General features: G+C 63.6%; 56 protein-coding genes, 3 tRNA genes and 1 other annotated feature (1 of these 60 cut by a window edge). Of the genes, 28 read left to right on the top strand and 31 right to left on the bottom strand.

The genetic code is table 11. The features are described from left to right. From hisA to AN401_RS19770, 7 genes are all read right to left on the bottom strand, one after another. Window positions 1–610: the 5' portion of a 1-(5-phosphoribosyl)-5-[(5-phosphoribosylamino)methylideneamino]imidazole-4-carboxamide isomerase gene (gene hisA / locus AN401_RS09700; protein ID WP_094038175.1), read on the bottom strand. It extends 128 nt beyond the left edge of the window; only the first 610 of its 738 coding nucleotides appear in the window; its start codon is at window positions 608–610; its stop codon lies off the left edge, out of view. Further along, a complete protein-coding gene (gene hisH / locus AN401_RS09695; RefSeq protein ID WP_094038176.1) occupies window positions 611–1,201 on the bottom strand; it encodes an imidazole glycerol phosphate synthase subunit HisH in 591 nt (196 codons plus the stop codon). Then, entirely contained in the window at window positions 1,198–2,268 is a 1,071-nt protein-coding gene (gene hisB, locus AN401_RS09690; protein ID WP_096779200.1) for a bifunctional histidinol-phosphatase/imidazoleglycerol-phosphate dehydratase HisB, read from the bottom strand. The genes hisH and hisB overlap by 4 nt, the downstream gene beginning before the upstream one ends. Beyond that, on the bottom strand, window positions 2,269–3,327 hold the full coding sequence (gene hisC, locus AN401_RS09685) for a histidinol-phosphate transaminase (protein WP_096779199.1): 1,059 nt from the start codon (window positions 3,325–3,327) through the stop codon (window positions 2,269–2,271). Continuing rightward, on the bottom strand, window positions 3,324–4,616 hold the full coding sequence (hisD, locus tag AN401_RS09680; RefSeq protein ID WP_094038179.1) for a histidinol dehydrogenase: 1,293 nt from the start codon (window positions 4,614–4,616) through the stop codon (window positions 3,324–3,326). Before hisD ends, hisC begins: the two co-directional genes overlap by 4 nt. Before the next feature lie 3 nt (window positions 4,617–4,619). Next, complete coding sequence (hisG, locus tag AN401_RS09675) at window positions 4,620–5,516, bottom strand: ATP phosphoribosyltransferase (protein ID WP_096780348.1); 897 nt, start codon at window positions 5,514–5,516, stop codon at window positions 4,620–4,622. Between the two features lie 42 nt (window positions 5,517–5,558). Next, window positions 5,559–5,683, bottom strand: a sequence feature (His leader region). Between the two features lie 57 nt (window positions 5,684–5,740). Continuing rightward, window positions 5,741–5,929 (bottom strand): hypothetical protein, encoded by a 189-nt coding sequence (locus AN401_RS19770; RefSeq protein ID WP_157772223.1) that lies wholly within the window; start codon window positions 5,927–5,929, stop codon window positions 5,741–5,743. A 117-nt stretch (window positions 5,930–6,046) separates the two neighbouring features. On the opposite strand from AN401_RS19770, the gene AN401_RS09670 reads away from it, so the two are divergent. Then, on the top strand, window positions 6,047–6,886 hold the full coding sequence (locus AN401_RS09670) for a DUF2279 domain-containing protein (protein WP_096779198.1): 840 nt from the start codon (window positions 6,047–6,049) through the stop codon (window positions 6,884–6,886). Between the two features lie 48 nt (window positions 6,887–6,934). Here the strand turns inward: AN401_RS09670 and AN401_RS09665 are convergent, their stop codons facing one another. After that, window positions 6,935–7,657, bottom strand: coding sequence for a Crp/Fnr family transcriptional regulator (locus AN401_RS09665; protein WP_096779197.1), 723 nt, complete (start codon window positions 7,655–7,657; stop codon window positions 6,935–6,937). Window positions 7,658–7,912: 255 nt separating this feature from the next. On the opposite strand from AN401_RS09665, the gene AN401_RS09660 reads away from it, so the two are divergent. From AN401_RS09660 to AN401_RS09640, 5 genes are all read left to right on the top strand, one after another. Continuing rightward, window positions 7,913–8,134: a hypothetical protein gene (locus tag AN401_RS09660; RefSeq protein ID WP_096779196.1), complete on the top strand. Its 222-nt coding sequence runs from the start codon at window positions 7,913–7,915 to the stop codon at window positions 8,132–8,134. A 17-nt stretch (window positions 8,135–8,151) separates the two neighbouring features. Continuing rightward, a complete protein-coding gene (gene nhaA / locus AN401_RS09655) occupies window positions 8,152–9,495 on the top strand; it encodes a Na+/H+ antiporter NhaA (RefSeq protein ID WP_096780347.1) in 1,344 nt (447 codons plus the stop codon). 19 nt (window positions 9,496–9,514) lie between these two features. After that, window positions 9,515–9,784, top strand: coding sequence for a hypothetical protein (locus tag AN401_RS09650; protein ID WP_157772221.1), 270 nt, complete (start codon window positions 9,515–9,517; stop codon window positions 9,782–9,784). A 281-nt stretch (window positions 9,785–10,065) separates the two neighbouring features. Next, window positions 10,066–11,022, top strand: coding sequence for an ABC transporter substrate-binding protein (locus AN401_RS09645; protein WP_096779194.1), 957 nt, complete (start codon window positions 10,066–10,068; stop codon window positions 11,020–11,022). Next, a complete protein-coding gene (locus tag AN401_RS09640; RefSeq protein ID WP_096779193.1) occupies window positions 11,019–13,730 on the top strand; it encodes a PAS domain S-box protein in 2,712 nt (903 codons plus the stop codon). Before AN401_RS09645 ends, AN401_RS09640 begins: the two co-directional genes overlap by 4 nt. A gap of 13 nt (window positions 13,731–13,743) precedes the next feature. On the opposite strand, the gene AN401_RS09635 is transcribed toward AN401_RS09640, so the two are convergent. Both AN401_RS09635 and AN401_RS09630 read right to left on the bottom strand, forming a co-directional pair. Then, a complete protein-coding gene (locus tag AN401_RS09635; RefSeq protein ID WP_094038183.1) occupies window positions 13,744–14,160 on the bottom strand; it encodes a DsrE family protein in 417 nt (138 codons plus the stop codon). 36 nt (window positions 14,161–14,196) lie between these two features. After that, window positions 14,197–15,516: a tetratricopeptide repeat protein gene (locus AN401_RS09630; protein ID WP_096779192.1), complete on the bottom strand. Its 1,320-nt coding sequence runs from the start codon at window positions 15,514–15,516 to the stop codon at window positions 14,197–14,199. Between the two features lie 152 nt (window positions 15,517–15,668). Here AN401_RS09630 and AN401_RS09625 point away from each other — a divergent pair, with 152 nt between their 5' ends. The 3 genes from AN401_RS09625 (at window position 15,669) to tsaB (ending at window position 19,323) form a co-directional block, all read left to right on the top strand. Further along, window positions 15,669–16,643, top strand: coding sequence for an AraC family transcriptional regulator (locus AN401_RS09625; RefSeq protein ID WP_096779191.1), 975 nt, complete (start codon window positions 15,669–15,671; stop codon window positions 16,641–16,643). A gap of 71 nt (window positions 16,644–16,714) precedes the next feature. Further along, window positions 16,715–18,634: an ATP-dependent DNA helicase gene (locus AN401_RS09620; RefSeq protein WP_094038186.1), complete on the top strand. Its 1,920-nt coding sequence runs from the start codon at window positions 16,715–16,717 to the stop codon at window positions 18,632–18,634. Between the two features lie 8 nt (window positions 18,635–18,642). After that, window positions 18,643–19,323, top strand: coding sequence for a tRNA (adenosine(37)-N6)-threonylcarbamoyltransferase complex dimerization subunit type 1 TsaB (gene tsaB / locus AN401_RS09615; RefSeq protein WP_094038187.1), 681 nt, complete (start codon window positions 18,643–18,645; stop codon window positions 19,321–19,323). Between the two features lie 20 nt (window positions 19,324–19,343). Here the strand turns inward: tsaB and AN401_RS19765 are convergent, their stop codons facing one another. After that, entirely contained in the window at window positions 19,344–19,499 is a 156-nt protein-coding gene (locus AN401_RS19765; protein ID WP_157772219.1) for a hypothetical protein, read from the bottom strand. A gap of 110 nt (window positions 19,500–19,609) precedes the next feature. Between AN401_RS19765 and fadD the strand changes: the two genes are divergently transcribed. Then, entirely contained in the window at window positions 19,610–21,319 is a 1,710-nt protein-coding gene (fadD, locus tag AN401_RS09610) for a long-chain-fatty-acid--CoA ligase FadD (RefSeq protein WP_096779190.1), read from the top strand. Between the two features lie 105 nt (window positions 21,320–21,424). Beyond that, the gene (gene rnd / locus AN401_RS09605; RefSeq protein WP_096779189.1) at window positions 21,425–22,522 is read left to right on the top strand and encodes a ribonuclease D; all 1,098 of its coding nucleotides are present in this window, start codon (window positions 21,425–21,427) and stop codon (window positions 22,520–22,522) included. A gap of 36 nt (window positions 22,523–22,558) precedes the next feature. On the opposite strand, the gene minE is transcribed toward rnd, so the two are convergent. From minE to minC, 3 genes are read right to left on the bottom strand one after another with little or no spacing between them, the layout of a single operon-like run. Then, on the bottom strand, window positions 22,559–22,852 hold the full coding sequence (gene minE, locus AN401_RS09600; protein WP_094038190.1) for a cell division topological specificity factor MinE: 294 nt from the start codon (window positions 22,850–22,852) through the stop codon (window positions 22,559–22,561). A gap of 3 nt (window positions 22,853–22,855) precedes the next feature. After that, complete coding sequence (minD, locus tag AN401_RS09595; protein WP_094038191.1) at window positions 22,856–23,668, bottom strand: septum site-determining protein MinD; 813 nt, start codon at window positions 23,666–23,668, stop codon at window positions 22,856–22,858. Between the two features lie 24 nt (window positions 23,669–23,692). After that, window positions 23,693–24,364, bottom strand: coding sequence for a septum site-determining protein MinC (minC, locus tag AN401_RS09590; RefSeq protein WP_094038192.1), 672 nt, complete (start codon window positions 24,362–24,364; stop codon window positions 23,693–23,695). 105 nt (window positions 24,365–24,469) lie between these two features. Between minC and AN401_RS09585 the strand changes: the two genes are divergently transcribed. Genes AN401_RS09585 through AN401_RS09575 form a run of 3 tightly spaced genes read left to right on the top strand, consistent with a single transcriptional unit; the run spans window position 24,470 to window position 25,883 of the window. Then, window positions 24,470–24,751: a YcgL domain-containing protein gene (locus AN401_RS09585; protein WP_094038193.1), complete on the top strand. Its 282-nt coding sequence runs from the start codon at window positions 24,470–24,472 to the stop codon at window positions 24,749–24,751. 31 nt (window positions 24,752–24,782) lie between these two features. Next, complete coding sequence (locus AN401_RS09580; RefSeq protein ID WP_096779188.1) at window positions 24,783–25,445, top strand: fumarylacetoacetate hydrolase family protein; 663 nt, start codon at window positions 24,783–24,785, stop codon at window positions 25,443–25,445. Between the two features lie 3 nt (window positions 25,446–25,448). Beyond that, window positions 25,449–25,883, top strand: coding sequence for a YcgN family cysteine cluster protein (locus AN401_RS09575; protein ID WP_094038195.1), 435 nt, complete (start codon window positions 25,449–25,451; stop codon window positions 25,881–25,883). 39 nt (window positions 25,884–25,922) lie between these two features. Here AN401_RS09575 and dsbB read toward each other — a convergent pair whose 3' ends face one another. Beyond that, window positions 25,923–26,444 carry a disulfide bond formation protein DsbB gene (gene dsbB, locus AN401_RS09570; RefSeq protein ID WP_094038196.1) on the bottom strand — a complete coding sequence of 174 codons (522 nt, stop codon included), beginning with the start codon at window positions 26,442–26,444 and terminating at the stop codon, window positions 25,923–25,925. 124 nt (window positions 26,445–26,568) lie between these two features. Between dsbB and fadR the strand changes: the two genes are divergently transcribed. Further along, a complete protein-coding gene (fadR, locus tag AN401_RS09565) occupies window positions 26,569–27,285 on the top strand; it encodes a fatty acid metabolism transcriptional regulator FadR (protein WP_094038197.1) in 717 nt (238 codons plus the stop codon). A 33-nt stretch (window positions 27,286–27,318) separates the two neighbouring features. Here fadR and AN401_RS09560 read toward each other — a convergent pair whose 3' ends face one another. From AN401_RS09560 to AN401_RS09550, 3 genes are read right to left on the bottom strand one after another with little or no spacing between them, the layout of a single operon-like run. Next, window positions 27,319–28,842 (bottom strand): SpoVR family protein, encoded by a 1,524-nt coding sequence (locus AN401_RS09560; RefSeq protein WP_094038235.1) that lies wholly within the window; start codon window positions 28,840–28,842, stop codon window positions 27,319–27,321. Between the two features lie 7 nt (window positions 28,843–28,849). Continuing rightward, window positions 28,850–30,118 (bottom strand): YeaH/YhbH family protein, encoded by a 1,269-nt coding sequence (locus AN401_RS09555; protein ID WP_094038198.1) that lies wholly within the window; start codon window positions 30,116–30,118, stop codon window positions 28,850–28,852. A 22-nt stretch (window positions 30,119–30,140) separates the two neighbouring features. After that, complete coding sequence (locus AN401_RS09550) at window positions 30,141–32,063, bottom strand: PrkA family serine protein kinase (RefSeq protein ID WP_094038236.1); 1,923 nt, start codon at window positions 32,061–32,063, stop codon at window positions 30,141–30,143. A gap of 701 nt (window positions 32,064–32,764) precedes the next feature. Between AN401_RS09550 and AN401_RS09545 the strand changes: the two genes are divergently transcribed. Next, window positions 32,765–33,352 carry an FMN-dependent NADH-azoreductase gene (locus AN401_RS09545; protein WP_096779187.1) on the top strand — a complete coding sequence of 196 codons (588 nt, stop codon included), beginning with the start codon at window positions 32,765–32,767 and terminating at the stop codon, window positions 33,350–33,352. 54 nt (window positions 33,353–33,406) lie between these two features. Here AN401_RS09545 and AN401_RS09540 read toward each other — a convergent pair whose 3' ends face one another. The 6 genes from AN401_RS09540 to AN401_RS09515 form a co-directional block, all read right to left on the bottom strand. After that, the gene (locus AN401_RS09540) at window positions 33,407–34,729 is read right to left on the bottom strand and encodes an aspartate aminotransferase family protein (RefSeq protein WP_096779186.1); all 1,323 of its coding nucleotides are present in this window, start codon (window positions 34,727–34,729) and stop codon (window positions 33,407–33,409) included. Window positions 34,730–34,910: 181 nt separating this feature from the next. Next, window positions 34,911–34,987: transfer RNA gene (locus AN401_RS09535), tRNA-Val, on the bottom strand. A gap of 20 nt (window positions 34,988–35,007) precedes the next feature. Next, window positions 35,008–35,084 (bottom strand) — tRNA-Val (locus AN401_RS09530). Between the two features lie 24 nt (window positions 35,085–35,108). Then, a tRNA-Val gene (locus AN401_RS09525) sits at window positions 35,109–35,185 on the bottom strand. A 91-nt stretch (window positions 35,186–35,276) separates the two neighbouring features. Further along, window positions 35,277–36,311, bottom strand: a complete 1,035-nt coding sequence (locus AN401_RS09520; RefSeq protein WP_096779185.1) for a DUF3080 family protein — start codon at window positions 36,309–36,311, stop codon at window positions 35,277–35,279. Further along, window positions 36,256–37,638 carry an MATE family efflux transporter gene (locus AN401_RS09515; RefSeq protein ID WP_198401898.1) on the bottom strand — a complete coding sequence of 461 codons (1,383 nt, stop codon included), beginning with the start codon at window positions 37,636–37,638 and terminating at the stop codon, window positions 36,256–36,258. Before AN401_RS09515 ends, AN401_RS09520 begins: the two co-directional genes overlap by 56 nt. 178 nt (window positions 37,639–37,816) lie before the next feature. Here AN401_RS09515 and AN401_RS09510 point away from each other — a divergent pair, with 178 nt between their 5' ends. Beyond that, window positions 37,817–38,428, top strand: coding sequence for a riboflavin synthase subunit alpha (locus AN401_RS09510; RefSeq protein ID WP_096779183.1), 612 nt, complete (start codon window positions 37,817–37,819; stop codon window positions 38,426–38,428). A 42-nt stretch (window positions 38,429–38,470) separates the two neighbouring features. Here the strand turns inward: AN401_RS09510 and AN401_RS09505 are convergent, their stop codons facing one another. Genes AN401_RS09505 through AN401_RS09495 form a run of 3 tightly spaced genes read right to left on the bottom strand, consistent with a single transcriptional unit; the run spans window position 38,471 to window position 40,315 of the window. Continuing rightward, window positions 38,471–38,674, bottom strand: coding sequence for a CPXCG motif-containing cysteine-rich protein (locus tag AN401_RS09505; RefSeq protein WP_094038204.1), 204 nt, complete (start codon window positions 38,672–38,674; stop codon window positions 38,471–38,473). 22 nt (window positions 38,675–38,696) lie between these two features. Then, window positions 38,697–39,443, bottom strand: a complete 747-nt coding sequence (locus AN401_RS09500; RefSeq protein ID WP_096779182.1) for a pteridine reductase — start codon at window positions 39,441–39,443, stop codon at window positions 38,697–38,699. An 8-nt stretch (window positions 39,444–39,451) separates the two neighbouring features. Beyond that, window positions 39,452–40,315 (bottom strand): fructosamine kinase family protein, encoded by an 864-nt coding sequence (locus tag AN401_RS09495; RefSeq protein WP_094038206.1) that lies wholly within the window; start codon window positions 40,313–40,315, stop codon window positions 39,452–39,454. An 85-nt stretch (window positions 40,316–40,400) separates the two neighbouring features. On the opposite strand from AN401_RS09495, the gene AN401_RS09490 reads away from it, so the two are divergent. From AN401_RS09490 to cobB, 9 genes are all read left to right on the top strand, one after another. Further along, the gene (locus AN401_RS09490; protein ID WP_096779181.1) at window positions 40,401–40,841 is read left to right on the top strand and encodes a tellurite resistance TerB family protein; all 441 of its coding nucleotides are present in this window, start codon (window positions 40,401–40,403) and stop codon (window positions 40,839–40,841) included. A gap of 187 nt (window positions 40,842–41,028) precedes the next feature. Beyond that, window positions 41,029–42,963: a threonine--tRNA ligase gene (gene thrS, locus AN401_RS09485; protein ID WP_096779180.1), complete on the top strand. Its 1,935-nt coding sequence runs from the start codon at window positions 41,029–41,031 to the stop codon at window positions 42,961–42,963. Continuing rightward, entirely contained in the window at window positions 42,960–43,502 is a 543-nt protein-coding gene (gene infC / locus AN401_RS09480) for a translation initiation factor IF-3 (protein ID WP_094038209.1), read from the top strand. Before thrS ends, infC begins: the two co-directional genes overlap by 4 nt. A 76-nt stretch (window positions 43,503–43,578) precedes the next feature. Beyond that, entirely contained in the window at window positions 43,579–43,776 is a 198-nt protein-coding gene (gene rpmI, locus AN401_RS09475; protein ID WP_014292509.1) for a 50S ribosomal protein L35, read from the top strand. 14 nt (window positions 43,777–43,790) lie between these two features. After that, window positions 43,791–44,147 (top strand): 50S ribosomal protein L20, encoded by a 357-nt coding sequence (gene rplT, locus AN401_RS09470; RefSeq protein ID WP_094038210.1) that lies wholly within the window; start codon window positions 43,791–43,793, stop codon window positions 44,145–44,147. Window positions 44,148–44,301: 154 nt separating this feature from the next. Then, window positions 44,302–45,285 carry a phenylalanine--tRNA ligase subunit alpha gene (gene pheS / locus AN401_RS09465; RefSeq protein ID WP_096779179.1) on the top strand — a complete coding sequence of 328 codons (984 nt, stop codon included), beginning with the start codon at window positions 44,302–44,304 and terminating at the stop codon, window positions 45,283–45,285. 15 nt (window positions 45,286–45,300) lie between these two features. After that, entirely contained in the window at window positions 45,301–47,688 is a 2,388-nt protein-coding gene (gene pheT, locus AN401_RS09460) for a phenylalanine--tRNA ligase subunit beta (protein WP_096779178.1), read from the top strand. Window positions 47,689–47,692: 4 nt separating this feature from the next. Next, the gene (ihfA, locus tag AN401_RS09455) at window positions 47,693–47,998 is read left to right on the top strand and encodes an integration host factor subunit alpha (RefSeq protein ID WP_094038213.1); all 306 of its coding nucleotides are present in this window, start codon (window positions 47,693–47,695) and stop codon (window positions 47,996–47,998) included. Window positions 47,999–48,115: 117 nt separating this feature from the next. Then, on the top strand, window positions 48,116–48,826 hold the full coding sequence (cobB, locus tag AN401_RS09450) for a Sir2 family NAD+-dependent deacetylase (RefSeq protein ID WP_094038214.1): 711 nt from the start codon (window positions 48,116–48,118) through the stop codon (window positions 48,824–48,826). Window positions 48,827–48,879: 53 nt separating this feature from the next. Here cobB and AN401_RS09445 read toward each other — a convergent pair whose 3' ends face one another. The 4 genes from AN401_RS09445 to potA are packed head-to-tail and all read right to left on the bottom strand — an operon-like array spanning window position 48,880 to window position 52,662. After that, window positions 48,880–49,929: an extracellular solute-binding protein gene (locus AN401_RS09445; RefSeq protein WP_094038215.1), complete on the bottom strand. Its 1,050-nt coding sequence runs from the start codon at window positions 49,927–49,929 to the stop codon at window positions 48,880–48,882. Between the two features lies 1 nt (window position 49,930). Next, window positions 49,931–50,698, bottom strand: coding sequence for a spermidine/putrescine ABC transporter permease PotC (potC, locus tag AN401_RS09440; protein WP_094038216.1), 768 nt, complete (start codon window positions 50,696–50,698; stop codon window positions 49,931–49,933). Further along, entirely contained in the window at window positions 50,691–51,566 is an 876-nt protein-coding gene (gene potB, locus AN401_RS09435) for a spermidine/putrescine ABC transporter permease PotB (RefSeq protein WP_094038217.1), read from the bottom strand. The genes potC and potB overlap by 8 nt, the downstream gene beginning before the upstream one ends. Further along, window positions 51,553–52,662, bottom strand: coding sequence for a spermidine/putrescine ABC transporter ATP-binding protein PotA (gene potA / locus AN401_RS09430; RefSeq protein WP_096779177.1), 1,110 nt, complete (start codon window positions 52,660–52,662; stop codon window positions 51,553–51,555). Before potA ends, potB begins: the two co-directional genes overlap by 14 nt. Window positions 52,663–52,887: 225 nt before the next feature. Between potA and AN401_RS09425 the strand changes: the two genes are divergently transcribed. After that, entirely contained in the window at window positions 52,888–53,661 is a 774-nt protein-coding gene (locus tag AN401_RS09425) for a hypothetical protein (protein ID WP_094038219.1), read from the top strand. Beyond that, complete coding sequence (locus AN401_RS09420) at window positions 53,658–54,257, top strand: DUF2987 domain-containing protein (protein WP_096779176.1); 600 nt, start codon at window positions 53,658–53,660, stop codon at window positions 54,255–54,257. Before AN401_RS09425 ends, AN401_RS09420 begins: the two co-directional genes overlap by 4 nt. Window positions 54,258–54,296: the final 39 nt, after the last annotated feature.

Raw genomic sequence — 54,296 nt, 5'->3', positions numbered from 1 at the left:
CGCCGGAGGCCTGCCAGAGGATGGTGGGGTAGCGGGCGGCCAGCTCCCGGTACAGGGCGACGTTGGAGCCGGACAGGGTGCCGTCCTTGGAGATGTCGGTGCACAGCACGTGGCACAGGCCCGCGGGCAGATAGTGCTCGAGCAGGGCTTCGATGGTGATGCCGCTGTCTTCCTGCCAGCCGGCGATGGCGATCTTCTTCTCGCCCTCGGGGGTGATGTTGATGTCGAGGGCCAGCACGATGCGCTCGGGGCCGTACTGCTTGATCCAGCCGGCCACCAGCTCGGGATTTTTCACCGCGGTGGAGCCGATCACCACCCGCTGGGCGCCGATGTCGAGCAGATCCTTCACGTCCTGCTCGGTGCGGATGCCGCCGCCGATCTGCACCGGCACGGCGGTGTTTTCAATCAGGCTTTTAATCACGGCAAGCTGGCGCTGGTCGCTGTTTTTGGCACCGTCCAGATCCACCAGGTGCAGCTGGGTGGCGCCTTCGGCCACATAGAGGTCGAAGCGCTCCTGGGGCGAGGCGGTGTATTCGGTTTTCTGCTGGTAGTCGCCCTGGTACAGGCGCACCACCTTGCCATTGATAAGGTCTATGGCGGGAATGATCATTTACAGCTCCAGAAAGTTTTTCAGCAACTGGGCGCCGGCGGCACCGGAGCGCTCCGGGTGGAATTGCACGCCGAAGAAGTTCTCCTGGCCGATGGCGGCGCTGAAGGCCTGGCCATACTGGCAGGAGGCCAGGGTGTATTCGCCCACCGGCACCGCGTAGGAGTGCACGAAGTAGAAAAAGCTGCCGTCGGGAATGTCCTTGAACAGCGGGTGGCCGGGCAGGGGAGTGATCTGGTTCCAGCCCATGTGCGGCAGGCGGATACCGTCGCCGCCCACCAGCTTGGTGCAGTCGGCGTCGATCTTGCCGAGGCACTCGACGTCGCCTTCCTCTGAGCGGTTGACCAGCATCTGCATGCCGAGGCAGATACCCAGCACCGGCTGGTGCAGCCGGTTGATGAGTTCCACCAGGCCGCGCTCGCGCAGGTTCTTCATCGCCTCGCGGGCGGTGCCCACGCCGGGCAGGAACAGCTTGTCGGCCCCCAGCACCACCTCCGGATCCTTGCTCACCTGTACCTGGTAGCCCAGGCGCTCAATGGCGTAGCGCACGGAGGACAGGTTGGCGCAGCCGGTATCGATAATGACGACCTTCACAGTACCCCCTTGCTTGATGGCAGATCATCGCCTTCCACCCGGATGGCCTGGCGCAGGGCGCGGCCGAAGCCCTTGAACAGGCTCTCCACCATGTGATGGGTATTGTCGCCGGTCACCTTGAGGTGAATATTGGCGGCCAGGCTGTCGCTTAAACTCCGGAAGAAGTGGGGCACCATCTCCACCGACAGATCGCCGGCCTTGTCCTGGCGGAACTGGCCCTCGAACTTCATATAGGGACGGCCGGACAAGTCCAGGGTGATGGCCGCCTCGCACTCGTCCATCGGCAGCACGAAACCGAAGCGGCCGATGCCGCGCTTGTTGCCGAGCGCCTTGCGCAGTGCCTCGCCCAGGGCCAGGGCGGTGTCTTCCACCGTGTGGTGGTCGTCGATGTGCAGGTCGCCCTCGACCGCCACTTCCAGATAAAAGCCGCCGTGGGTGGCGATTTGATCCAGCATGTGGTCGAAGAAGTGCAGGCCGGTGCTGATCTTGCTGCCACCGCGTCTATCCAGATCCAGCTTGACGCGGATGTCGGTTTCCTTGGTGGTGCGGGTCACCTCGGCGGTGCGGCCGCGGCTCAGCAGGCGCGCCACTATCTCGGGCCAGCCCAGGTCGTGGTGGCCGTAGTGCAGGCCCTTTAGTCCCATGTTCTCGGCCAGCTGCATGTCGGTGACGCGATCGCCGATCACCCAGGAGTCGGTGAAGTCGACGCGGCCGGCCTGCAGGTAGTCCTTGACCAGCCCCAGGCGCGGCTTGCGGCAGGCGCAGTCGTCGTGCTGGAAGTGGGGGCAGATCAGGATGTCGTCGAACTTGACGCCCTGGGAGGTCAGGATCTGCATCATCAGGTTGTGGGGGGCGTCGAAGTCTTCCTGCGGGAAGCTGTCGGTGCCCAGGCCGTCCTGGTTGGTGACCATCACCAGCCGGTAGCCCGCGTCCTGCAGCTTGAGCAGGGCCGGGATCACGCCGGGCAGGAAGGCCAGTTTGTCGAGCCGGTCCAGCTGTTTGTCGACCGGCGGCTCTTCCACCATGGTGCCGTCGCGGTCGATGAATAAAATACGTTCCTTAGTCACTTATTGCTCCTGTTGCAGTACGGCCAGTACCGCGTCCATTTCGGCCTCTTGGCCGATGGTGATACGAATGCAGTCGGCAAGCCCGGGCTTGCTGGAAAAATCACGCAGTATGATACCCGCTCGGCTCATGCGGTCAAAGACGGCGCTGCCCGGGGTGAAGCGCACCAGCAGGTAGTTGCCGTTGGGGGCGAATACTTCTTTGACCTGGGCGTTGCCGGCGAGTTGCCTGGCCAGCGTCGCCTTGAGCCGGTTGATTTCCGTCACCCGCTCGCGCATCCGCGTGAGGCCGTCCTCGCTCAGGGCCTGGGCGGCAATCTGGGCCACCGGCTCGGGGATGGGGTAGGGGGCGATCACCTTCAGCAGCAGTTGCACCACCTCCGGGTTGGCCAGGGTGAAGCCGCAGCGGATGCCGGCCAGGCCGAAGGCCTTGGACAGGGTGCGGATAAGCACCAGCTCCGGGTAGTCGGCCAGCAGGCCGGCCTGGCTGTGCGCGGGGCAGAACTCGATATAGGCCTCGTCCACCACCACCAGGGCGCGGCCGCGGGCGGCCTCGAGCAGGCGGATGAGGCCGCTTTGCTCCACCAGATCGCCGGTCGGGTTGTTGGGCGAGCACAGGAACACCAGCTTGGCCTCGCCCAGGCGGTCGATGATGCCGTCGAAGTCGGGCTGGCGGGAGGCGCTCAGCGGCACGTCGATGATGCCCACGCCGTTGGTCTCGGCGCTGATGGCGTACATGCCGTAGGTGGGGGTGCAGATGATGATGCTGTCATGGCCCGGCTCGCAGAAGGTGCGGATCAGCAGCTCGATGCCTTCGTCGCCGCCGCGGCTGACCAGCACCTGCTCGGGGGCCACACCGGCGTAGCCGGCATAGCCGTTGATCACCGCGGGCGGCTGGCACTCGGGGTAGCGGTTCAGGCGCGAGCAGTCCAGGCGGAAGTCGCCGCTGTCGGCCGCCTCGTTGGCGTTCAGCCAGATGTGGCCCTGGCCGCCGATGCGGCGGGCGGACTGGTAGGGGGTGAGCGCCTGAACCTGGGCGCGGGCCAGTTGGGTGAGGCTCATGCTTGTTTCTCCAGTTTGGCCAGCCGCAGGCTGACCGCGTTTTTGTGGGCATCCAGGGTTTCGGTGGCGGCGAGCAGCTCCACCGCCGGACCTATGGCTTGCAGTCCCGCCGGGCTCAGCTCCTGCACCGTGTAGCGGCGCTGGTAGTCGGCCAGCCCCAGGCTGGAGCAGGTGCGGGCATAGCCGTAGGTGGGCAGGGTGTGGTTGGTGCCGCTGGCATAGTCGCCCACCGACTCCGGGGTCCAGGCGCCGAGGAAGATGGAGCCGGCGTTCCTGAGTTTGGGCAGCAGGGCGCGCGGGTCTTCGGTCTGCACGATGAGGTGCTCGGGGGCGTAGGCGTTGGAGATGGCGACGGCCTGGGCCAGATCGTCGCAGATAAAGGTGCGGCTCTCGGCCAGGGCCCGGCGGGCGATGTCGGCCCGGGACAGGGCGGCCAGCTGTTCGGCCAGGGCGGCATCCACCCGCTCGGCCAGGGCGCGGCTGGGGGTGACCAGTATCACCTGGGAGTCGGGGCCGTGCTCGGCCTGGGACAGCAGATCCGAGGCGATAAAGGCGGCGTCGGCGGACTCGTCGGCGATCACCAGCACTTCCGAGGGGCCGGCGGGCATGTCGATGGCGGCGCCGTCCACATCACCGGACACCTGGCCCTTGGCCTCGGTCACCCAGGCGTTGCCCGGGCCGAAGATCTTGTCCACCTTGGTCACCGTCTCGGTGCCGTAGGCCAGGGCGGCCACCGCCTGGGCGCCGCCCAGGCTATAGATGGCGTCCACGCCGCAGCGCCGGGCGGTATAGACGATGGCGTCGTTCACCGGCGGCGGCGAGCACAGCACCACCCGCTCGCAGCCGGCGAGCCTGGCCGGGATGGCCAGCATCATCACGGTGGACACCAGGGGCGCGCTGCCGCCGGGCACATAGAGGCCGACCTTTTCGATGGGCTGGTAGTGCAGCTCGCAGCGCACCCCCGGTTTGGTGTCCAGCACCACGGGGCTGGGGAGCTGGGCCCGGTGGAAGGCCTCGATATTGTCGATGGCGAGCTCGATGGCGGCTTTCAGCTCCTCGCTCACCCGGCTGCCGGCGGCCGCGATGTCCTCCTCGGTCAGCTGCAGGCGCTCGAGTTCCACCTTGTCCAGGGTGCGGGTCAGTTCCCGCAGGGCGGCATCGCCGCCGGCGCGCACTTTTTCGATGATATCCGCCACCTGGGCGTCACGCCCGCCCTGGGCCAGGGCGGGGCGGCGCAGGGCGTCGGCCTGCTCTTGCTTGCTCAGTCGGTTCCAGTCGAAGGTTTGCATGGTTTACTCCATCATCTTCTCGATGGGCAGCACCAGGATGGAAGAGGCGCCCAGGGCCTTGAGGCCTTCCATGGTTTCCCAGAACAGATCCTCGGTGCTGACCACATGGATGGCCACCTGCTTGGTTTCGCCGGCCAGCTGCATGATGGTGGGGCGCTCGGCGCCGGGCATCAGGGCAATCACTTCTTCCAGCTTGTCCTGGGGCGCGTGCAGCATGATGTACTTGCTTTCCCGCGCCTGCTGCAGGCCCTGGATGCGGGGCAGCAGCTTGTCGATGACCTTCTGCTTGCTCGCGGCCAGGGGGTTGGCGCTCTGGATCAGCACCGCCTTGGAACGGTAGATGACATCGGTTTCCACCAGGCCGTTGGCCTCCAGGGTGGCGCCGGTGGACACCAGGTCACAGATGGCGTCGGCCAGGCCGGCGCGGGGGGCTACTTCCACCGAGCCGTTCAGCATCACGCTCTTGAACTTGACGCCCTGGCTGTCCATGTAACGCTTCAGCAGCCAGGGGTAGGAGGTGGCGATGCGCTTGCCTTCCAGGCTCTTGGGACCCTGGTAGTCGAACTCCTCGGCCACCGCCAGCGACAGCCGGCAGCCGCCGAAGTCGAGCCGCTTGAGCACGCTGTATTCGGCGGACTGGCCGGTGGCCTGGCGCTCCATCACGGTTTCTTCCAGCACGTTTTCGCCGACGATGCCGAGATCGACCACGCCGTCCATCACCAGGCCGGGGATATCGTCGTCCCGCACCCGCAGCAGATCGATGGGCATGTTTTCGGCGTGGGCGATAAGGCGCTGCTCGCGCAGGTTGAGCTTGACGCCGCAGCCTTTCAGCAACTGCTGGCAGTCGGTGCTGAGGCGGCCGGATTTCTGAAGGGCGATGCGAAGGCGATTCTGATCCAATGTCATGTGCTGTGTTCCTTGTGATAAACCGTAAAGCCGTAAAACGAAAAACCCCCGGAAGGGTAGCTTCCGAGGGTCTGGTATTTCTGTCCTGCTGGAAGCCGCCAAGCGCAAGGTCTTCCAGAATAAGTATCCTGAAAGACTAGTCGGGATGATGATGGTGCTTGGCGTTGTGCAGGAAGTTCATATAAAGGCGTAACCTGAATCTCTCTAATGGTCTGGGCTCACCATAGCAAGCCGGGCGGGCTTTGCCAACCCCGACGCCGGATAAACTTGGCGGAGAACAGCGGCGGGCGGCGGGCGGGGCGGGGCCATGGGGACAAGGTTTTGGAGATATGCTCCATATTTTTGTTATTCAATATGATTTTGTTCCGCAGTAGTGAAAGCTGGTAGCGTTGAATATTGAATTTCATTCGCTTCCCTGGCGGCGACCAAATGCTGGCGGAAAGCGGGATGGAACCATGACAAGGGCACCCCGGGCCTGGCTCGCTACACTTAGGGATGCCCTGCTTCCGGTCTCAAGGTGACCCATGCCTCCATTCAAATCGAGTGTGCTGTCGATAGTCTTGCTGCTGATGGCGCCGCCGGCCGGTGCGCAGGTGCCGGTCTTGCCGGAGCAAGGCTGGTCGCGGGAGCAGAAGACCTGGGCGCTCAACCTGGCGATAGTGGGCGGGGCCACCGCCTACGGGGTGGCGGTGTGGGACTGGGGTGAGTCCAGCTTCGGCACCCAGAGCGAGGGCTGGTTCGGCCGCGATACCGAGCACGGCGGCGCCGACAAGCTGGGCCACGCCTATACCGGCACCGCGGCCACGGCCCTGTCGGCCGCCCTCTACCGCCGCTGGGGCCACGACGATGCCGAGGCAGCCCGGCTGGGCGCCCTCAGCGGCCTGCTGCTGACCACCACGGTCGAGCTGGGCGATGGCTTTTCCCCGGAGCACGGCTTCAGCTGGGAAGATCAGGTGGTCAACCTGGCCGGGGTGGGGCTGGAATACCTGCGCCAGCGCCATCCGGCCTGGCGCGAGCGGGTGCAGTTCCGCTGGGAGTACTGGCCGTCTCCCGCCGTGCGCCGGGGCCGGCACCACGACATTTTTACCGACTATTCGGGCTCGCGCTGGCTGCTCGCCTTTCCCCTGCACGCCTGGGGCGCCCAGGGAAACGCGCTGCGGTGGATAGAACTGCAGGCGGGCTACGGCAGCCGCGGCTTTGCCGAGCGGGATCGCGACTTTTTCGACCGGCCCGGGCGGCATCCTTTTATTGGCGTCGGCCTCCATCTTCCTCTGGCGCTCGGGCGCCTCGGCGCCGGCCCCGCCACCCGGCGCTGGTTCGAGTATATCCAGGTTCCCGGCACCGCCCTGCCGCTGCCACCCTAGCTAGTCAGGGGGCCGTCGTGCGATCCGGTTCGGGGGCACGACGGTTTTTTATGAACTGGTCGGCGACATGGCCAGCAGCCGGTCGGTTTCCTTCTTGACCACGGCGTAGCATTCGCAACTGAGTTGTTCCAGCTTGGCGCGGTCCAGCACCGTGATATGGCCGCGCTGGTATTGAATGACGCCGAGCTGTTGCAGCTTGCCGGCGGCGAGGGTGACCCCTTCCCGCCGTACCCCGAGCATGTTGGCTATCAGCTCCTGGGTCATGGTCAGGCGGTTATCCGGCAACCGGTCCAGGGACAGCAGCAGCCAGCGGCACAGTTGCTGGTCGACCGAGTGATGGCGGTTGCACACTGCCGTCTGGGCCATCTGGGTGATCAGTGACTGGGTGTAGCGCAGCATCAGCAAGCGCATGGTCGCATCGCGATTGAACTCCTCCTTGAGCCGGGCGCTGGGCAGTCGGTAGGCGTGGCCGGCGCTTTGCACCAGCGCCCGGCTGGGGGTGCTTTCGCCCCCCATAAACACGGCGATACCGATGATCCCCTCATTGCCGACCACCGAGATTTCCGCCGAGGCGCCGTCCTGCATCACATAGAGCAGCGAGACAATGGCATCGATGGGAAAGTAGACGTAACGCAGCTGGCTTCCGGATTCATACAACACCTTTCCCAATGGCAGCGACACCAATTCGAGCAAGGGAAACAGGCGCTCCTTGACTTCGGGTGGCAAGGCGGCCAGCAGGTGATTCTGCGCGGGAGTGGGCAGGTTGGACATCTCAGCCTCCATGAGATCGACAGCCTTGGCCATGCGTTCAAATGGATGATAGCGCAATTTCGCCCGCCGGCGGGGTAGGTTTGAGGCTTGTCGACAGTGCTCCCGGCGGCGGCCTTGCGTGTGGTGCCGTACAGAACAAGCCGCCCGGGTAGTGTAAGCTGGTGGCAGCTGGCCGGGGTTTAGCCGACGAGGAGAGACCAGGATGCTTGAAACCATCATCGTTGTCTTATTGCCCCTTTACTCAAGGTAAATATCATGAATACAGTCAGGATAGCGGCAATGGTACTGATGGGGCTCGGTCTGCTGGGGGGGCTGTATGGCGGCTTCAGTTACACCAGGCAGACCAGTACCACCGAACTGGGCCCCCTCACCCTGTCGGTGCAGGAACGGCAACGGGTGAATGTGCCGGTATGGGCCGGGGTGGGCACCCTGGTGCTGGGCGGAGGCCTCCTGTTGTGGAGTAGCCGGCGGTCGTGAGTCCGCCCGTTTTGCCCGTGAACAGGAAGCGCCCGGCCGGTGAAGCGAACACGCAACTGCCGGCCGCCTTCTTCGATCGCTGGCGGCAGCCCTTTGCCCGCTTCCTGCGGATTGAGGCGGCCGGTGGCGGTGCGCTCCTGCTCGCCACCCTGCTGGCATTGGTGTTGTCGAACTCGCCCTGGGCACCGTGGTTTTTGGATCTCTGGGAAACCCGGGTCGGCCTCGGCTTCGGTTCGCTGGAGTTTTCCCGCTCGCTGCGCGATTGGATCAACGATGCGCTGATGACCCTGTTTTTTTTCATGGTCGCGCTGGAACTCAAGCGGGAACTGGTGCTGGGGGAGCTGCGCAGTCCGCGCATGGCCGCTCTATCGATTGCCGGCGCCCTCGGTGGCATGCTGGTGCCGGCCGTGTTCTATCTCGCGTTGCAGTTTGGGCAGCCGGGGCAGTCGGGTTGGGGCATCGTCATGGCAACCGACACCGCCTTCGTGATCGGTTGCCTGGCATTACTGGGGCCGCGTATCCCCCAGAGCCTGCGCATCTTTATGCTGTCCCTGGCGATAGTGGATGATATCGGCGCCATCCTGGTGGTGGCCATCGGCTATAGCCATGGCTTCGACGGGATCATGCTGGCCCTGGGGGGACTGGGGTTGGTCCTGGTGCGCGCCATGGCGCTGGGAGGCATGCGCCATCTGCTAGGCTACTTCCTGATCGGTAGCGGCATCTGGCTGGCCGTGGATGCGTCCGGTATTCACCCGACCATCACCGGGGTGGCCCTCGGTCTGTTGACCCCGGCCCGTCGCTGGGTCGGGGACGAACGGTTATATGGAATATTGAGCCGGGTGATTGCCCACCCGGCCGGCGACCACGGCAGCGGTGACACCAAGGACAGGCACACCCTGCAACTGGCGGAGGTGGCCGTGCGCGAGAGCCTGTCACCGGTCGAGCGGTTGGGGATGGCGCTGCACCCCTGGGTGGGGTTTGTGATCATGCCGCTATTCGCCCTCGCCAACGCCGGCGTCAGCCTTTCCCTGACGGCCCTGGGTGACAGCGTCACCCTGGCGGTCGTGGTCGGCTTTGTCTGCGGCAAGCCAGCGGGAATATTGCTGTTCAGCTGGCTGGCCGTGCGTACAGGGTTGGCGCTGCGCCCTCCTGAGCTGGGTTGGCGGCTGCTGACGGGGGGCGCCCTGCTGGCCGGCATCGGTTTTACCATGGCGTTGTTCATCGCCAACCTGGCGCTCAGCGGCAGTGTACTCGACAGCGCCAAGCTGGGGGTTTTCCTGGCATTGCTGGTCGCCGCCCTGGCGGGGTCCACCTTATTGATGGGGACGTCTGTTGGCCAGCGACGGCCTGATGCAGGCTGATATCCGGGCGGAGGCTGTGTTGAATAACGGCGTTGTGACGCCCCGGCGGGAGCAATCCAGGGGAGAGGAAATGGCCAACAGCATCAGCCACGGCATCGGGCTGGTGGCGGCCCTGGCGGGCACGCCGGTGCTGCTGGTGCGGGCCGCTCGCCACGGTGACACCGGGTTCACGATTGGCGTCGCCCTCTTCATGCCGGTTGCCGGCCTGGCGCTGCTGGTGGCCGGCACCGGTTGTCATTATTTCGCGATACTCTGGCACGGGGCCTGGCCGGCAGGTCCCGGATCTTGATGGCCTCGGTTGATATAAAAGAAACAGGTCTGCTGACGGCGCTGCCGCCATGAGCTTCGGCTGACCCCCTTGATATAAGAAGATTGATCTTGCTCCTGTCAGGAATAGCCGTTCTATGGGAAAATCCCCACGTTTTGCGTGCCATCCAAGGGCGCGCTTTTTTATGGAGCAGTAATGACAGTTCGTCCCGATGCATGGAGCACCGCTTATCGCCCGCCTTTCCCTTGGGGTATCCCGCTTTCCGCTCAAGCCCGGCCCCGGGCTGCCGGGAGCCTGAGCCGATGAAACGCCGTCGTTTCCTGTCCGGCCTGGCGACACTGCCCCTGTTGCCCTGGCTGGGCGCCTGCTCCGCCGCGCCCCTGCGCCTTGGCATCCATCCCTGGATCGGTTACGAGACCCTCTATCTGGCCCGTGACTTCGGCTGGCTGCCGCCGGCTATCCAGTTGCAGAGCGGCGCCAGTGCCAGCGACAGCCTGGCGGGACTGCAGCAGGATCGGCTCGACGCCGCCTGCCTGACCCTGGACGAGGTGCTGCTGGCGCGCGGCGCCGGCGTGCCCCTGACCATAGGGCTGGTATTCAATGTCTCGGCGGGGGCCGACATGGTGCTGGCCAGGGAAGGGATCCAGCGCCTGGAGCAGTTGGCCGGCAAGCGACTCGGGGTTGAACCCAATGCCCTGGGGGCCCTGATGCTGGCCAAGGTGCTGCGCCGGGCCGGGCTGTCGCCGTCGGCGTTGACCCTGGTGGAGCTGGCGCCTGAGTCGCAGCTTGAGGCCTGGCGCGCAGGGCGGCTGGACGCGGTGATCACCTACGAGCCCACCGCCGGCCAGTTGCTGCAACTGGGTGCCCGGCGGCTGTTCGACAGCCGGGAGTTGCCGGACACCATCTTCGATGTGCTGGCGGTACGGCGGGATCGCATCCGGCGGCCACAGCTGCAGGCTTTGACGGCCGCCCATTTCCGCGCCCTCGAACATATCCGCAGCAACCGCCAGGATGCCCTCTATCGCATCGCCGCCCGCCAGGGCGTGAGTCATGCCCTGGCCGAGCGGGCCTTGGCGGGCGTGGTGCTGCCGATGCTGTCGGCCAACCGCCGCTACCTGGTCGACGGGGAGGGCAAGCTGGCCCAGGCGGCGGCCCTGTTGGCCGAGCTGATGGCCGGTCAGGGCCTGCTGGCCCGGCCCGATGATCGGCAGGGGCTGTTTTCGCCGCTGTGGCTGCCATCGGAGCGGGAGCACGGATGAAACAGCCATTGCTGACCTCCTTGCTCGCCCTGCTGCTGTGCTTGCCGCTGCGGGCGGAAGACATACTGACCCTGGGGGTGTTCGCCTATCGGGACAAGCCGGTAATGGAGGCGCAACTGCAGCCCCTGGTCGACTACCTGAGCCAGCAGCTTGAGGATGGCCGGGTGGTGCTGAAGGCACTGGACCAGGAGGAGATGGAGGCGGAGCTGGCCCGCAACGGTCTGGATCTGGTGTTCACCAACCCCAGTCATTATCTGATCCTGCGCAGTCAGAATGCCCTGACCGGCGCCCTGGCAACCCGGATCAGCCGGGAACGCGGCCTGGCTACCAGCGCCCTGGGCGGGGTCATCATCAGCCGGGCCGAACGCGAGGATCTCCATACCCTGGCCGATCTCAGGGGGCGGCGCCTGGCCATTCCGGGTATCAAGTTTCTTGGCGGCTACCAGGCGCAGGCCTATGAGCTGAAACAGGCCGGCATCGAACTGCCGGGCGGCGTAGACCTGGCCGAGCTGGGCAGCCATGACCGGGTGGTGGAGGCGGTGCTTGCCGGCCAGGCCGACGCCGGTTTTATCCGCACCGGCATGCTCGAGTCCCTGGTGGCCGAAGGCCGGCTCGCCGGGGACGAGTTCAGGGTGATCAACGCCCAGCACCTGCCCGGTTTTCCCTATGCGGTGTCGACCCGGCTCTACCCGGAATGGCCGATCCTGGCCCTGCCCCATGTCGAGGCGCGCCAGGTACGCCGCATCGCCAGTGCGTTGATGGCGCTGGCGCACCCCCATCCGGCGGCGGTGGCCGCCGGCATCGAAGGCTTTGCGCCGCCCGGCGACTACCTGCCGGTGGAAAACCTGGCGCGCAGCCTGCGCCTGCCCCCCTTCGACCTGGAGCCGGTGCTGACCCTCGAGGATCTGTGGCAGTACTACGGCCGCTGGATATTGTGGGGGGCCTTGCTGGTCGTGGTGTTGAGCGGCTCGACCGCGGCGCTGATCTGGCAGAACCGCCAGGTGCGCCTGAGCCGTCGACAGTTCCGGGAGCAGAGCCGGCGGCTGGAGGAAGTGATCTGGGGCACCAGCATAGGCACCTGGGAATGGTATGTGCAAACAGGGGAAACCGTTTTTAACGAGCGCTGGGCGGAGATCCTGGGTTATCGCCTGGAGGAACTGGCGCCGGTGAGCATCGACACCTGGCTGCGACTGGCCCATCCCGACGATCTGGCCCGTTCGGCCGAGCGGCTGGAGGCCTGCTTCAGCGGCAAGGAGGAGATCTACGAATGCGAGGCGCGCATGCGCCACAAGAACGGCGACTGGGTCTGGATCATGGACCGGGGACGGGTGGTGGAGTGGACGGACGACGGCAAGCCGCTGCGAATGTCGGGTACCCACCAGGACATCACCCAGCGCAAACGCCAGGAAGCCCTGATCGCCGGCAACGAAGAGCGGCTGCGCACCATCTTTGAGTTTCTGCCCATCGGCATCTCCCTGACCGACCGGGAGGGGCAGGTTATCGATTGCAACAGTGCCTCGGAACAGCTGCTGGGCATCAGCAAGGCCGAACACCTGGCGCGCAATTACCAGGACAAGGCCTGGACCATACTCAGGCCCGACGGCAGCCTGATGCCACCGGAAGAATATGCCAGTACCCGCGCCATGACGGAGGGCCGGCCGGTGCACGACGTGACCATGGAGGTGCGCACCCCCACCGGCAGCACCTGGCTCAATGTCAGCGCCACGCCGCTGGATCACCCCCTTTACAGCCTGGTTATCGCCTATTTCGATATCACGGGGCAACGTCAGGCCGAGGCCCGCCAGCGGCTGGCGGCCAGCGTGTTCACCCATGCCCGGGAAGGCATCATGATCACCGACAGCCGGGGGCACATCGTCGAGGTGAACGAGGCCTTCACCGCCATCACCGGCTACGGCCGGGCGGAGGTGCTGGGCCGGACGCCGCAGATATTGAGTTCGGGCCTGCAGCCGCCGGAATTCTATACCCGCATGTGGCAGGCCCTGGCCGGCCAGGGCCACTGGCAGGGGGAGCTCTGGAACCGGCGCAAGGACGGCGAGCTCTACGCCGAAATGCTCAATATCAGCGCGGTGCAGGACGGCGCCGGCCGGGTACAGAATTTCGTGGCGCTGTTTTCCGACATCACCGCCATCAAGCACCACCAGGCGGAGCTGGAGCGCATCGCCCATTGCGACGCCCTGACCGGCCTGCCCAACCGGGTGCTGCTGGCGGACCGCCTGCGGCAGGCCCTGGCCCGCTGTCGTCGCCAGGGCGGGGCCGTCGCGGTGATCTACCTGGATCTGGACGGCTTCAAGGCGGTCAACGATCGCCATGGCCACGGGGTGGGGGACGAGCTGCTGATCCGGGTGGCCCGGCGGATGCAGGAGGTGCTGCGGGAAAACGACACCCTGGCCCGGCTGGGGGGCGACGAGTTTGTCGCCGTACTGTCCGACCTGGCGGTGGCGGAGGACTGCATCGCGGTGGTGGAGCGGTTGCTGATGGCCGCCGCCGCGCCGCTCCGGGTGCAGGAATGGACGCTGCAGGTGTCGGCCAGTATCGGTGTCGCCCTCTACCCCAGGGACGATGCGGATCCGGATCTGCTGCTGCGCCATGCGGATCAGGCCATGTACCTGGCCAAGCAGGCGGGCAAGAACCGCTACCAGCTGTTCGGGGTGGCCGGTGCCGCGCCGGCCGTCGTGCTGGGCGGCTAGCCCGGCGCATCGTTCAGAAATACTGGCAGTGATCCGCCTTCAGCGCCTTTTCGGACAGGAACCAGCCCGGATCGACGATGCCCGTGGCCGCCGGCATCAGCTCGGCCGGTGCCACCTCGAAGGTCTGGGCCGCGTAGCGGCAGCCGTAGAGGCGTACCCGTCCGGTGTCGGCCAGCAGTTGCAGGAAATCGGCGATCTCGGTGGGCTCGCCGTCCGCCGCGAGGCGGGCGCGCAGCCAGGCATCGTCGGCGGCGTGGACCCCCTCGATGCGGCGCGATGCCGCCCCCGCCGGGGTCAGCACCCGCACCGCCCAGAGCACGAACAGCATGTCCACCTCTACCCCTTGTGTCGCCTGGGTATAGGCGAAGGTGAGGGGTGTCAGCAGCTTGTCGTAGGCGTCTTCGCGCACGACCATGGCCAGGTGTTTCATCGTTGCCTCCCGGGGCAGGCACTGCCCCGCCGTGGGTCAGGACAAGGCCGTGCGGCTTCTCGCCAGCAGGCTGCGGTTGATGCCGCTGTGGGGCTTGAGCGCCAGGCGCTCCCGGGCCAGCGCCTCGCCCAGCCGGGCGAAGCCGCCGCGCAGGGCCGCCTCGGCCAGGGTCAGGTCGATGATGTCCCGCTGGGCGTGGCTGCCGCCGAAGCGGTTGACGATATGGCGCGCACCGTAGAGCCGCTCCACCGCCAGCGGGTAGTCCCCGTGCCGGAAGGCGACGAAGCCCTCGATCAGCGGCCGGCCGGTTTCCCGGGCCCAGGCCGCGGTTTCGCCGTCCTCGTTGGCCTGGTACCGGGCCAGCAGCCGGGCGATCTTCTGCTCCTGCCCGGCGCCCAGGTAGGCCATGGCCGCGTGCCAGTCGTTGAAGGGATAAAGGCTGCCGTCGGCGTGTTGCTCCCACACCTCGGCCAGCTCCCGCCAGCGCGCGTCCGGCTCCAGGCCGGCCAGCTGCAGCCGCCACAACAGGGCCGTGGCGTCGACCAGATCCAGGGCGACCGTGCTCTGTCCCTCGCGCACCGGCCCGTCATAGAGCGCCAGGGCCTGGTCGGGCTGGCCCAGCTCCAGGTGGCACAGCGCCCGGTGCCACCAGTTGTGCACCTTGAAGAAGTTGTCATCCCCCGACCAGCAGGATTCCCGGCTCTGCATCCAGCCGATGCCGTCTTCGGGCCGGCCCTGCATTTCCATCACATGGGCCACGGCGTGATGGGCCCAGCAGTCGAGGGGCTCCAGCGCCAGGGCCTGCCGTCCCCGCTCCTCGGCCCGGCCATAGTCACCGCACTCCTCCAGCCCGAAGGCATGCATGCCGAGCAGGACGGAATAGCCCGGCAGCTCGGACGACCAGCAGGGCAGGGCGCGGGCCAGCCGATCGCGCAGCGCCCGGGCGTTGGCGCGATAGAAGTCCAGCAGGTGACCGCATTGCAGCGCCACCATGTCCCTGGGGTGGTCGATGCTGTGCCGCTCGAGGGCGATTGCCGCGGCCGTCCAGCGTCCGTCGAGCAGGAGCCCGAGGGCGCCGAGGTGGGAAGCCTCGCGTTCGTTGAGACGCATGGCGCCGAGACGCCGGACCAGGGTGGCTGCCTCGCGCGAGGCCGCCGGCTCGGTGGCTCCGGCCAGGATATGCGCCTTCATGATGGCGGCCATGGCGAAGTCGGGCGCGCGTTCGAGGGCGCGGTCGAGCAGGCCGATGGGATCCCCCCGGTAGAGGTTGAACGCGGTCACGGCCTGGTCGAACAGGACGACGGCCTCCGCCGAGGCGCCGCTGAGGGTATTGCCTTGCTGATCGCTGAGCTTCATGGTTGGACTCCCGGTAAGCGAACCTGGCCGAGCCAGGGCCGCCTGCGCGGGCCCCCGGCTCTCCTGTGCTAAGATTAGGCGCGGGGCACCGCCTGAACAATGCGCGGGGCGCCGGGACTTTTGCCCGATCCGCCGACCCTTCGGAGCCGTCCATGGATCCCATTTCCGACATAGTGCAGGGCCTGCACCTGAGTGGCGGCCTCTTTCTCGATGCGCAATTCGGCGCGCCCTGGTGCGTCGTCGCCCGGGTCGGGCCGGAGGACTGCCATCCGTTTTCCGCCACGCCCCGCCATCTCATCGCCTACCACTACGTGACCGAGGGCCAGCTGCAACTGCAGCTGGCCGGCCAGGCGCCGGTCAGCCTGAGCCGAGGCCACCTGGTGCTGTTGCCCCACAACGACGAGCACCGCCTGGGCAGCGACCTGACGCTGCCGGCGGTGGGGGTCGACGGCCTGATCCGGCCGGCCGGGGAAGGGCAGTGCCTGCCCTCCATCCGCTACGGGGGGGAGGGGCCCCGGGCCCGGATCCTCTGCGGCTTTCTCGGCTGCGATGGGCCGGGGGATCCCTTGCTGCCGTTGCTGCCGGGGGTGCTGGTGCTCAGGGTGGCGGACGCGGCCACCGGGGACTGGATCGAGAGTTCCCTGCAGTTCGCCGCCCGGCAACTGGCGAGCGGCCGGCTGGAGTCCCCGGCGATGCTGGCCCGGCTGGCGGAACTGCTGTTTATCGAGGCGATCAACGGCTGGCTGCGGGCACAGCCGACGACTTCCCAAGGGTGGCTGGCGGGCTTGCGGGATCCCGTGGTCGGACGGGCGCTGGGGTTGCTGCATGGCCGCCCGGGCCAGCGCTGGACCACGACGCTGCTGGCGCGGGAGGCGGGGTTGTCGCGCTCGGCCTTTGCCGAACGGTTCCGGACGCTGCTGGGCGAGCCGCCGATGACCTACCTGGCCCGCTGGCGGATGCAGGGGGCGGCCCGGCAACTGGCGGAATCCGCCTTGCCCCTGTCCCGCATTGCCCTCGAGGCGGGCTACGACTCCGAGGCGGCCTTCAACCGGGCTTTCAAGCGTGTCTTCGGGCTGCCCCCGGCGACCTGGCGCCGGCGGCAGCAAAGCGAAGACCCGGCGCCCTGAAGCCGCCGGAGCCTGCCCGTCGCGGCGCTATTTTGCTATCATCGGTTTTTTGCCAGCGGATACAGCTTGCCGTGGACGATCAGAACAGTTCAACGCTTTTTGCCGAGCAGGGCCCCCTGGCCCGGGCCATCGACGGTTTTACCCCCAGGGCGGCCCAGGTGGCCATGGCGGCGGCGGTGGCCCGGGCGCTGGACGACCAGGTTCCCCTGGTCGTCGAAGCGGGCACCGGCACCGGCAAGACCTACGCCTACCTGGCGCCGGTGCTGGCGGCGGGCAAGAAGGTGGTGCTCAGCACCGGTTCGCGCAACCTGCAGGAGCAGCTGTTCCACCGGGATCTGCCGACCCTGGTCGGGGCCATGGCCTACCATCATCCGGTGGCCCTGCTCAAGGGGCGGGCCAACTACCTCTGCCTGGAGCGGCTGGCGCTGTTGAACGATGCCGTGCCCGGGCTGTCGCCCGAGGGCCTGGCGGATCTGCAAAAGGTCAGGCGCTTCGCCCCGCTGACCACCAGCGGCGACGTGGGCGACATTCCGGGCCTGCCCGAACGCAGCGAGATACTGCCGCTCATCACCAGCACCAACGACAACTGCCTGGGGCGCGACTGCGGCCATTACCAGGACTGCCACCTGGTCAAGGCCAGGGCCAGGGCGATGGAGGCCCAGGTGGTGGTGGTCAACCATCATCTGTTCTTCGCCGACATGGCGGTACGGGACACCGGCTTCGGCCAGCTGATCCCCGACGCCGAGGCCTATATCCTGGACGAGGCCCACCAGCTGCCGGAGATCGCCGGCCAGTACTTCGGCCAGAGCCAGTCCAGCCGGCAGTTCGTGGAACTGGCGCGGGATCTGCGCCTGGCCCAGAAGGTGGAGGCCAGGGACATGGCGCAGCTGGGCAAGGCCGCGGATCAACTGGAGCGCAGCGCCCAGGATCTGCGACTCGCTTTCGGGCTGGAGGCGGGCCGCGGCCAGCTGAGGCCCATGCTGGCCCGTCCCGCCGTGGCCCAGGCGCTGGCGCGTCTTCGGGAAAGCCTGGAATTCTGCTACGAGGTGCTCAAGCTCGGCCTGGGGCGGGGCGAGCAGCTCGACCAGTGCTTCGAGCGGCTGATCGGCCTGCGTACCCAGCTGGAGTCGCTGACCCGGGTCGAGGAAAACGGCTATTCCTACTGGTTCGACTGCAGCCGGCTGCACGTCAGCCTGCACAAGACGCCGCTGTCGGTGGCGGAGCGCTTTGCCGCCGAGCTGGCCAAGGAGGGCGTGAGCTGGGTCTTCACCTCCGCCACCCTGGCGGTGGGCGACAGTTTCGCCCACTTTTGCGCCGATCTCGGGCTCGAACGCTGCCGCACCTTGCAATTGGACAGCCCTTTTGATTACCCTCGCCAGTCCCGTCTGTGCGTGCCCCGCTACCTGCCCGAGACCAACGGGCCCGGCCGTGGCCGGGTGCTGGCCAACACCCTGGTCGACACCCTGGCCCGGGTGCCGGGGGGCAGCTTCTTCCTCTGCACCAGCTACCAGGTGATGAACGAGGTGGCCGAGGTGCTGCGCGCCCGGCTCGACCGTACCGTGCTGGTACAGGGGGAGGACAACAAGGTGCGGCTGCTGGAGCAGTTCGGTCAGGACGGCCGGGCGGTGCTGGTGGCCACCGGCAGCTTCTGGGAAGGCATAGACGTGCGCGGCGATGCCCTGCAGTGCGTGGTGATCGACAAGCTGCCCTTCAGCGCGCCGGACGATCCCCTGCTCAGCGCCCGGCTGGAGGATTGCCGGCGGCGGGGCGAGGACGGCTTCGCCCGGGTCCAGTTGCCCAAGGCCATCATCACCCTCAAGCAGGGGGTGGGGCGGCTGATCCGGGACGTGCAGGACAGGGGCGTGCTGGTGATCACCGACGGACGCCTGGTCAACCGGGCCTACGGCGCCGACTTTATCAGGAGCCTGCCGGCCATGCCGCGTACCCGCTCCCTGGAGCGGGTGGCCGAATTTCTATCAACCTTGGAGTAACAGACAGCATGACCCGACTACTGGCCATCGACACCGCCACCGAAGCCTGCTCCGCCGCCCTCTGGCTGCAGGGCGAGGTGCTTTGCCGCTATCAGGTTGCCCCCCGGGGGCATACGGATCTGATCCTGCCGATGGTGAGCGAACTGCTGGCCGACGCCGGGATCACGCTCGGCCAGCTCGACGGCCTGGCCTTCGGCCGGGGACCGGGCTCCTTTACCGGGGTGCGCATCACCTTAGGGATCGCCCAGGGCCTGGCTTTCGGCGCCGACTTGCCGTTGCTTGGGGTTTCCAACCTGCAGGCCCTGGCCCAGGGCGCACACCGGCAGAGCGGGTGCGAACGGGCGCTGGCCGCCATCGATGCCCGCATGGGAGAGGTTTACGTCGGCGGTTTTCGCCTGCACCAGGGCGTCATGGTGGTCGAGGAGGAAGAGCAGGTACTGGCCCCGGCCGACTACCTGGCCGGCACCCCTTCGTCCTGGGAGCAGGGTGCCGGCAGCGGCTTTGTCACCTATCCTGAACTGGCAGCACGGGTCGGGCAGCGGTGCGAGGCGGTGCCCTTTCCCGAGGCGCGGGACATGCTGCCCCGGGCGCTGCAGGCATTGCAGGCCGGGGAGGGGGTTGCCGCCGCCGACGCCCGGCCCGTCTATCTGAGGGACAAGGTGACCTGGCAGAAACTGCCCGGCCGCTGACAGGAGCCAGGGTGGCAAACTTACCAGAACCGCAGCAGGAGGAGCAGGAAGGATCCCTGCTGCTTTATCCGCAACGCCCCTTCCACCGGACGCTGCTGTACCGCCGGCGCCGGCAGCGCCAGCAGCGGCGTCAGATCCGGCATTGGCATCACCGGCGCCGCTGACGTTGGTTTCATCACATCCTTGTTAAAATTTCGTTGTTTTTGTTGCGCTGTGCAGGTAGCTTTTTAGAGCTAAAGCTTTAAACGGTTGATTTAAAGTCACCCCCCTGTCGCAGGAGACTGATATGGAACAGATCCCGTCCGGCGTCCAGCCGGCGCCCTTATCCGACAAACCCTGGCTGCGCCGCTACCCGGAGGATGTGCCCGCCGAGATAGACGCGGATCGCTTCGCCTCCCTGGTGGAGATGTTCGAGCAGAGCGTCGCGGCCCACGCCGACAAGCCGGCCTACACCAACTTCGGCCAGACCCTCTGTTACCGGGAGCTGGACCGGTTGTCCCGGGACTTCGCCGCCTACCTGCAGCAGGGGCTGGGGCTGGCGCCCGGCGAGCGCATCGCGCTGATGATGCCCAACCTGCTGCAGTATCCGGTCTGCCTGTTCGGTGCCCTGCGCGCCGGCCTGGTGGTGGTCAACGTCAACCCGCTTTACACCGCCCGCGAGCTCGAGCACCAGCTGCGGGATTCCGGCGCTCGCGCCATCGTCATCGTGGAGAACTTCGCCCATACCCTGGACAAGGCCATCAGGCAGACGGCGGTGGAGCGGGTGATCCTGACCCGGATGGGCGATCACCTGGGGCTGGTGAAGGGCACCTTGCTGAACTTTGTGGTCAGGCACATCAAGAAGATGGTGCCCCGCCACCATCTGCCGGCCTGGGTCGGCTACCAGGAGGCCATGGCCAGGGGACGGGCCATGGACTACCGCCGGCCCGAGCTGTCCGGCGACAGCCTGGCCTTTCTGCAGTACACCGGCGGCACCACCGGCCTGTCCAAGGGGGCCATGCTCAGCCACCGCAACATGCTGGCCAACGTGGAGCAGTGCCTGGGGGTCTATGGCCCCGTGCTGGACGAGGGCAAGGAGCGGGTGGTCACCGCCCTGCCGCTCTACCATGTGTTCGCGCTCACGGTAAACGGCCTGCTGTTTCTGCGCCTGGGTGCCCAGAACCTGCTGATCACCAATCCGCGGGACATTCCCGGCTTCGTCAAGACGCTCAAGGGCTTCGATTTCACCTGCCTGACCGGGGTCAATACCCTGTTCAACGCCCTGGTCAACAACCCGGACTTCCAGGGCCACGACTTCGGCAGCCTGAAGCTGACCATCGGCGGCGGTATGTCGGTGCAGCGGGCGGTGGCCGAGCAGTGGCAGGCGATCACCGGCAGCAAGCTGCTGGAGGGCTACGGCCTGACCGAATGCTCGCCGCTGGTGACCGTCTGCCCCTACGACATGGACGGTTACAACGGCTCCATCGGCCTGCCGGTGTGCTCCACCGAGGTGCGGCTGGTGGACGACGAGGGCGAGGTCATCACCCTGAGCCAGACTCCGGGCGAGATGGAGGTGAGAGGGCCCCAGGTGATGAGTGGCTACTGGGGGCAGAGCGGGGACGACGACTCGACTTTCCACGACGGCTGGCTGCGCACCGGCGACATCGCCACCATGGACGAGCAGGGCTTCCTGAAGATAGTGGATCGCAAGAAGGACATGATACTGGTGTCGGGCTTCAACGTCTTCCCCAACGAGATCGAGGACGTGGCCATGCTGCACCAGGCGGTACTGGAGGCGGCGGCGGTGGGCGTGCCCCACAAGGAGACCGGCGAGATGGTCAAGCTGGTGGTGGTGAAGAAGCCGGGCGGCGAGCTGGACGAAAAAGCGCTGATCAGGCACTGCCGGCAACATCTCACTGCCTATAAGGTGCCTAAGGTGATAGAATTTCGCGACGAATTGCCCAAAACCAATGTCGGCAAGATATTGCGCCGGGAACTGAGGGACAGGGCTGCCTGAGCGGCAACCCCGGGCGCCCGATAACCATCCCGGGGGCGCCCGGCGGAGCTGGCCCGCGCGTTTCGGCGCCCAGCCCGGATTCTGTCTTGCCGTAATCGAGCACCCATGACCTATACAGTGATCACCGATAACCAGACCCTGGCCGACTTCTGCGCCACCGACGCCACCCTGCTGGCGGTGGATACCGAGTTCGTCCGTACCCGTACCTTCTACGCCAAGCCCGGCCTCTACCAGTTGCACGATGGTCGCCGCACCGCCCTGATCGACCCGCTGGCGGTGGCCGACCTCTCGCCCTTGTGGCGGCTGCTGCACGATCCGGGCCGGATCTGCCTGCTGCACGCCGGCGGCGAGGATCTGGAGCTGTTCCAGCACCAGAGTGGCGCCCTGCCGGCCCGGGTGCACGATACCCAGCTGGCGGCGGCCTTCCTCGGACTCGGTGCCCAGCTCGGTTTTGCCGCCCTGGTCGAGCAGTTGCTGGGTGTCAGCCTGGACAAGGCCCATGCCCGCACCGACTGGCTGGCCCGTCCCCTGTCGGCCGAGCAATTGCGCTACGCCGCCGACGATGTCATCTACCTCTATCCGCTGTACGAACGGCTGTGGCAGCAGCTTGAGCAGAAAGGCTTTACCGCCTGGTTCGAGCAGGAATGCGAGTGGACGGTGAAGCGACGCAGCGTCAGCACCCCGCCGGAGCTGGCCTACCTGGACATCAAGAATGCCTGGACCCTGGACCGGCAGGCCCTGGGCGTACTGCAGCGCCTTTGCCAGTGGCGGCTGCTCGAGGCCCGGCGGCGGGATCTGGCGGTGAACTTCGTGGTCAAGGAGGCCCACCTGGTGCAGGTGGCTGAGCGGGCGCCGCGTTCCCTGTCCGATCTCAACCGGCTGGGACTGGAGCCGATGGAGATCAAGCGTCACGGCGATACCCTGCTGGCGCTGGTGCAGGAAGCGCTGGCCAGCCCCGACAGCTGGCCCGAGCCGGTCAGGCGGCTGGTGGATTATCCGGGGTACAAGGGCGAACTCAAGCGCATCAAGGGACTGGTCGAGCAGGCGGGGGAAGATGCCGGCGTGCCGGCGGAGCTGATTGCGTCCAAGCGGCTGATCCACCAGTACCTGAGCTGGAAGTGGCGGCTGGAAGAAGCCGAAGACGTCACCCCGGCACTGTTGCAGGGCTGGCGCGGCGAGCTGCTGGGCGCCCGGCTCCGGTAGAATAAGAAAAGGGGGCGCCTGGGCGCCCCTTGTCCTTTACAGGCTGGCCTTGTCTTTGTCCTTATCCTTGTCTTCCGGCTCGGGCAGCATGATGTTCAGCTCCAGCACCGACAGGTTATCCCCTTTCTGATCGAGCTGGACCGAGATCTGATCGAGATCGATGTCCACGTATTTACGGATAACGTCCAATATATCCTGTTTCAACTGCGGCAGATAATCCGGGGTATCCCGCTGGCTACGTTCGTGGGCAACAATGATCTGCAGGCGCTCTTTGGCGATCTTGGCGCTGTTCTGGGGCTTTCTTGAACGAAAATAGTCCAGTAGAGACATAGGTTAACTCCCAAAAAGTCGGCTGAAAAATCCCTTCTTTTCCTCCTCGAGGAAGCGGAAGGCGCGTTCTTCGCCCAGCAGGCGGGCCACGGTGTCCGCATAGGCCTGGCCGGCATCGGATTCTTCGTCCAGGATCACCGGCTCGCCGGCGTTGGAGGCCTTGAGCACCGCCGGGGACTCGGGGATCACGCCCAGCAGCGGGATGGCGAGGATCTCCTGCACGTCCTGCACGCTCAGCATGTCGCCCCGGCTGACCCGTTCGGGAGAGTAGCGGGTCAGCAGCAGGTGCTCCTTGATGGGCTCCATGCCTTTCTCGGCGCGGCGGGACTTGGAGGACAGGATACCCAGGATGCGATCGGAATCCCGTACCGAGGACACCTCCGGGTTGGTGGTGACGATGGCTTCGTCGGCGAAATAGAGTGACATCAGGGCACCGGTTTCGATGCCGGCGGGGGAGTCGCAGATGATGTAATCGAAATCCATGGCCGCCAGGTCGTTGAGCACCTTCTCGACCCCGTCCCGGGTCAGGGCGTCCTTGTCCCGGGTCTGGGAGGCCGGCAGTATGTAGAGCTGCTCTACCCGCTTGTCGCGGATCAGGGCCTGGTTGAGGTTGGCGTCGCCATTGATGACGTTGACGAAGTCATACACCACCCGCCGTTCGCAGCCCATGATGAGATCCAGGTTGCGCAGACCGATATCGAAATCGATCACTACCGTCTTGTGGCCCAGTTTGGCCAGTCCGGTGCTGATCGCTGCGCTGGAGGTGGTTTTACCCACGCCTCCCTTACCCGATGTGACGACGATAATTCGTGCCATAGTGTGTTCCTAAAAGTCGTAAAATTAGAGTCTGTCGAACTTTAACTGTTCGCCCGCCAGGGAAATACTGACTGCCTGTTCCCAGTTGGCACCTTGCAAGCCATCGCTCAGCTGGTAATGACCGGCGATGGAGATCAGTTCCGCCATCAGCTGCTGGCAATAGATGCGGGCCGATTCGTTGCCCTTGGCGCCGGCCACCGCCCGCCCGCGCAAGGGGCCATAGATATGGATGCTGTCATCGGCGATCACCTCGGCCCCGTTGCCGACCGCGCCCAGTATTACCAGGGAGCCGTTGGGGGCGTAGACCTGCTGGCCGGAGCGCACCGGTCCACGGTGCACCTTGGTGCCGGGCTGGTTGAGCAGGGCGGCGGGCACTTCCTGCACCGGCACCTTGCCGGTGGTCATGACCGCCAGCCCCGCGTCCCTTACCGCGGCCCGGGTGTGGTCGTCCTTGATGCCGCTGACCCCGACCGGGACCAGGTCAAGCTCCCTGATGGCGCCGGCCAGGGCGTTGAAGTCGGGTGTTTGCGAGAGTTTTTCGATATTGATGACTAAAGGTGCGGCTCGGAAGAACTCCGGCGCCTGTGCGATTTTTTCAGCCAATTGCTGTTTTACCCGCTGAATATCGCTATCGGTAATATGGGCTACCGACAGGGTAAAGCTACTGCCTTTTAATTCGATGCCACGCTCCGCCATTTGCGGCTTTCCCCCGAGGATGCAATCCTTTTTGTTATTGGTCGTGCTGATGTTATAGTTTGCCATCTTCACTGGCAATAAACCCGACGGATTATAGCAATTTCCATGTTGTGTGTAGTGTATAAAAGCCCGAAAAAGGCGGAGACCTATCTTTTCGTCGAGCGGCGCGACGACTTTTCGCGTGTGCCGGCCGCCTTGCTGGATACTTTCGGCACCCCGCAGTTGGCGATGATCGTCAACCTGGCCACCAAGACCCGGCTGGGCCAGGCGGATATCGACAAGGTCAGGCTGGCGCTGCGCACCCAGGGATATTATCTGCAGTTGCCGCCGCCGCCCGACGATCTGCTGAAGGCCCACCTGGCCGCCCGGGGCAAGTCCCCGGCCTGACCCTCCCGCGTGCACCGAACAGGAGCCTCTTATGTACCAACATCTCGATTTGCAGGGCCACCCGCTGCCTTATGCGGTGGGCAAGGTGGTCTGCGTGGGCCGCAGCTACAAGGATCACGCGGCGGAGCTGAACAACCCGGTGCCGGAACAGCCCTTGTTGTTCATCAAGCCCTCCACCAGCCTGGTGGGGCTGGAGGCGCCGCTGCTGCTGCCCCGTGGCCAGGGGGCGGTGCATCACGAGCTGGAAGTGGCCCTGCTGATCGGACGCCGGCTGTGCCACACCGAGCCAGGGCACGCCCTGGAGGCGGTGGCCGGCGTCGGCCTGGCGCTGGATCTGACCCTGCGCGAGGTGCAGGAGCAGCTCAAGGCCAAGGGCCATCCCTGGGAGCGGGCCAAGGCCTTCGATGGCAGTTGCCCCATCAGTCCCTTCGCCCTGCCCGAGGTGCTGGATGATTTACAGCACCTCAAGTTCTCACTGGCGGTGAACGGCCAGGAGCGCCAATCCGGCAATACCGCCCTGATGCTCTGGTCCATCGGCGAACTGCTGGCGGAGATGAGCCGCTGTTTCACCCTCAACCCCGGCGACGTGGTGCTGACCGGCACGCCCAAGGGCGTGGCCGAACTCAGGCCCAATGACCGGCTCGAGCTGCAGCTCGACGGCCAGTATCGTTTCGAAGCAAGGGTGGCAGGCTAGGTGATGCAGTCCGATTTCTGGCATAGCAAACGGCTCGACGAAATGAGCGAGCAGGAATGGGAAGCCCTGTGCGACGGCTGCGGCAAGTGCTGTCTCAACAAGCTGATTGACGAAGACACCGATGAGCTGGTGCACACCAACGTGGCCTGCGAACTGCTCAATACCCACAGCTGCGCCTGCAGCGACTACGCCAACCGTTTCGCCCGGGTACCGGACTGCCTGAAGATCACCCGGGACAAGCTGGCCGACTATTACTGGCTGCCGTCCACCTGTGCCTACCGCCTGCTGGCGGAGGGCAAGTCACTGCCGTCCTGGCATCCGCTGCGCACCGGCTCCAAGAGCGCCATGCACAAGGCAGGCCAGTCGGTGCGGGGCAAGGTGGTGCTCGAATCCCAGGCCGGCGACTGGGAAGATCATATCATTACCTGGGCCAGTTGACCGGCTACAGTGAAGTGTGAGGCGCATCTGCCTCACGCCTCACGCCTCACGCCTCACGCCTCGCCTCAACGCACCGACCAGCCGTACGACGATAAAGAAGGCCGCCAGGCCCGCCAGCAGCGCGAAAATCCCCATCAGCCACTGGGGCATGCTCCAGCCCAGCCAGGACCAGTCCACGTCGGCGCAATCTCCGGTGGGGTGGAACAGTGCCGGCATCCAGCGGTCCAGCGGGGCCCAGGCGGGAAATTCGGCGAAGCTGGAGCACTGGTTGAAGGGGGAGGGGTTGAGCTGGTAACCCACGTGCTCTTCCGCCAGCAGATATCCCTTGGCGGACGCCGCCAGCCAGCCCGGCAGGGCGAGGTTGCCCGGCATCCCCTGGGGCGCCAGCCAGCCCAGCAGGCCGGCGAGGATGACACCGACCAACGCGGCGCGCTGATAGACGCACATGACGCAGGGGTGGTAGCCCTGCACATACTGGAAGAACAGCGCGATCAGCAGCAGCAGGGCGGCGCCGGCGGTGAGCAGGGCCCAGGCAAAACGGGAACGGGAGAAGGCGTACAAGTTCGGATCCTCATGGTCTCGGGTCGGCGGCGTGTCCGGGTGGTTGCGCTTGTGAGAAACTGGTCTGCCCTGTTATCATCATTGTCAGTCTTGCCTGCCTTAACAAATTTAACAGAGTGGTTGCATGGTCATAAAGGCACAAAGCCCAGCCAGTTTTGCGGAAGAATATATCATAGAGTCTATCTGGAACAGTCGATTTCCGCCGGGCTCCATCCTGCCTGCCGAACGGGAGCTGTCCGAATTGATCGGCGTTACCCGAACCACCCTGCGTGAGGTGCTGCAGCGGCTGGCCCGGGACGGCTGGCTGACCATACAGCACGGCAAGCCGACCCGGGTCAACAATTTCTGGGAAACCTCCGGCCTGAACATCCTGGAGACCCTGGCCCGGCTGGACGAGGACAAGGTGCCCGAGCTTATCGAGCAACTCCTTTCCGCCCGTACCCATATCAGCAGCATCTTTATCCGCGGCGCGGTCAAGAATGCCCCCCAGCGGGTCATCGCCCTCGCCGGTGAACTCGAGCAACTGGCGGACGAAGGCGAGGCGTTCGCCCGCTTCGATTACGAGCTGCACCACCAGTTGGCCTTCGCCTCCGGCAATCCCATCTATGCCTTGATCCTCAATGGTTTCAAGGGGCTCTATTGCCGGGTGGGGCGTTACTACTTTTCCCGTCCGGCGGCCCGGGCCCTGGCTGCCGACTACTATCGCACCCTGGCCCGGCTTGCCGCCGAGGGCAGGGTGGAGGAAGTAGCCGAGGTGGTCAGGGAATACGGCAAGGCCTCGGGGCGGTTGTGGCACGAGATGCGCGAGCACATGCCCGACAGCCTGGTGCAGCAAAAATAAACAACAACGCCTCCGCAGGGAGGCGTTGTTGTTTCAGATGGCGGAAGGGGATTTGTCCGGGCAACGGCCGACGATGGTGGCGCCGCCGTCCGGCTCCTCCTGCTCCAGTATGACGTCGAATCCCCACAGCCGGTGCACATGCTTGAGCACCTCATGGCGTGATTCCGCCAGCGGGATGCGGTTGTGGGGCACATGGCGCAGGGTGAGGGAGCGGTCGCCCTTGACCTCGACGTTGTACACCTGCAGGTTGGGCTCCAGGTTGGACAGGTTGTACTGGTTCGACAGGGTCTGGCGCAGCTGGCGGTAACCCAGTTCGTCGTGGATGGCGGAAATCTCCAGGTAGTTGCGGGTGTCGTCGTCGGCGACCGCGAACAAGTGAAAGTCGCGCATCACCTTGGGCGAGAGGAACTGACTGATAAAGCTCTCGTCCTTGAAGTTCTCCATGGCAAAGTGCAGGGTCTTGACCCAGTCGCTGCCGGCGATGTCCGGGAACCAGGCCCTGTCTTCCTCGGTCGGCCGTTCGCAGATCCGGCGCAGATCCTGGAACATGGCGAAACCCAGGGCATAGGGGTTGATGCCGGAATAATAGCGGCTGTTGTAGGGCGGCTGGAAGATCACGTTGGTATGACTGTGCAGCACCTCCATCATGAAACGGTCGGTGACCAGGCCTTCGTCGTACATGTGCTGGGTGATGGTGTAGTGCCAGAAGGTGGCCCAGCCCTCGTTCATCACCTGGGTCTGCTTCTGGGGATAGAAGTACTGGCTGATCTTGCGCACTATGCGTACCACCTCCCGCTGCCAGGGCTCGAGCAGGGGGGCGTGTTTCTCGATAAAGTAGAGGATGTTCTCTTCCGGCTCTGCCGGATAACGCCGTTTCTTTTCTTTCTTGGCGTCGTCCATGCGCGGCAGGGTCCGCCACAGCTCGTTGACCTGGGTCTGCAGGTAGGCTTCCCTGGCCTTTTGCCGACGACGCTCTTCCGCCAATGACAGCTTCTGGGGGCGCTTGTAGCGGTCCACCCCGTAGTTCATCAGGGCATGGCAGCTGTCGAGGATGGCCTCCACCTCGGTCACCCCGTACTTTTCCTCGCACTCGTTGATGTAGTTTTTGGCAAACAGCAGGTAGTCGATGATCGACTCGGCATCGGTCCAGGTCTTGAACAGGTAGTTGTTCTTGAAGAAGGAGTTGTGGCCGTAGCAGGCGTGGGCCATCACCAGGGCCTGCATCGGCATGGTGTTTTCCTCCATCAGGTAGGCGATGCAGGGGTTGGAGTTGATCACGATCTCGTAGGCCAGCCCCATCTGGCCACGCTTGTAATTCTGCTCGGTCTGGATGAATTTCTTGCCGTAGGACCAGTGGTGGTAGCCGATGGGCATGCCGATGCTGGAGTAGGCGTCCATCATCTGTTCGCCGGTGATGATCTCTATCTGGTTGGGATAGGTATCGAGGCCGTAACCGGCGGCGATACGGGCGATCTCCCGATGATAGCTCTCGAGCAGATCGAAGGTCCAGTCGGGGCCGTCACTCAGCGGCCGGGTTTTCGCGATTGCTTCTGCCATGGTCACCTCACGCCGCTTGTTTCTTGAACAGTTCCCGGAACACGGGGTAGATGTCTTCCACCGACCGAATGTGCTCCATGGCGAAATTGGAATAGCTGCGCGCTATGCTCTCGTATTCGTGCCACAGGGTCTGGTGGGCCCGGTTGGTGATCTCGATATAGGCGTAGTAGCGTACAAAGGGCATGATGTCGTTGTTCAGCAGTTGCCGGCACAGGGGTGAATCATCGGCCCAGTTGTCGCCGTCGGAGGCTTGTGCCGCGTAGATGTTCCATTGATCCGCCGGATAGCGTTCCTGCATCACGTCCTTCATCATCTGCAGGGCACTGGAGACGATGGTGCCGCCGGTTTCCTGGGAGTAGAAAAACTCCTGCTCGTCCACCTCCTTGGCCTGGGTATGGTGGCGGATGAACACCACGTCGACGTTCTTGTAGGTACGGGTCAGGAAGAGGTAGAGCAGCAGGTAAAAGCGCTTGGCCATGTCCTTGGTGGCCTGGTCCATGGAGCCGGACACGTCCATCAGGCAGAACATCACCGCCTGGGTGGAGGGGATGGGGCGCTTGATAAAGTTGTTGAAGCGCAGATCGAAGGTGTCGATAAAGGGCACCGCCGCGATACGCCGCTTGAGCTCGAGTATTTCCTCCTCGATGTCCTGGATGCGGGCATAGTTTTCCGCCGGACGCTTGCCGAGCTCGGCCAGCTCCTGCTCCAGCTCGGCCACCGTGGTCTTCTTGCCGGCCTGCAGGGCGGTGCGCCGGGCCAGGGACTGGCGCAGGGAGCGGACGATGTTGATGTTGGCCGGCACCCCGTCCGAGGTGTAGCCGGCGCGGAAGGTTTTCATTTCGCTGATTTTGTTGAGCTTGTTTTTCTCCAGGTTGGGCAGCTCCAGGCCGTCGAACAGCAGGTCAAGGTATTCATCCTTGGAGATCTCGAACACGAAATCGTCTTCTCCGTCACCCTGGTTGCTGGCCTCGCCCTGGCCTCCGCCCTTGCCACCGCCGCCGAGGGGCCTTTCAACCCGGTCGCCGGTGATGAACTGGTCGTTGCCCGGGTGGACCTGCTCCCGTTTGCCGCCCTTGCCCTGATGAAAGAAGGGCTCGGAGATATCACGGGTGGGAATGGAGACACTCTCGCCCTTGTCGATATCCTGAATGCTGCGTTTCAGTACCGCATCCGATACCGCCTTTTTGAGTTGTTGTTTGTAGCGGCGGATAAAGCGCTGCCGGTTGACAGCGCTCTTGTTGCGGCCATTTAGTCGTCTGTCGATAAAATGCGCCATACACTCCCCCAAAATCCTTCCGTCAGGTTGATTTACGCACCCGCAGGTACCACTCGGACAGCAGCCGCACCTGCTTGCGGGTGTAGCCTTTTTCCATCATGCGGGCGACGAAGTCGTCGTGTTTCTTCTGCTCCTCGGCACTGGTCTTGGCGTTGAAGGAGATGACCGGCAGCAGCTCTTCGGTATTGGAGAACATCTTCTTCTCGATAACGGTCCTGAGCTTCTCGTAGCTGGTCCAGTTGGGGTTCTTGCCGGCGTTGTTGGCCCGGGCCCGCAGCACGAAGTTGACGATTTCGTTGCGGAAGTCCTTGGGGTTGCTGATGCCCGCCGGCTTCTCGATTTTTTCCAGCTCGGCATTGAGCGCGGACCGGTCGAACAGCTGCCCGGTTTCCGGATCCCGGTATTCCTGGTCCTGGATCCAGAAGTCCGCGTAGGTGACGTAACGGTCGAAGATATTCTGGCCGTACTCGGAGTAGGACTCCAGATAGGCGGTCTGGATTTCCTTGCCGATGAACTCGACGTATTTGGGGATCAGGTAACCCTTGATGAACTCCAGATAACGGTCGTGCACTTCCTGCGGGAACTGCTCCCGCTCGATCTGCTGTTCGAGCACATAGAACAGGTGCACCGGGTTGGCCGCCACTTCCGCATGGTCGAAGTTGAATACCCGGGACAGGATCTTGAACGCGAAGCGGGTGGACAGCCCGGTCATGCCTTCGTCCACGCCCGCGTAATCCCGGTATTCCTGGTAGGACTTGGCCTTGGGATCCGTGTCCTTCAGGCTTTCGCCGTCGTAGACCCGCATCTTGGAATAGATGCTGGAGTTTTCCGGCTCCTTGAGACGGGACAGCACGGTAAACTGGCCCAGGGTTTCGAGGGTGCCGGGCGCGCACTTGGCCCGGGCGAGCTCGCTGTTGGTCAGCAGTTTCTTGTAGATCTCCACTTCTTCGGTGACCCGCAGGCAGTAGGGTACCTTGACGATATAGACCCGATCGAGGAAGGCTTCGTTGTTCTTGTTGTGTTTGAAGTGCTGCCACTCCGATTCGTTGGAGTGGGCCAGGATGATGCCCTCGAAGGGGAGGGCGGACAGCCCCTCGGTACTGTTGTAGTTGCCTTCCTGGGTGGCGGTGAGCAGGGGGTGCAGCACCTTGATCGGTGCCTTGAACATTTCCACGAATTCCATCATGCCCTGGTTCGCCCGGCACAGGGCGCCGGAGTAGGAGTAGGCGTCGGCATCGTTCTGGGCGTAATGCTCAAGCTTGCGGATATCCACCTTGCCCACCAGGGCGGAGATGTCCTGGTTGTTGTCGTCGCCAGGCTCTGTCTTGGCGATGGCGATCTGGTCGAGCACCGACGGATAGACCTTCTCGACCCGGAAGCGGGTGATGTCGCCGCCGTATTCGTGCAGGCGCTTGACCGCCCAGGGCGACATGATAGGCCTGAGGTAGCGGCGCGGGATACCGTATTCCTGCTCCAGTATGGGGCCGTCTTCTTCCGTGTCGAACAGGCAGAAGGGATGGTCGTTGACCGGCGAGTCCTTGAGCCGGTAGATGGGCACCTTCTGCATCAGTGACTTGAGGCATTCGGCCAGGGAGGACTTGCCGCCCCCCACGGGACCCAGCAGGTACAGGATTTGCTTCTTCTCTTCCAGCCCCTGGGCGGCGTGTTTCAGGTAGGAAACGATCTGCTCGATGCTGTCTTCCATGCCGTAGAAGTCGGCAAAGGCCGGGTAGCGGGCGATGACCCGGTTTGAGAACAGCCGGCTGAACCTCGGCACCTGGGCGGTGTCGATCATTTCCGGCTCGCCGATGGCCATCAGCAGCCGTTCGGCGGCGGAAGCGTAGCACGCCTTGTCTTCCCGGCACATGTCCAGGAACTCCTGCAGGCTGTACTCTTCTTCCTTGGCCTTTTCATAGCGCGTTTGGTAGTGCTCGAAGATACCCATGATATTGTCCCCCATAAATCCCGGCTCCGACATCTTGCGTTATTGCATTAAGAAGAAAGAGCCTTGCGCACACATCTTTCAGTCCTTTATTGAAAGGTTAGACAGGATTGCGCCAATACGCTTGTGTAACGCTCAGAAAAATCGAAGATTTTGCGAAACAGCTCCCAATTGGGGGTTGTCTCACTTGAATCTTGTTTTGCGGCTCGGATGGCCGCAAGCAAGATGAAGCCGAGACGGGGGAGCGGGAGGGTGAAACGTCAATAGGGAATAACCTTTACGTTAGCGTAACCAAGCTGTTCGTTTGCTGCTCAGTTAAACGGTTTGTGATTTTTTTACGTTGACTTCACAATTGCGCCCGGTTAGATTGAAAGGGCATCAAGGTCTAGCCAATTGCTCCAGCCTAAATTCAGCAACTTGTTAGGTATGATGCGTAGCTCTGTTTAAGCACGTTTCCGTTTGTTTGACCCTCGCTTGCGAGGGTTTTCTTTTTTGTTATAAAACCACAAGCTTGATATTACGTTTACGTAAACGAGCTTTGATTGTCGTCATTAAATTCAAATTTTTTGAATTTGTTGTGCGTTAATTTCCGATTTCTCCCGCCCCTACCTTGCCCTAAAGTGACCCCATCCGCTGAGCATGGCAGCCTGTTATGACAGCAAGATGTTAGTTCAGCACGAATTTACAGAAACAGGAGTGGTCACATGAGCAAGACACTGGTACTGAAGTCCAGCATTCTGGGTGAATATTCGCAGTCAGCAAAACTGATAGATTACATGATCGAGCGAGCCGGTGCCGAAAGGGTACAGATCCGGGACCTGGCCGCTGAACCGTTGCCGATGTTGGACGGAGCCGGTGCCATGGCCCTGCGGGGAGGGGATCAGCTCAGCGAGCAACAACAGGCCCTGCTGGCGCTGTCCGACGGGCTGGTGGAAGAGCTCCAGGCTGCCGATACCCTGATCATCGCCGCGCCCATGTACAACTTCCATATCCCGGTGCAGCTCAAGGCCTGGATCGATCTGGTCTGCCGTGCCGGCGTCACCTTCCGTTACACCGAGCTGGGGCCGGAAGGGCTGGTGAAAGGCAAGAAGGCGGTGGTGGTGACCACCCGTGGTGGCATGCACAAGGACAGCCCCACCGACCTGATCACCCCCTATCTGCGCACCGTGCTGGGCTTTATCGGCATCACCGAGGTGGAGTTCGTCTATGCGGAAGCCCTGAACATGGGCGAGGACGCGCAGAAGGCGGGCCTGGATCAGGCCAGGCAAAGCCTGGAAGCCCTGGTCGCCTGACCCACTTGTTATGCCAACATACAAAAAGCGGGCTGCCTGGGCAGCCCGCTTTTTTCAGCCATAGAGCCGGCGGATGCTCTGTTCAAGTATGCCGACGGTCTGGTCCACATGGTGCTTTTCGATGATCAGCGGCGGCGACATGGCGACGGCATCCCCCAGGGCACGCAGCATCACCCCCTGCTCCCAGGCCGCAGACTGGATCATGGCCCCGCTGGCGCCGGCTTTGCCCGGCAACGGCTCGAACTCGACGGCGGCGAGCAGCGCATAGTTGCGGATATCGATGACCCCCGGCAACCCTTTCAGGCTGTGCAGGCCCTGCTCGAAGTAACTGGCGATGTCGCCGCCCTGGGCGCCCCGGCGCAGCAGGCCGCCCTGCTCGTAGATATCCAGGGTGGCCATGGCGGCGGCGCAGGCCAGCGGGTGGGCCGAATAGGTATAGCCGTGGAAGAATTCCACCCCCGGGCCGCCTTCGTCCACCACCGCCTGGTAGATATGATCGCCGGCGAACACCGCGCCCATGGGGGCGGCGCCGTTGGTCAGGCCCTTGGCCGTGGTCATGATGTCGGGCAACACGTCGAAGGTCTGGCTGGCAAAGGCTTCGCCGGTCCGGCCGAAGCCGCAGATCACCTCGTCGAAGATCAGCAATATGTCGTGCCGGTCGCAGATCTCGCGCAGGCGCTTGAGATAACCCGCCGGCGGCGGCAGCACGCCGCCGGCGCCGGTGATGGGCTCGACGATGACGGCGGCGATGCGGCTGGCATCGTGCAGCCGGATCAGCCGCTCCAGCTCGTTGGCCATGTCCACCCCGCCGTGCAGCGGCAGGCCGCGGGAGAAGGCGTTCAGGGCGAGATCCTGGGTATGGGAGAGGTGATCCACCGGCAGCCACTGGCCAAAGGCCTTGTAGTTGCTGGTGATGCCCCCCACCGAGATGCCGCCGAAGTTGACGCCGTGGTAGCCTCGCTCCCGGCCGATAAACAGCTGCTTGCCACCCTGGCCCCGGGCATGGTGATAGGCCAGCGCCATCTTGAGGGCGGTTTCCACCGATTCTGAGCCGGAGTTGGTATAGAACACCTTGTTCAGGTTGCCCGGGGCCAGGGCGGCAAGGCGCTCCGACAGCTCGAAGGAGAGGGGATGGCCGAAGCCGAAACAGGGGGCGTAATCCAGGGTCCTGGCCTGCCGGGCGATGGCTTCGGCGATATGGGGGTGGCCGTGGCCGGCATTGCAGCACCAGAGGCCGGCGGTCATGTCCAGCACCTGGCGCTGATCGTCCGTGGTCCAGTACATGCCCTTGGCGCCGGTAAGCATGCGCGGTTGTGTCTTGAAGCCCTTGTTCGGGGTGAAGGGCATCCAGTGGGCGGCCAAACTCTGATGATTCATGGGTCTCTCCGTTATTCGGGTGGTCTGCGGTCGGCAAGGTACCGTATCGGGAGACAGTGTGATCAAAGTGTTAAGGTTTAAAAATCACGTCGTTTCAATGTTCAGTTTGAGCGGGCTAGACATAACCGGAGAAGCCAGGAAGGCGGGCACAAAAAAACCTGCGCGAGGCAGGTTCAGTAACTGGTGCGTTCTAGTGGACTCGAACCACCGACCCCCACCATGTCAAGGTGGTGCTCTAACCAACTGAGCTAAGAACGCAAAATCTTTGCACTGTAATCTGGTGCGTCCTAGTGGACTCGAACCACCGACCCCTACCATGTCAAGGTAGTGCTCTAACCAACTGAGCTAAGGACGCATTGTATTGCTGTCGCGGCTGAACTGGTGCGTTCTAGTGGACTCGAACCACCGACCCCCACCATGTCAAGGTGGTGCTCTAACCAACTGAGCTAAGAACGCAGGCCGCCTTCAGGCGCTGCGTATACTAGCCAAGGGCGGGGGCAGGGGCAAGCGTTTTTTCTTGTTGAACAAACGGATGGAGAACTATTGTTCAAGTCGGCGAAATATCGCACCGGGCCAGGAAGCGTTGCCACAGCCGGGCATGTTCCAGGGTCAGCTCCCGATAGCGGCGATAGATCCGGCTGTCGAGCCCCAGGGCGAAGTGGCGGCGGTACTCGGCCAGTTGGTCGTTGCCTGGCACTGGCGGATTCAGGGTGCGCTCCAGCAGGGGAGCCAGCTGCACGAACTGGCGATCGAGCTGGCTGAAGTAGGCCTGGATGTCCCTGATATAGTAGTGCTGCATGGCGTTGCGCAGCCGCTCGGCCTGGTCCCGGCCCCGGGGACCGCAGTCGAACCGCTCCAACTGCTGCAGGAACCCGATGCTCTGCTCGAGGTAGTGGGCGGCACTGTGCAGGGAATAGAACAGCTGCCCCAGGTAATCGTTGTCGTAGAGGCCGCTGAGCGCCAGGTTAAGTTCCCGGACGGTGAGGGGTGCCGGCTCGGCCAGGCCCCGGGCCTGGCGGTGGAGGCGGTCGAACAGGGTAAAGGCCGCCACCGTTTCCTGGTAGCCGCCCTGCTGGGCGAAGCGCAGGGTCCGGGCGCGGGGCATCAGGGCGGCGCGGATTTCCGGCTCGGCCACCATCATGTTCCAGTGGTAGCCGGGCAGCAGCGGTGCCTTCAGGGACTCGACCTCGCTCAGCCAGTCCTGCAGGGCCGGATCCTTGGCCCGGGCCAGGCAGTCGTGCAGCCCCTGCTGGAATTGCAGGTGATAGAGCAGCATGGCGGCCGCACTCTGGCTCTTGCCCACCGGGCTGTTGTGTTCCCCGACCAGGCCGAGCAGCCGGCACTCGCCGAGCTTGAGGGTATCGAGCAGGCCGGCGGTGACCCGTTGCTGCTGTTGCTGCAGCGTCCGCTGGGGCGGCAGGGCCGGCAGGGGATCGGGCGGGGTCAGGCGCGGCGGCGAAACCTCCAGCACATTGGCCACCCGGGCCAGGTAGGTCTGGAAGTGCCGCTCCAGCTCGTTATGGGGGTTACAGGCCGTCAACCAGAGGCAGAGCAGCCCGACTGCGTTTTTCCACCCTTTCATAGATAATGCGCAACCGCCAGATCAACAGGAATGCCGCTACCGATAAGCCTACCAGAAAACCGATCCAAAAGCCGTGCGGGCCCATGGCCGGCACCAGCCAGTCGGTGAGGCCCAGCACCATGCCCACGGGCAGGCCGCACAGCCAGTAGGCCACCAGGGTGATGTAGAAGATCACCTGGGTGTCCTTGTAGCCCCGCAGGGCGGCGGCGCCGATGACCTGGGCCGAGTCGGAGATCTGGTACAGGGCCGCCAGCAGCAGCAGGCTGGCGGCGAGTTCGAGCACGCCCGCGTTGTCGGTATAGATGCCGCTTATCCAGTCCCGGCCCAGTATGGTGGCCAGGGCGGTGAACACCGCCAGCGAGCAGCCGAATACCAGGCCGGCGATGCTGGCGACCCTGGCCTGGCGGGCGCCGCCCTCGCCCAGGCGGTGGCCGACCCGAATGGTCAGGGCCATGCCGAGGCTGAGGGGCAGCATGAATACCATGCTGGAAAAATTGATGGCGATCTGGTGGCCCGCGACCACTTCCGATCCCGATGGTGCCAACAGCAGGGCCACCACGGTGAACAGGGTGACTTCGCAGAAAATGGCCATGGCGATGGGAAAGCCCAGGCGGAAAATGCGGCCGATCTGCTGCCAGTCCGGCGCGCTTATGGTGGCAAAGACGGTGAAGCGCCGCAGCAGGGAAGAGCGGCGGGTATAGATCACCATGGCCAGCAGCATGGCCCAGAACACCAATGCCGAGGCATAGCCGCAGCCCACGCCGCCGAGGGCCGGCAGGCCCAACTTGCCGTGGATCAGCACATAGTTGGCCGGCACGTTGACCGCCAGGCCGATAAAGCCGATCACCATGGTGGGCAGGGTGTGGGACAGGCCTTCGCTGAAGTTGCGCAGCACCTGGTAGAGGGCATAGGCCGGCATGCCCCAGAGGATGCCGTGCAGGTAGCCGGTGGTCTTTTCGGCCAGCACCGGCTCCACATTCATCCAGTGCAGTGCCAGGGGAGAGTAATAGAGGGCGAGCCCGGTGGGCACCATCACCAGCAGGGTCAGCCAGAAGCCCTGGTGCACGGCGCCGGCCACCTCGTCATGGCGACGGGCACCGTTGAGTTGCGCTATGATGGGGGTCAACGCCATCACCACGCCCTGTACCAGCAGGATGATCGGCAGCCAGAAGCTGGTGGCCACCGCCACCGACGCCATGTCGGTGGCACTGACCTGGCCGGCCATGACGGTATCGACAAAGCTCATGGTGGTCTGGGCGACCTGGGCCACCAGTATGGGGCCGCACAGCCGCAGCAGGTGCAGGGTTTCGGAAAAATAGGGCTTCAGCGCCATCTGATGGTTCTCGCTCGGCATTTATGATGGGGACGGCTCGCTGCCGACTCACGGATTCTCGGGTCCGCTGGGAGAGGAAGGCTCAGGGAAGATCGGCAGATGTTGGCAATATAGCCTGCTTCGTGGCATTTTCCCAGTATCTTCAACTGCTTTTAAATATTGGATAAGAACTATGTTTACCGGAATTGTGCAAGGGCAGGGAACTGTACTTGAAATCATCGACAAAACCGATTTTCGCACCCATGTGGTCCGGCTGCCGGCTGCCTTGCTGCCCGGGCTGGCGTTGGGGGCTTCCGTGGCCCACAATGGCTGCTGCCTGACCGTGACCCGCATCGAGGGTGACCGGGTAAGCTTCGATCTGATGGCGGAAACCCTGCGGGTGACCAACCTGGGGCGGCTCGAGGTGGGGGACAGGGTCAACCTGGAGCGGGCGGCGCGCTTTGGCGACGAGATCGGTGGCCATGCCATGTCCGGACACATCATGGCCCAGAGCGAGCTACTGGAACGCCAGCAGAGCGAGACCAACACCAGCCTCTGGTTTTCCCTGCCCGGGGAGCTTGCCAAATACGTCTTTAGCAAGGGCTACATCGGCATCGACGGCATTAGCCTGACCCTGACCCTGGGCGAGGTGCGGGCCGATCGCTTTGCCGTGCACCTGATCCCCGAAACCCTGAGCAGGACCAATATGGGCACCATCCAACCGGGGCAGAGAGTCAATATCGAGATAGATCCCCAGACCCAGGCGATAGTGGACACGGTGGAGCGGGTGATGGCATCTCGATAATATTATGCCAACATACAAGTATCAGGCCCGACATCGCCCGGTTTAGAAATACTGCTCGTCATCCGCATCCACGACCACTTCCACCTCGTCGGTTTCCTGATTGCATTTGACGATGATGTGCATGGAGTTGCAGCAGGCCAGGCAGTCCTCATAGTAGTCCTGGTCGCCGTCGGAGGCGTCCACCACGATGCGGGTATGATGCCCGCAGTGGGGACACACAATGGTTTGCTCGAAATAGTCACGCATGGGCTTGTCCTCGTGTCAGGGCTCAGGCCTCGGGAAGTCCCCGGCAGGAGCGACCACCGTCCAGGGCGATGATCTGGCCGGTCAGGTAGCCGGGGCCATTCAGCAGAAAGGCGGCGGTCTCGGCGATTTCCCGGGGTTCGCCCAGCCGGCCCATGGGGATGGACGCCAGTACCCGCTGCTTTTGCTCGTCGCTCAGTTCGTGCTCCGGCCAGATGATGGCGCCGGGGGCGATGCCGTTGACCCGCACCTGGGGGGCCAGCTCGACGGCCAGGCTCCGGGTCAGGGTCGCCAGGGCGTTTTTCGCCATGCTGTACAGCAGGTGGTGCTGCAGCCCCTTTTCCGCATGGATGTCGATCATGTTGACGATGGCGCCCCGGCTCTGCTTCAGCGCCGGGGCCAGGGCCTGAGTCAGGAAATAGGGGGCGGCGGCATTGGTGGCGGACAGCTCCTGCCACTGGGCCGGCGTCGCCTCACCGAAAGGGGTGGGATAAAAGGCGGAAGCGTTGTTGACCAGACCGTCGAGGCGCCCGAAGCAGCCCAGCGCCCGATCGGCCATGTCCTTGAGCTCATCGAGCCGGGTCAGATCCTGGTACAACAGCTGAACGCTGCCGGGCCTGAGTTCGTTGAGTTCCCGGGCCAGGCTGGCCGCTGCCTGTTCGCTGTGGTGATAGTGCAGAACCAGCCGATAGCCGGCTTGATGCAGAAAGCGGCCCATCTCGGCACCGATGCGCTTGGCGGCGCCGGTAATCAACACCACGGGGTGGGGCATAAAGTCTCCTAACTGGCTACGACCCGATAAAGGCACTCTTTGGCTTCATCGATATAGGGTTCGCCAAAGTGGTTCACGTGATTGAGCAGGTGATAGAGGTTGTAGAGCTCGCGCCGTTCGCCATAGCTTTCCTCCAGTGGCCAGACGGCGTTGTACCCCTGGTAGAAGGCATGGGGAAGCTGGCCGAACAGCTCGGTCATGGCGATATCCGTCTCCCGATCACCGAAATAGCTGGCGGGGTCAAACAGCACCCCCATGTGCTCGCTGAAGGCAAGATTGCCACGCCACAGGTCACCGTGCAACAGGGAGGCGCGGGGATGGTGATTGGCCAGGCGCAGCTTGATGGCGCCGACGATTTCCTCGATATCGCCAAAGCGGATGTCCTTTTCCTCGAGCAATTTCAGCTGCCAGCCGACCCGCTGTTCGGCGAAGAAGGTCGACCACTTCTTGTGCCAGGCGTTGGGCTGCACGCTGGTACCGAGGAAATTGTCTTCGTCCCAGCCGTACATGGGCTGGCTGTGGCTCTGATGGAGATGAGCCAACTGGCGACCGAACATATGCCAGTCCTGCTCGTCCGCGTCGCTTAAGCTCAGGTATTCCAGCACCAGAAAGCTGCTGCTGACGGTGGTGCCGCAGCAGATGGGCCTGGGTACCAGCAGGGTCTGGGTACGCAGCAGGTGCTCCAGGCTGTTCCATTCGCAGCGAAACATATCCACCCGGGCGCGGTCATTTAACTTGACGAAGTAACTGTCGTGGCCGTCGGAAATCCGGAAGGCCTGATTGATATCCCCCCCGGACAGTGGCTTTTTATCCAGGATATGGAAGTCGCTGCCGGTTGCTTCCGAGATCTGACTGGCGATCACTTGCCACATAACGCCTCCGCTGACGCTTGTTTTGTCAACAGTATAGGCCATGCCGGCCGCGGCAAAGTCCACCGGGCCCAAAATAGGAGACACCATGATAAACAAGATAAAAAAATGGTTTGAGGGTACCCGCCCGGCCGCGCCCATCGCACTCAGTGAAGAGGTCGCCGTGGCTGCCCTGCTCACCGAGGTGATGCTGGCCGATGGCGAGGCGAGCGGGCCTGAGCAGCAGCGCATGGAGCAGTTGCTGGCCCGCCTGTTCGGGCAGAGCCAGAGGGAAGTGCACGACTGGCTGGAGCAGGGCCGGGCCCAGCAGCAGGAGGCGGTGTCCCTCTACGAATTCACCTCCCGTCTCAAGACGCTGCCGATCGGGCAACGCGAGGCCATACTGCACGCGCTCTGGCTGATCGCCTTTACCGATGGGCGGCTGGATCCCCTGGAGGAAGCGGTGATCCGCCAGGTTGCCGATCTGCTCTACATTCCCCACAGCCGCTTTATCCAGCTGAAGCACAAGGCCGAACGGCAGGGCGGGTGACGCAACCATGGCGGCCATCGGCCGATTCTGCTAGAGTCTGCAGTCCCCGACCTGTGCCGCCGGGTAGCACCATAAGGCGCGCCAGACTGGCAAGGTAAAGCCAGATGGTCGGGGCGGTAGACCCTTTTTCCCCTTTCACACACTACATGTGCACTTTGGTAGGGTGCACCACTGTTAAGGACATTGCATGCCGACAATTACTCTTCCCGATGGCAGCCAGCGCCATTTCGACAACCCCGTGACCGTGCTGGACGTGGCCCAGGACATCGGCGCCGGCCTGGCCAAGGCCTGTATCGCCGGCCGGGTAGACGGCGAACTGGTGGATGCCTGCGAACTCATCAACCACGACGCCACCCTGGCCATCATCACCGCCAAGGATCAGGATGGCCTGGAGATCATCCGCCACTCCTGCGCCCACCTCCTGGGCCACGCCATCAAGCAGCTGTGGCCGCAGACCAGGATGGCCATAGGGCCGGTGATCGACAACGGCTTCTATTACGATGTGGATCTGGATCACACCCTGACCGAGGAAGACATCGAGAAGCTGGAAGCCCGCATGCTGGAGCTGGCCAAGACCGAGTACCCGGTAGTCAAGAAAAAGGTCAGCTGGCAGGAAGCGCGCGACACCTTTGCCCGTCGGCACGAGCCTTACAAGATAGAAATCCTGGATCAGAACGTCAGCCAGCACGACAAGCCGGGGCTTTATCACCACGAAGAGTACATCGACATGTGCCGGGGGCCGCACGTGCCCAACATGCGCTTCTGCCAGCACTTCAAGCTGCAGAAGGTATCCGGCGCCTACTGGCGGGGTGATTCCAAGAACAAGATGCTGCAGCGCATCTACGGCACCGCTTGGGCCGACAAGAAGGCGCTCAAGGGCTACCTGACCCAGCTGGAAGAAGCGGCCAAGCGCGATCACCGCAAGATAGGCAAGCAGCTCGACCTCTACCACATGCAGGAAGAGGCGCCGGGCATGGTGTTCTGGCACCACGACGGCTGGACCATCTTCCGCGAGCTGGAGCACTTCGTGCGCGACAAGCTCAAGGAATACGGCTACGAGGAGGTCAAGGGCCCCTTCATGATGGACCGGGTGCTGTGGGAGAAGTCGGGGCACTGGGACAAGTACGCCGAAAACATGTTCACCACCAGCTCCGAAAACCGGGAATACGCCATCAAGCCGATGAACTGCCCGGGGCATGTGCAGATCTTCAACCAAGGCCTCAAGTCCTACCGGGATCTGCCCCTGCGCATGGCGGAATTCGGCTGCTGCCACCGCAACGAGCCGAGCGGCGCCCTGCACGGTCTGATGCGGGTACGCGGCTTTACCCAGGACGACGCCCACATCTTCTGTACCGAAGAGCAGATCCAGGAAGAAGTCTCCGCCTGCATCCGCATGGTGTACGACACCTACGGTACCTTCGGCTTCACCAATATCGCGGTCAAGCTGTCGACCCGGCCGGAAAAGCGCATCGGCAGCGACGAGATCTGGGACAAGGCGGAACTGGCCCTGGAAGAAGCGCTCAAGGCCAACGACATCGCCTATGAGCTGCAGCCGGGGGAGGGTGCCTTCTACGGACCCAAGATCGAATTCACCCTGCACGACTGCCTGAACCGGGCCTGGCAGTGTGGCACCGTCCAGCTCGACTTCGCGTTGCCGGGCCGGCTGGGTGCCAGCTATGTGGGCGAAGACAACGACCGTCACGTACCGGTCATGATCCACCGCGCCATCCTGGGTTCCATCGAGCGGTTCATCGGTATCCTGATCGAAGAATACGCCGGCCTGTTCCCGACTTGGCTGGCCCCCACCCAGGTGGTGGTGCTCAATATTACCGACAATCAGGCCGACTATGCCCGCGATCTCGCTAACAGTTTGAATAATGTTGGCATTCGGGCCAAAGCGGACTTGAGAAATGAGAAGATAGGCTTTAAAATCCGCGAGCATACTCTGAAGCGGGTACCTTTCATGCTGGTTTGCGGCGATAAAGAAGTCGAAGCCGGCCAAGTAGCGGTTCGTACCCGGAAAGGACAGGATCTCGGCACCTTCGATGTAGAAGCGTTGACCCGGCTGATTCAGCAGGAGATCCGGACCCGCGGCAAGAACACAGTGGAGGATAGGTTATAAAAGGCGCTAAAAAAGGGGGCAAACCTGCTCCTCGCAACCGACTGAATGAAGAAATCCGACTGAAAGAAGTCCGTCTGGTCGGCCTGGAAGGCGAAGCACTGGGCATAGTGTCCATCAATGAGGCACTCGAAGCCGCCTCCGCCGCAGGCGTAGATCTGGTGGAAATCAGTCCCAATGCCGAGCCGCCCGTTTGCCGTATCATGGATTACGGCAAGTTCCTCTACGAGAAGAGCAAGGCTACCAAGGAACAAAAGAAAAAGCAGAAACAAATCCAGGTCAAGGAAATCAAATTCCGGCCCGGTACCGATGAGGGCGACTATCAGGTAAAACTACGCAACCTGATTCGCTTTTTGGAAGAGGGCAACAAAGCCAAGGTCACGCTGCGGTTCCGCGGCCGTGAAATGGCGCACCAGGAACTCGGGTTCGATTTGCTCAACCGCATCAAGGCGGATCTGGACGAATTGGCCCTGGTCGAGGCCTTTCCCAAGCTGGAAGGGCGTCAGGCCGTCATGGTGCTGGCCCCGAAGAAAAAACAGTAAGGCCCTGCAAGTAGCCGGGCAACGGTGTTGCCCGGCTCGCCTTGCTGTTTGTTGTTATTAACAATGCGGAGTTTTTATGCCGAAAATGAAATCGAACAAGGGCGCTGCCAAGCGCTTCAAGAAAACCGGCTCCGGTGGCTTCAAGCGCAAGCAGTCCCACCTGCGTCACATCCTCACCAAGAAAAGCACCAAGCGCAAGCGTCAGCTGCGCGGCAAGTGTCTGGTCGCTGCGTCCGACGTCGCCCAGATCAAGTCCATGCTGCCGACCGCTTAAGAGGAGAGTGAACAATGCCAAGAGTTAAACGTGGTGTTACTGCCCGCGCTCGTCACAAGAAAGTACTGAAGCAGGCCAAAGGTTACTACGGTGCCCGTTCGCGCGTCTATCGCGTTGCCGTCCAGGCCGTAACCAAGGCCGGTCAATATGCCTATCGTGACCGCCGCCAGAAAAAACGTCAGTTCCGTCAGCTGTGGATCGCCCGTATCAACGCGGCGGCCCGTCAGAACGGTCTGTCCTACAGCCGCTTCATCGATGGCCTGAAAAAAGCCTCCGTTGAAATCGATCGCAAGATCCTGGCTGACATCGCCGTACACGACAAGACCACCTTCACCGCTTTGGTCGCCAAAGCCAAAGAAGCCCTGGTTTAAGTCGCTGCGCGATAATGATGAAAAAGGAGGCTCCGGCCTCCTTTTTTGTTGGCCCCCGGCCGGCCCAGTGGTGGCGGAAAAGGGGCATTTCCTTTATTATCAAGGCCTTTCACATTATTTAGCGTCCGCCAAGGCGGGCAAGTACGAGGAACACATGGATCAGCTGGAAGACGTGATCGTCAAAGCACAGGCGGAGATCCAGGCTGCCGCCAACGCCGTCGAACTGGATGAAATCCGGGTCCACTATCTGGGCAAGAAGGGGATCTTTACCGAGCAGTCCAAGGCCCTGGGCAAGCTCTCGGCCGAAGAACGCCCCGCCGCCGGCCAGGCCATCAACCACGCCAAACAGGCGGTCACCGACGCCATCAATAGCAAGCGCGACGCGCTGCAACTGGCCGAGCTGAACCAGAAGCTGGCCTCCGAGACCCTGGACATCACCCTGCCCGGGCGCCGCCAGTCGGCCGGCGGCCTGCACCCGGTGACCCGCACCATCCGCCGCATCGAATCCCTGTTCGGCGAGCTGGGCTTCCAGGTGGCGGAAGGCCCCGAGATCGAGGACGACTTCCACAACTTCGACGCCCTCAATATCCCGGCACACCATCCGGCCCGCACCGATCACGACACCTTCTACTTCAACCCGGCGCTGATGCTGCGCACCCACACCTCCGGCGTGCAGATCCGCACCATGGAACAGCAGCAACCGCCCCTGCGCGTCATCGCCCCGGGCCGGGTCTACCGCAACGACTACGATCAGACCCACACCCCCATGTTCCATCAGGTGGAAGGCCTGCTGGTGGACGAGAACGTCAGCTTCACCCACCTCAAGGGCGTGCTGCACGACTTCCTCAACAACTTCTTCGAGGCGGATCTGCAGATCCGTTTCCGCCCCTCCTACTTCCCCTTTACCGAGCCCAGCGCCGAAGTGGACGTGATGGGCAAGAACGGCAAATGGCTGGAAGTGCTGGGCTGCGGCATGGTGCACCCCAATGTGTTGTGTTCCGTGGGCATCGATCCCGAGCGTTACAGCGGCTTCGCCTTCGGCATGGGGGTCGAGCGCCTGACCATGCTGCGTTACGGCGTCAACGACTTGCGCGCCTTCTTCGAAAATGATCTGCGTTTTCTCAAGCAATTCCGGTAAGCGGCAGGAGCAATAATGAAATTTTCAAAATCATGGCTGGATGAATGGGTCAATACCGGTCTGGATGCCGAGGCTCTTGCCGAGCAGATCACCATGGCCGGGCTGGAAGTGGACGACATCACCCCGGTGGCCGGTGCCTTCAGCCAGGTACTGGTGGGGCAGGTGGTCGAATGTGGCCAGCACCCGGATGCGGACAAGCTCAGGGTGACCAAGGTGGACGTGGGCGGCGACGAGTTGCTCGACATCGTCTGCGGCGCCCCCAACTGCCGCCAGGGCCTGAAGGTGGCGGTGGCCGTGGTCGGCGCCGTGCTGCCCGGCGACTTCACCATCAAGAAGGCCAAGCTGCGCGGCCAGCCCTCCCACGGCATGCTCTGCTCCTATAGCGAACTGGGCATGGATGTGGACTCGGATGGCATCATCGAACTGCCCGCCGATGCGCCCATCGGTGCCGGGGTGCGTGATTACCTGCACCTCGACGACGCCATCATCGAGGTGGATCTGACCCCCAACCGGGCCGACTGCCTGAGCCTGGCCGGCTTGGCCCGGGAAGTGGGCGTGCTGAACCAGCAGGACGTAAACTGGCCCGAGATCCCAATGGTACCGGCCAGCATCGATGACAAGGTCGAGATCCGGCTGGACGCCCCGGCCGCCTGCCCGCGCTACCTCGGGCGGGTGGTGAAGAACATCGACGTCAAGGCCGAGACGCCCCTGTGGATGCAGGAAAAACTGCGCCGCTGCGGCATCCGCAGCATCGATCCGGTGGTGGACATCACCAACTTCGTGCTGCTGGAGTGGGGGCAGCCCATGCATGCCTTCGACCTGGCCCGGCTCGACGGTGGCATCGTGGTGCGCCAGGCGGAGCAGGGCGAAAAGCTGACCCTGCTCGACGGCAACGAAGTCAGCCTGAACGGCGATACCCTGGTGATCGCCGACCAGTCCAAGGCCGTGGCCATGGCCGGCATCTTCGGCGGCGAGGCCACCGGGGTGAATGAAAACACCCGGGACGTGTTGCTGGAATGCGCGTTCTTCAGCCCGCTGTCGATCACCGGCCGGGCCCGCAGCTACGGCCTGCACACCGATTCCTCCCACCGCTTCGAGCGGGGTGTGGATTACCGCTTGCAGCACAAGGTGATGGAGCGGGCGACCGCGCTGTTGCTGGCCATCTGCGGTGGCGAGGCCGGCCCGGTGGTGGAGGCGGTGTCCGAGGCGCACCTGCCGGCGCGCAACAGCATCACCCTGCGCCACGGCAAGCTGACCCGGCTGCTGGGCATTAACATTCCCGCCACCCAGGTGACCGATATGCTGGCCCGCCTGGGGCTGGACATCACTCCTACCGGCGACGACTGGCAGGTGGAAGTGCCGAGCTACCGCTTCGACATCGCCATCGAGGAAGATCTGATCGAGGAAGTGGCCCGCATCTACGGCTACAACCGCATTCCCAACGTGGCGCCCCAGGCCCGGCTCGACATGTCCCGCCACCGGGAGGCGAACCTGCCGCTCAACCGACTGAAGGACGCCCTGGTGGATCTGGGCTACCAGGAAGCCATCACCTACAGCTTTGTGGATCCGGAGCAGCAGCGGCTGCTGTTCCCCGAGATGGCGCCCCTGGTGCTGCCCAACCCCATCGCCGCCGACATGTCCGCCATGCGGGTGTCCCTGTGGCCGGGGCTGGTTCAGGCGGCGGTCTACAACCAGAACCGCCAGCAGTCGCGGCTGCGGTTGTTCGAGCAGGGACTGACCTTCATCCCCGACGAGTCCGCCGAAAACGGCGTGCGCCAGACCCCGGTGCTGGCCGGCCTGCTGCTGGGCCCGGTGGTCGACGAGCACTGGGACATGGCCGCCAGGGGAGTGGATTTCTTCGACCTCAAGGGCGATCTGGAAAGCCTGCTGGCCCTCGGCGCCGACGAACTGAGCTTCAGTTTCGTGCGCACCGACATCGCGGCCCTGCACCCGGGCCAGTCCGCCGCCCTGCAGCGGGCCGGCCGCCAGGTGGGTCTGCTCGGCGCCCTGCATCCCAGCCTGCTGAAGAAGCTGGGCCTCAAGTCCCAGGCCTATGTGTTCGAGGTGGAGCTTTCGGCCCTCACCGAGCGGGCCGTGCCCGAGGCCGGGGAAGTGTCCCGTTTCCCGGCCAACCGCCGGGATCTGGCCCTGGTGGTGGAACAGTCGACCGCCGCCGGCGATATCCTTGATTTGGTTAGGAAAGTTGGCGGAGATCAATTGGTTGGCTTAAACTTGTTTGACGTCTACCAAGGACAAGGTATTGCCGATGGCAAGAAGAGCCTGGCGCTCAGCTTGGTGTTGCAGGATACCCAACGGACTTTGGAAGAGAAGGAAATCGCCGATACGGTGGCGCGCATCGTATCCGCCCTTTCCGACGAGTTTAATGCTTCCTTGAGGGATTGAGCGTATGGCGTTAACCAAGGCCGATATAGCAGAGCATCTGTTCACCGAGCTTGGCATGAGCAAGCGCGATGCCAAGGAGATGGTCGAAGCGTTTTTCGAAGAGATCCGCAGCGCGCTGGAGCAGGGTGAACAGGTCAAGATTTCCGGTTTCGGCAATTTTGAATTACGCAACAAGGGAGAGCGCCCCGGGCGCAATCCCAAGACCGGGGAGGACATTCCCATTTCGGCCAGGCGGGTGGTCACCTTCCGCCCCGGCCAGAAACTCAAGGCCAGGGTGGAAAACGCAACGCTGCTCAACAACTCGGAATAACCCTTCAAAGCCAGGCACCTTGCCTGGCTTTTTGCTGGTTAGACTAAGGCAGCATTGGCTCCGGGGCCGGCAAGCTGTTAGCCTAATCACAAGTTCATCCAGCAGAGGCGTGCCTCAGTGCGCAAAGGCAATATCGTTATCCTCACGGGGGCCGGCATCTCGGCCGAATCGGGCATCAGGACCTTCCGGGCCAGTGACGGCCTGTGGGAGGAGCATCGCATCGAGGACGTGGCCACCCCCGAGGGCTACCAGCGGGATCCCGAGCTGGTGCACAGCTTCTACAACGCCCGCCGGGCGCTGCTGCAGACGGTAGCGCCGAACGCCGCCCACCAGGCCCTGGCCCGGCTGGAGGCCGAGTGGCCGGAGCGGGTGACCCTGGTGACCCAGAACATCGATGATCTGCACGAGCGGGCCGGCAGCCGCCATGTGCTGCACATGCACGGTGAACTGCTCAAGGCGCGCTGTCCCCGCTCCAATCAGACGGTAGCCTGGACCGGCCCGCTGCACAGTACGGATCTGTGCCACTGTTGCCAGTTTCCCGAGCCCTTGCGGCCACATGTGGTCTGGTTCGGCGAAATGCCGTTGCTGCTGGATCGCATCTACCAGGCCCTGAGCGAAGCCAGCCTGTTCATCGCCATCGGCACCTCGGGCAACGTCTACCCGGCGGCCGGCTTCGTGCACGAGGCGGCCATGCACAACGCCCATACGGTGGAAATCAACCTGGAGCCGAGCCTGGTCAACAACCACTTCGACGAACACCGCTACGGCCCGGCCACGCAGATGGTCAGCCGCTATGTGGAAGAGCTGCTGGCGGGCAGGAAAAAATAGCAAAAAGCCCGCATGATGCGGGCTTTGGTCTTTATGGGGAAGAGGGCGGCTCCTTAGTTGGCGCGCAGCCGTACCCAGTGTTCTTCGTAGACGGCCAGCACCTCGTCGCCCAGATCGTCCTGGAAGTGGCCCTTGGCCACGGTCTCGCCGCTCGGGAACAGCACCTGGTTTTCGGCCACCTCGGCGGGCAGCAGGGCCTTGGCACCCTGGTTGGGTACCGCTATGCCCAGCTCCTCGATGATGCGCGCCGCGATTTCCGGGCGCATCAGGAAGTCGATGAACTGGTGGGCGGCGTCCACCGATTTGGCGTTGCCCGGAATGGCGGCGCTGTCCACCCAGAAGATGGCGCCTTCTTCCGGATAGATATATTCCAGGTTCATGCCGTCCTGCTGGGTCTTGTAGGCCTGGTCACTCCAGATAAGACCAATGGACGCTTCGCCGGTCACGTAGGGCATGCGCGGGTTGTCGGAGTTGTACAGCAGCACGTTGTCCTTCAGCGCCTGCAGCTTCTCGTAGGCGGCCTTGATCTCGCCCGCGTCCTTGCTGTTGGCGGAATGGCCCAGGGTCAGCAACGCCATCTGGAAATTCTCGCGGATATCGTCGGTCAGCATCAGCTGACCCTGCCAGCGGCTGTCCCACAGATCGGCCCAGGCGTCCACCTCGGCGTCGGCCAGCTCGTCCCGGTTGATGGCGATGGCGGTGCTGCCGAAGGCGTAGGGCACGCTGAAGCGGTTGCCCGGATCGAACTCCCGATCCAGCAGGCTCGGCTCGAGCTGCTCAAAATGGGGCAGCTTGCTCTTGTCGAGCGGCTGGAGCATGCCTTCCCGGGCCATCTTGCTCAGCATGTAGCTGGAGGGGAAGATCAGATCGTAGCTTTCGCTGGCACCGCTGGTCTGCAGCAGCTTCAGCTTGGCATAGAGCGCTTCGTTGGAATCGAAGGTGGCGTAATCCACCTTGACACCGGTTTCCTTGGTGAAGTCGGTCAGCACGCTGTCGGGCAGGTATTCGGCCCAGGCGTAGACGGACAGACGATCATTGGCCTGCGCCACCAGGGGCAGGCTGGCGGCCACGGCAATGGCCAGGGGACGGAACCAGGATTGCATATCAGCGTTTATCCCTTAACAAAAGTTGAGACGTCACCACCAGCACCAGCGATACCGCCAGCATGATGGTGGCCAGGGCGTTGACCTCGGGGGACACGCCCACCTTGACCATGGAATAGATTTTCAGCGGCAGGATCTCGTAGGCCGGTCCGGTCACGAAGGAGCTGACGATCACGTCGTCCAGGGACAAGGTGAAGCTCAGCAGCCAACCGGCGGCGATGGCGGGCCTGGCCAGCGGAAAAATAATCTTCCTGAAGGTCACTAACTCACTGGCACCCAGATCCTTGGCGGCTTCCAGCATGCGCAGGTCGAACCCCTTGAGGCGTGAATAGACGGTGATCACCACAAAGGGAAGACAGAAGGTGATGTGGGCGAACAGCAGCGACCAGAAGCCGAGCGAAATGCCCAACACCACGAACAGGGCCAGCAGCGAGATGGCCATGACGATGTCCGGCGACATCATCACCACGAACAGCATGCCGCCCACGAAGCCCTTGCCGCGGAAGCGGTAGCGGTACAGGGCCACCGCCGCCAGGGTGCCGATCAGGGCGGCGAAGGTGGCGGATACCAGGGCAACGGTCACCGAATGGCGGGCCGCCTCCATCAGGCCGGCATTGTTGGCCAGGCGGACGTACCAGTCCCAGGTAAAGCCGTCCCAGCGGATGCCGAAGCGGGAGCTGTTAAAGGAGTTGGCGATCAACACCCCGATGGGGATGTACAGATAGGCGAACACCAGCAGCAGAAAGCCGCCCTTGAACCACTTAATCATCGATGGATACCTTCTTGTTCAGCAGCTTGCCCACCCGGTAGTAGACGAAGATCAGGCCCGCCATCAGCACCGTCAGGGTGATGCTGGTGGCCGAGCCGAAGGGCCAGTCGCGGATATTGAGGAACTGGGTCTTGATGATGTTGCCGATCAGCAGGTTCTTGGCCCCGCCCAGCAGATCCGAGATGTAGAACATGCCCATGGCCGGCAGGAACACCAGCAGGCAGCCGGCGACGATGCCGGGCATGGTCAGCGGCACTATCACCCGGAAAAAGCGGGACCAGGCGCCGGCGCCCAGATCCCGGGCCGCCTCCAGCAGGCGGCCGTCCAGCTTCTCGATGGCGGCATAGAGCGGCAGCACCATAAAGGGCAACAGTATGTACACCAGGCCGATGATCACCGCCAGCTCGGTGAACATGATGCGCAGGGGCTGATCGATAAGGCCGAGGGCCAGCAGGCTGTTGTTGAGCAGCCCCTTGGTACCCAGCACCACCTTGAGCGCATAGGTGCGGATCAGGGAGTTGGTCCAGAACGGCACTATCACCAGAAACAGCAGCAGCGGCCGCCAGCGGCGGGGGCTTTGGGCGATGATAAAGGCGAAGGGATAGCCCACCAGCAGGCACAGCAGGGTGGCGACCCCGGCCATGTACACCGAATGCCACAGTACCTGGAAGTAGAGCGGATCCAGCAGCCGGCCGTAGTTGTCCAGGGTAAACACCAGGCTCACCAGGCTGGCGTGATCCCGGGTCAGGAAGCTGGTGCCGATGATCATCAGGTTGGGCATGAACACGAACAGCAGCAGCCACCCCACGATCAGGCTGACCGCCATGTTGCGGAACAGATTGGCGCGAAACCCCTTAGTGCTGTTCATAGGGCAGGACCACCTCCCAGCGGTCGACCCAGTGGATGTCCACCTGCTGGCCGATGGAATAGTCGAAGTCGGGATCGTCCTCGTCGAAGAACTCGGAGATCAGCACCTGCTGGCCGGACTCCAGCTCCACCAGGGAGTCCAGGGTGGCGCCCTTGTAGTGGCGATCGACGATGCGCCCGGACACCCCCTCGGAAGGGGCGTCGGTGGTACGCATTTTCATGCGCAGATCCTCGGGGCGCAGCAGCACGCACACCTTGTCGCCGGTATTGAAGGGGTACTGGCTGTGCACCAGGCAGCGGCGCCCTTCCACCCGGGCGTGCCAGGCGCCGGCCTCGTCGGCGGGAGCCAGCAGCTCGCCGTCCATGATGTTGATCTCGCCGATGAATTTGGCCACGAACAGGTTGGCCGGGGATTCGTAGATCTCCTTGGGCGCGCCATCCTGCACGATTTTGCCGCCCTGCATCACCACGATGCGGTCGGACATGGACAGGGCCTCTTCCTGATCGTGGGTAACGAACACGAAGGTGATGCCGAGCCGGCGTTGCAGCTGCTTGAGCTCGGTCTGCATCTGCTTGCGCAGCTTGTAGTCGAGGGCGCTCAGGGATTCGTCGAGCAGCAGCACCTTGGGCCGGTTGACCACGGCCCGGGCGATGGCGATGCGCTGCTGCTGGCCGCCGGACAGCTGGTGGGGATAGCGGTTGGCCATCTGCTCCAGCTGCACCATCTTCAGCGCCTCCATCACCCGGGGGCGGATTTCCGCCGCCGGCACCTTCTGCATGCGCAGGCCGAAGGCCACGTTGTCGAAGATGGACATATGGGGGAAGAGGGCATAGCTCTGGAACACGGTGTTGACGTGGCGCAGCTCGGCGGGCACCCGGGTGATGTCTTCCCCGGCCAGGTGGATATGGCCGCTGTCCGCGTCCTCCAGTCCCGAGATCAGGCGCAGCACCGTGGTCTTGCCGCAGCCGGACGGGCCCAGGATAGTGAGGAATTCGCCGTCATAAATGGATAAGTCCAGGTTGTCTATGATAGCTTTGCCGTCAAACTGCTTGCTGATACCGGTCAGGGAGACCAGCGGGGGGGTGTGTTCGGCCATTTGCCCTTATTCACCTCGATGAAAACGCGCCGCGTTCTGGTTTGAAAATGAGCGCGCATTCTAGACCCCGGCCCCCGTAAAGCAAAGCGAATTTTTATGCTTGAACGATGCGGATTTGCTGTTTGTGCTTTCGACAAATTCCCCAATTTTTATAATGGGTTAGCCTGGCTTTCCCCGGCGGCGTCATCCGTTATAATGTCGCCACCCTTGAAATGAGAACGCATTATGAATGAACCACGATTTGCCCGGTTGCAGCGCTCGCTGGAGCAGGGCTTCGAACTGGCCCCCAAAGCCGTGCTGCAGGAAGCCTGGGGGCGCATCTACGGCGCCAAGCTGCCGATACTGCTGGCCGCCATCGGCGTGGTCGGCTGCTGGCTGCTGCTCAATCAGTTGCTGGTGCTGACCGGCGGGGAAGGGGAAGAGTCCGTGTGGAGCGCCAGCCTGCTGGGCCTGGCCATTTCCATGGTGATGGCGCCCATGAGCGGTGGCCTGGACATGATGGGCATCCACCGGGCGGTGGACAGGCCCATCCGCCCCAGCCAGATCTTCGACTATTTCCGCTACCTGTTGCCCCTGGCCCTGGCCAGCCTGCTGATGGGCCTCATCACCAGTCTGTTCCTGCCCCTGGGCCAGAGCCTGGGATTGCCGCCCATGCTGGCCATGCTGCCGACCCTGGTGCTGAGCGTGGCGCTGATGTTCACCTTTCCGCTGATCCTGGAAAAGGGCCTGAACCCGCTGCAGGCCATCCTGACCTCGCTCAGGCTGTTCGCCCGCCAGTGGATGGCCCTGCTGCTGCTCCACATGCTGCTGGTGCTGTGCTTCATGGCGGCGGTGATGACCTTCGGCATCGGCCTTATCTGGGTGGCACCGCTCTATATCGTGGTGAAGGGCATCATCTACCGCGAAGCCTGCGGCGTCGAGGGCGCAGGCCCGGCGGCGATCACAGACGAACCGCAGCCTACATCCCTCAATCAGTCCAAGGATCATTTCGACGCATGAAGATGCCGCTGATAGCCACGCTGTTGGCCCTGGCCGCGACCGGTGTCCAGGCCGAGTCCCTGGCCCTGGGGTACAGCGGTTTCTACAAGCACATGGAAACCGTGGCCAAGGCCAGGGTGGAGCGGGCCGGACTCGGTTTTTACCTGAGCAGGCAGGACGGCCAGGGCCTGTGCCATGTCGAGTCCGGTGACGTCATGGTGGCCGGGGAGCGCCGCGACCGGGTGGAGGTGCTGCCCCACGGCCAGTTCCTGCTGCCCTTCGACAAGCAGCTGGATCTGGACAAGGCGGTGGTGATGCTGGAGGTGGAGCAACCCGAGCGGTGCGATATTTCCATCCGTATCCAGGCCGAACTGCCGGCGGGTGAGGTGAACGCCGCCGAATTGCGCCAGGTACGGGATGAGATGCAGCGCCTGCTGCAGAAAATGGCGGGCTGGCCGGGGAAATATTTTGTGCCTGAACTCAAGGGCCTTCATCTCTCGCCGGCCGAACCGGGGCAGCAGCTGAACGGCGAGGACCGGCTGGAACTGTCCGACCAGCAGCTGGCCGCGGAGCGGAGCCTGACGCTGCCGGCGGTGCGGATCAGCCCCTGGCTGTAACACTCAAAGAGGCGCCTCGGCGCCATTCAGTTTGTCGAC

Origin of the sequence: Zobellella denitrificans (genome assembly GCF_002407485.1) — a bacterium.
In the GTDB taxonomy this organism is placed as follows: Bacteria; Pseudomonadota; Gammaproteobacteria; order Enterobacterales; family Aeromonadaceae; genus Oceanimonas; species Oceanimonas denitrificans.
The sequence above is the reverse complement of the archived record's forward strand: the minus strand, read 5'-3'. Positions and strand labels throughout refer to the sequence as shown.

Excerpts from the sequence above, each read along its gene's own strand:
- hisC (WP_096779199.1), bottom strand. The coding sequence starts at position 3,327 with ATGAGCCTCACCCAACTGGCCCGCGCCCAGGTTCAGGCGCTCACCCCC.
- hisD (WP_094038179.1), bottom strand. The coding sequence starts at position 4,616 with ATGCAAACCTTCGACTGGAACCGACTGAGCAAGCAAGAGCAGGCCGAC.
- AN401_RS19770 (WP_157772223.1), bottom strand. The coding sequence starts at position 5,929 with ATGAAATTCAATATTCAACGCTACCAGCTTTCACTACTGCGGAACAAA.
- AN401_RS09670 (WP_096779198.1), top strand. The coding sequence starts at position 6,047 with ATGCCTCCATTCAAATCGAGTGTGCTGTCGATAGTCTTGCTGCTGATG.
- AN401_RS09665 (WP_096779197.1), bottom strand. The coding sequence starts at position 7,657 with ATGTCCAACCTGCCCACTCCCGCGCAGAATCACCTGCTGGCCGCCTTG.
- AN401_RS09660 (WP_096779196.1), top strand. The coding sequence starts at position 7,913 with ATGAATACAGTCAGGATAGCGGCAATGGTACTGATGGGGCTCGGTCTG.
- AN401_RS09645 (WP_096779194.1), top strand. The coding sequence starts at position 10,066 with ATGAAACGCCGTCGTTTCCTGTCCGGCCTGGCGACACTGCCCCTGTTG.
- AN401_RS09640 (WP_096779193.1), top strand. The coding sequence starts at position 11,019 with ATGAAACAGCCATTGCTGACCTCCTTGCTCGCCCTGCTGCTGTGCTTG.
- AN401_RS09635 (WP_094038183.1), bottom strand. The coding sequence starts at position 14,160 with ATGAAACACCTGGCCATGGTCGTGCGCGAAGACGCCTACGACAAGCTG.
- AN401_RS09630 (WP_096779192.1), bottom strand. The coding sequence starts at position 15,516 with ATGAAGCTCAGCGATCAGCAAGGCAATACCCTCAGCGGCGCCTCGGCG.
- AN401_RS09625 (WP_096779191.1), top strand. The coding sequence starts at position 15,669 with ATGGATCCCATTTCCGACATAGTGCAGGGCCTGCACCTGAGTGGCGGC.
- tsaB (WP_094038187.1), top strand. The coding sequence starts at position 18,643 with ATGACCCGACTACTGGCCATCGACACCGCCACCGAAGCCTGCTCCGCC.
- AN401_RS19765 (WP_157772219.1), bottom strand. The coding sequence starts at position 19,499 with ATGAAACCAACGTCAGCGGCGCCGGTGATGCCAATGCCGGATCTGACG.
- fadD (WP_096779190.1), top strand. The coding sequence starts at position 19,610 with ATGGAACAGATCCCGTCCGGCGTCCAGCCGGCGCCCTTATCCGACAAA.
- rnd (WP_096779189.1), top strand. The coding sequence starts at position 21,425 with ATGACCTATACAGTGATCACCGATAACCAGACCCTGGCCGACTTCTGC.
- minE (WP_094038190.1), bottom strand. The coding sequence starts at position 22,852 with ATGTCTCTACTGGACTATTTTCGTTCAAGAAAGCCCCAGAACAGCGCC.
- minD (WP_094038191.1), bottom strand. The coding sequence starts at position 23,668 with ATGGCACGAATTATCGTCGTCACATCGGGTAAGGGAGGCGTGGGTAAA.
- minC (WP_094038192.1), bottom strand. The coding sequence starts at position 24,364 with ATGGCGGAGCGTGGCATCGAATTAAAAGGCAGTAGCTTTACCCTGTCG.
- AN401_RS09585 (WP_094038193.1), top strand. The coding sequence starts at position 24,470 with ATGTTGTGTGTAGTGTATAAAAGCCCGAAAAAGGCGGAGACCTATCTT.
- AN401_RS09580 (WP_096779188.1), top strand. The coding sequence starts at position 24,783 with ATGTACCAACATCTCGATTTGCAGGGCCACCCGCTGCCTTATGCGGTG.
- AN401_RS09575 (WP_094038195.1), top strand. The coding sequence starts at position 25,449 with ATGCAGTCCGATTTCTGGCATAGCAAACGGCTCGACGAAATGAGCGAG.
- fadR (WP_094038197.1), top strand. The coding sequence starts at position 26,569 with ATGGTCATAAAGGCACAAAGCCCAGCCAGTTTTGCGGAAGAATATATC.
- AN401_RS09560 (WP_094038235.1), bottom strand. The coding sequence starts at position 28,842 with ATGGCAGAAGCAATCGCGAAAACCCGGCCGCTGAGTGACGGCCCCGAC.
- AN401_RS09555 (WP_094038198.1), bottom strand. The coding sequence starts at position 30,118 with ATGGCGCATTTTATCGACAGACGACTAAATGGCCGCAACAAGAGCGCT.
- AN401_RS09550 (WP_094038236.1), bottom strand. The coding sequence starts at position 32,063 with ATGGGTATCTTCGAGCACTACCAAACGCGCTATGAAAAGGCCAAGGAA.
- AN401_RS09545 (WP_096779187.1), top strand. The coding sequence starts at position 32,765 with ATGAGCAAGACACTGGTACTGAAGTCCAGCATTCTGGGTGAATATTCG.
- AN401_RS09540 (WP_096779186.1), bottom strand. The coding sequence starts at position 34,729 with ATGAATCATCAGAGTTTGGCCGCCCACTGGATGCCCTTCACCCCGAAC.
- AN401_RS09520 (WP_096779185.1), bottom strand. The coding sequence starts at position 36,311 with ATGAAAGGGTGGAAAAACGCAGTCGGGCTGCTCTGCCTCTGGTTGACG.
- AN401_RS09510 (WP_096779183.1), top strand. The coding sequence starts at position 37,817 with ATGTTTACCGGAATTGTGCAAGGGCAGGGAACTGTACTTGAAATCATC.
- AN401_RS09505 (WP_094038204.1), bottom strand. The coding sequence starts at position 38,674 with ATGCGTGACTATTTCGAGCAAACCATTGTGTGTCCCCACTGCGGGCAT.
- AN401_RS09500 (WP_096779182.1), bottom strand. The coding sequence starts at position 39,443 with ATGCCCCACCCCGTGGTGTTGATTACCGGCGCCGCCAAGCGCATCGGT.
- AN401_RS09495 (WP_094038206.1), bottom strand. The coding sequence starts at position 40,315 with ATGTGGCAAGTGATCGCCAGTCAGATCTCGGAAGCAACCGGCAGCGAC.
- AN401_RS09490 (WP_096779181.1), top strand. The coding sequence starts at position 40,401 with ATGATAAACAAGATAAAAAAATGGTTTGAGGGTACCCGCCCGGCCGCG.
- thrS (WP_096779180.1), top strand. The coding sequence starts at position 41,029 with ATGCCGACAATTACTCTTCCCGATGGCAGCCAGCGCCATTTCGACAAC.
- rpmI (WP_014292509.1), top strand. The coding sequence starts at position 43,579 with ATGCCGAAAATGAAATCGAACAAGGGCGCTGCCAAGCGCTTCAAGAAA.
- rplT (WP_094038210.1), top strand. The coding sequence starts at position 43,791 with ATGCCAAGAGTTAAACGTGGTGTTACTGCCCGCGCTCGTCACAAGAAA.
- pheS (WP_096779179.1), top strand. The coding sequence starts at position 44,302 with ATGGATCAGCTGGAAGACGTGATCGTCAAAGCACAGGCGGAGATCCAG.
- pheT (WP_096779178.1), top strand. The coding sequence starts at position 45,301 with ATGAAATTTTCAAAATCATGGCTGGATGAATGGGTCAATACCGGTCTG.
- ihfA (WP_094038213.1), top strand. The coding sequence starts at position 47,693 with ATGGCGTTAACCAAGGCCGATATAGCAGAGCATCTGTTCACCGAGCTT.
- AN401_RS09445 (WP_094038215.1), bottom strand. The coding sequence starts at position 49,929 with ATGCAATCCTGGTTCCGTCCCCTGGCCATTGCCGTGGCCGCCAGCCTG.
- potC (WP_094038216.1), bottom strand. The coding sequence starts at position 50,698 with ATGATTAAGTGGTTCAAGGGCGGCTTTCTGCTGCTGGTGTTCGCCTAT.
- potB (WP_094038217.1), bottom strand. The coding sequence starts at position 51,566 with ATGAACAGCACTAAGGGGTTTCGCGCCAATCTGTTCCGCAACATGGCG.
- potA (WP_096779177.1), bottom strand. The coding sequence starts at position 52,662 with ATGGCCGAACACACCCCCCCGCTGGTCTCCCTGACCGGTATCAGCAAG.
- AN401_RS09425 (WP_094038219.1), top strand. The coding sequence starts at position 52,888 with ATGAATGAACCACGATTTGCCCGGTTGCAGCGCTCGCTGGAGCAGGGC.
- AN401_RS09420 (WP_096779176.1), top strand. The coding sequence starts at position 53,658 with ATGAAGATGCCGCTGATAGCCACGCTGTTGGCCCTGGCCGCGACCGGT.